General features: G+C 63.1%; 58 protein-coding genes and 1 pseudogene (2 of these 59 only partly in view). 23 read left to right on the top strand and 36 right to left on the bottom strand.

Annotated elements, in window-relative coordinates:
• From ANI01nite_RS04620 to ANI01nite_RS04605, 4 genes and pseudogenes are all read right to left on the bottom strand, one after another.
• Positions 1-1,057 carry the beginning of an FdhF/YdeP family oxidoreductase gene (locus ANI01nite_RS04620; RefSeq protein ID WP_141356372.1) on the bottom strand. 1,265 nt of this gene lie to the left of the window's left edge, so 1,057 of the gene's 2,322 nt are visible here — the first part of the coding sequence; it begins with the start codon at positions 1,055-1,057; the stop codon falls past the left edge of the window.
• 58 nt (positions 1,058-1,115) lie between these two features.
• Positions 1,116-1,943, bottom strand: coding sequence for a formate dehydrogenase accessory sulfurtransferase FdhD (gene fdhD / locus ANI01nite_RS04615; protein WP_141356370.1), 828 nt, complete (start codon positions 1,941-1,943; stop codon positions 1,116-1,118).
• 145 nt (positions 1,944-2,088) lie between these two features.
• The gene (locus ANI01nite_RS04610) at positions 2,089-3,747 is read right to left on the bottom strand and encodes a BCCT family transporter (RefSeq protein WP_246242366.1); all 1,659 of its coding nucleotides are present in this window, start codon (positions 3,745-3,747) and stop codon (positions 2,089-2,091) included.
• Positions 3,748-3,791: 44 nt separating this feature from the next.
• Positions 3,792-4,766, bottom strand: a pseudogene (locus ANI01nite_RS04605) (flavin reductase).
• Positions 4,767-4,894: 128 nt separating this feature from the next.
• On the opposite strand from ANI01nite_RS04605, the gene ANI01nite_RS04600 reads away from it, so the two are divergent.
• The 8 genes from ANI01nite_RS04600 (at position 4,895) to ANI01nite_RS04565 (ending at position 11,416) form a co-directional block, all read left to right on the top strand.
• Positions 4,895-5,593, top strand: a complete 699-nt coding sequence (locus ANI01nite_RS04600; protein WP_141356368.1) for a GntR family transcriptional regulator — start codon at positions 4,895-4,897, stop codon at positions 5,591-5,593.
• 31 nt (positions 5,594-5,624) lie between these two features.
• Positions 5,625-6,293, top strand: coding sequence for an amino acid synthesis family protein (locus tag ANI01nite_RS04595; RefSeq protein ID WP_141356366.1), 669 nt, complete (start codon positions 5,625-5,627; stop codon positions 6,291-6,293).
• Positions 6,290-6,841, top strand: a complete 552-nt coding sequence (locus ANI01nite_RS04590; protein WP_038993192.1) for an amino acid synthesis family protein — start codon at positions 6,290-6,292, stop codon at positions 6,839-6,841. Before ANI01nite_RS04595 ends, ANI01nite_RS04590 begins: the two co-directional genes overlap by 4 nt.
• Positions 6,842-6,875: 34 nt before the next feature.
• Positions 6,876-7,628, top strand: coding sequence for an alpha/beta fold hydrolase (locus tag ANI01nite_RS04585; RefSeq protein WP_141356364.1), 753 nt, complete (start codon positions 6,876-6,878; stop codon positions 7,626-7,628).
• Positions 7,625-9,109, top strand: coding sequence for an aldehyde dehydrogenase (locus ANI01nite_RS04580; RefSeq protein WP_038993188.1), 1,485 nt, complete (start codon positions 7,625-7,627; stop codon positions 9,107-9,109). Before ANI01nite_RS04585 ends, ANI01nite_RS04580 begins: the two co-directional genes overlap by 4 nt.
• 13 nt (positions 9,110-9,122) lie before the next feature.
• Complete coding sequence (locus tag ANI01nite_RS04575; RefSeq protein ID WP_038993187.1) at positions 9,123-9,329, top strand: tautomerase family protein; 207 nt, start codon at positions 9,123-9,125, stop codon at positions 9,327-9,329.
• Positions 9,330-9,359: 30 nt separating this feature from the next.
• Positions 9,360-10,418: an LLM class flavin-dependent oxidoreductase gene (locus ANI01nite_RS04570; protein WP_141356362.1), complete on the top strand. Its 1,059-nt coding sequence runs from the start codon at positions 9,360-9,362 to the stop codon at positions 10,416-10,418.
• Positions 10,419-10,609: 191 nt separating this feature from the next.
• The gene (locus tag ANI01nite_RS04565; RefSeq protein WP_141356360.1) at positions 10,610-11,416 is read left to right on the top strand and encodes a GNAT family N-acetyltransferase; all 807 of its coding nucleotides are present in this window, start codon (positions 10,610-10,612) and stop codon (positions 11,414-11,416) included.
• A gap of 10 nt (positions 11,417-11,426) precedes the next feature.
• On the opposite strand, the gene ANI01nite_RS04560 is transcribed toward ANI01nite_RS04565, so the two are convergent.
• Positions 11,427-12,197, bottom strand: a complete 771-nt coding sequence (locus tag ANI01nite_RS04560; RefSeq protein WP_141356358.1) for a VOC family protein — start codon at positions 12,195-12,197, stop codon at positions 11,427-11,429.
• A gap of 192 nt (positions 12,198-12,389) precedes the next feature.
• Between ANI01nite_RS04560 and ANI01nite_RS04555 the strand changes: the two genes are divergently transcribed.
• Positions 12,390-13,949 (top strand): long-chain-fatty-acid--CoA ligase, encoded by a 1,560-nt coding sequence (locus tag ANI01nite_RS04555; RefSeq protein ID WP_141356356.1) that lies wholly within the window; start codon positions 12,390-12,392, stop codon positions 13,947-13,949.
• Positions 13,950-13,955: 6 nt separating this feature from the next.
• Here the strand turns inward: ANI01nite_RS04555 and ANI01nite_RS04550 are convergent, their stop codons facing one another.
• Positions 13,956-14,750 (bottom strand): enoyl-CoA hydratase/isomerase family protein, encoded by a 795-nt coding sequence (locus ANI01nite_RS04550; protein WP_141356354.1) that lies wholly within the window; start codon positions 14,748-14,750, stop codon positions 13,956-13,958.
• A gap of 120 nt (positions 14,751-14,870) precedes the next feature.
• Between ANI01nite_RS04550 and ANI01nite_RS04545 the strand changes: the two genes are divergently transcribed.
• A complete protein-coding gene (locus ANI01nite_RS04545; protein WP_073706882.1) occupies positions 14,871-15,371 on the top strand; it encodes a DUF456 domain-containing protein in 501 nt (166 codons plus the stop codon).
• On the opposite strand, the gene ANI01nite_RS04540 is transcribed toward ANI01nite_RS04545, so the two are convergent.
• The 4 genes from ANI01nite_RS04540 to ANI01nite_RS04525 are packed head-to-tail and all read right to left on the bottom strand — an operon-like array spanning position 15,368 to position 18,790.
• Positions 15,368-15,973, bottom strand: a complete 606-nt coding sequence (locus ANI01nite_RS04540; RefSeq protein ID WP_141356352.1) for a response regulator transcription factor — start codon at positions 15,971-15,973, stop codon at positions 15,368-15,370. The two genes, ANI01nite_RS04545 and ANI01nite_RS04540, sit on opposite strands and share 4 nt — an antisense overlap.
• Complete coding sequence (locus tag ANI01nite_RS04535) at positions 15,970-17,124, bottom strand: sensor histidine kinase (protein WP_170214567.1); 1,155 nt, start codon at positions 17,122-17,124, stop codon at positions 15,970-15,972. Before ANI01nite_RS04535 ends, ANI01nite_RS04540 begins: the two co-directional genes overlap by 4 nt.
• Positions 17,121-17,876, bottom strand: a complete 756-nt coding sequence (locus ANI01nite_RS04530; protein WP_038993179.1) for an ABC transporter — start codon at positions 17,874-17,876, stop codon at positions 17,121-17,123. The genes ANI01nite_RS04535 and ANI01nite_RS04530 overlap by 4 nt, the downstream gene beginning before the upstream one ends.
• Positions 17,873-18,790 (bottom strand): ABC transporter ATP-binding protein, encoded by a 918-nt coding sequence (locus tag ANI01nite_RS04525; protein ID WP_141356348.1) that lies wholly within the window; start codon positions 18,788-18,790, stop codon positions 17,873-17,875. Before ANI01nite_RS04525 ends, ANI01nite_RS04530 begins: the two co-directional genes overlap by 4 nt.
• 345 nt (positions 18,791-19,135) lie before the next feature.
• Here ANI01nite_RS04525 and ANI01nite_RS04520 point away from each other — a divergent pair, with 345 nt between their 5' ends.
• On the top strand, positions 19,136-19,810 hold the full coding sequence (locus ANI01nite_RS04520) for a DedA family protein (protein ID WP_369826776.1): 675 nt from the start codon (positions 19,136-19,138) through the stop codon (positions 19,808-19,810).
• A gap of 3 nt (positions 19,811-19,813) precedes the next feature.
• Here ANI01nite_RS04520 and ANI01nite_RS04515 read toward each other — a convergent pair whose 3' ends face one another.
• Positions 19,814-20,170, bottom strand: coding sequence for a DUF2695 domain-containing protein (locus ANI01nite_RS04515; RefSeq protein WP_141356346.1), 357 nt, complete (start codon positions 20,168-20,170; stop codon positions 19,814-19,816).
• Between the two features lie 105 nt (positions 20,171-20,275).
• A complete protein-coding gene (locus ANI01nite_RS04510; protein WP_141356344.1) occupies positions 20,276-21,472 on the bottom strand; it encodes a pyridoxal phosphate-dependent aminotransferase in 1,197 nt (398 codons plus the stop codon).
• A gap of 239 nt (positions 21,473-21,711) precedes the next feature.
• Between ANI01nite_RS04510 and ANI01nite_RS04505 the strand changes: the two genes are divergently transcribed.
• Positions 21,712-23,607, top strand: coding sequence for a purple acid phosphatase family protein (locus ANI01nite_RS04505; RefSeq protein ID WP_141356342.1), 1,896 nt, complete (start codon positions 21,712-21,714; stop codon positions 23,605-23,607).
• Positions 23,608-23,707: 100 nt separating this feature from the next.
• Positions 23,708-23,965 carry a hypothetical protein gene (locus ANI01nite_RS04500; RefSeq protein ID WP_038993137.1) on the top strand — a complete coding sequence of 86 codons (258 nt, stop codon included), beginning with the start codon at positions 23,708-23,710 and terminating at the stop codon, positions 23,963-23,965.
• 57 nt (positions 23,966-24,022) lie between these two features.
• Here ANI01nite_RS04500 and ANI01nite_RS04495 read toward each other — a convergent pair whose 3' ends face one another.
• From ANI01nite_RS04495 to ANI01nite_RS04470, 6 genes are all read right to left on the bottom strand, one after another.
• Positions 24,023-24,508 carry a carboxymuconolactone decarboxylase family protein gene (locus tag ANI01nite_RS04495; RefSeq protein WP_038993136.1) on the bottom strand — a complete coding sequence of 162 codons (486 nt, stop codon included), beginning with the start codon at positions 24,506-24,508 and terminating at the stop codon, positions 24,023-24,025.
• 94 nt (positions 24,509-24,602) lie between these two features.
• A complete protein-coding gene (rlmN, locus tag ANI01nite_RS04490; protein ID WP_255314403.1) occupies positions 24,603-25,901 on the bottom strand; it encodes a dual-specificity RNA methyltransferase RlmN in 1,299 nt (432 codons plus the stop codon).
• A 112-nt stretch (positions 25,902-26,013) separates the two neighbouring features.
• Entirely contained in the window at positions 26,014-26,193 is a 180-nt protein-coding gene (locus ANI01nite_RS04485; RefSeq protein WP_141356340.1) for a hypothetical protein, read from the bottom strand.
• 30 nt (positions 26,194-26,223) lie between these two features.
• Complete coding sequence (locus ANI01nite_RS04480) at positions 26,224-27,357, bottom strand: FAD-dependent oxidoreductase (protein ID WP_052254025.1); 1,134 nt, start codon at positions 27,355-27,357, stop codon at positions 26,224-26,226.
• Positions 27,350-28,066 (bottom strand): methyltransferase domain-containing protein, encoded by a 717-nt coding sequence (locus tag ANI01nite_RS04475; RefSeq protein WP_307723202.1) that lies wholly within the window; start codon positions 28,064-28,066, stop codon positions 27,350-27,352. The genes ANI01nite_RS04480 and ANI01nite_RS04475 overlap by 8 nt, the downstream gene beginning before the upstream one ends.
• Positions 28,063-29,184 carry a type III polyketide synthase gene (locus ANI01nite_RS04470; RefSeq protein WP_141356336.1) on the bottom strand — a complete coding sequence of 374 codons (1,122 nt, stop codon included), beginning with the start codon at positions 29,182-29,184 and terminating at the stop codon, positions 28,063-28,065. Before ANI01nite_RS04470 ends, ANI01nite_RS04475 begins: the two co-directional genes overlap by 4 nt.
• A gap of 165 nt (positions 29,185-29,349) precedes the next feature.
• Between ANI01nite_RS04470 and ANI01nite_RS04465 the strand changes: the two genes are divergently transcribed.
• Positions 29,350-30,015 carry a GntR family transcriptional regulator gene (locus tag ANI01nite_RS04465; protein WP_066141985.1) on the top strand — a complete coding sequence of 222 codons (666 nt, stop codon included), beginning with the start codon at positions 29,350-29,352 and terminating at the stop codon, positions 30,013-30,015.
• Between the two features lie 36 nt (positions 30,016-30,051).
• Here the strand turns inward: ANI01nite_RS04465 and ANI01nite_RS04460 are convergent, their stop codons facing one another.
• The 3 genes from ANI01nite_RS04460 to ANI01nite_RS04450 form a co-directional block, all read right to left on the bottom strand.
• A complete protein-coding gene (locus ANI01nite_RS04460; protein ID WP_141356332.1) occupies positions 30,052-30,714 on the bottom strand; it encodes a GOLPH3/VPS74 family protein in 663 nt (220 codons plus the stop codon).
• A gap of 60 nt (positions 30,715-30,774) precedes the next feature.
• On the bottom strand, positions 30,775-31,959 hold the full coding sequence (locus tag ANI01nite_RS04455) for a hypothetical protein (protein WP_141356330.1): 1,185 nt from the start codon (positions 31,957-31,959) through the stop codon (positions 30,775-30,777).
• A gap of 69 nt (positions 31,960-32,028) precedes the next feature.
• Positions 32,029-32,766, bottom strand: coding sequence for a sulfite exporter TauE/SafE family protein (locus tag ANI01nite_RS04450; RefSeq protein ID WP_141356328.1), 738 nt, complete (start codon positions 32,764-32,766; stop codon positions 32,029-32,031).
• A 114-nt stretch (positions 32,767-32,880) separates the two neighbouring features.
• On the opposite strand from ANI01nite_RS04450, the gene ANI01nite_RS04445 reads away from it, so the two are divergent.
• Entirely contained in the window at positions 32,881-34,056 is a 1,176-nt protein-coding gene (locus ANI01nite_RS04445) for an FAD-dependent oxidoreductase (protein ID WP_141356326.1), read from the top strand.
• Here ANI01nite_RS04445 and ANI01nite_RS04440 read toward each other — a convergent pair.
• Together ANI01nite_RS04440 and ANI01nite_RS04435 are read right to left on the bottom strand one after the other, a co-directional pair.
• Positions 34,049-35,092 carry an agmatine deiminase family protein gene (locus ANI01nite_RS04440; RefSeq protein ID WP_218024303.1) on the bottom strand — a complete coding sequence of 348 codons (1,044 nt, stop codon included), beginning with the start codon at positions 35,090-35,092 and terminating at the stop codon, positions 34,049-34,051. The two genes, ANI01nite_RS04445 and ANI01nite_RS04440, sit on opposite strands and share 8 nt — an antisense overlap.
• A complete protein-coding gene (locus ANI01nite_RS04435) occupies positions 35,085-36,062 on the bottom strand; it encodes a nitrilase-related carbon-nitrogen hydrolase (RefSeq protein WP_141356324.1) in 978 nt (325 codons plus the stop codon). Before ANI01nite_RS04435 ends, ANI01nite_RS04440 begins: the two co-directional genes overlap by 8 nt.
• A gap of 138 nt (positions 36,063-36,200) precedes the next feature.
• Between ANI01nite_RS04435 and ANI01nite_RS04430 the strand changes: the two genes are divergently transcribed.
• On the top strand, positions 36,201-36,848 hold the full coding sequence (locus ANI01nite_RS04430; protein ID WP_141356322.1) for a TetR/AcrR family transcriptional regulator C-terminal domain-containing protein: 648 nt from the start codon (positions 36,201-36,203) through the stop codon (positions 36,846-36,848).
• Here the strand turns inward: ANI01nite_RS04430 and ANI01nite_RS04425 are convergent.
• The 7 genes from ANI01nite_RS04425 to glsA form a co-directional block, all read right to left on the bottom strand.
• Positions 36,845-37,969, bottom strand: coding sequence for a S24/S26 family peptidase (locus ANI01nite_RS04425; protein WP_141356320.1), 1,125 nt, complete (start codon positions 37,967-37,969; stop codon positions 36,845-36,847). The two genes, ANI01nite_RS04430 and ANI01nite_RS04425, sit on opposite strands and share 4 nt — an antisense overlap.
• A 1-nt stretch (position 37,970) precedes the next feature.
• Positions 37,971-38,546, bottom strand: coding sequence for a hypothetical protein (locus ANI01nite_RS04420; RefSeq protein ID WP_141356319.1), 576 nt, complete (start codon positions 38,544-38,546; stop codon positions 37,971-37,973).
• The gene (locus tag ANI01nite_RS04415; RefSeq protein ID WP_141356318.1) at positions 38,543-39,229 is read right to left on the bottom strand and encodes an LPXTG cell wall anchor domain-containing protein; all 687 of its coding nucleotides are present in this window, start codon (positions 39,227-39,229) and stop codon (positions 38,543-38,545) included. The genes ANI01nite_RS04420 and ANI01nite_RS04415 overlap by 4 nt, the downstream gene beginning before the upstream one ends.
• The gene (locus ANI01nite_RS04410) at positions 39,226-39,795 is read right to left on the bottom strand and encodes a signal peptidase I (RefSeq protein WP_038993123.1); all 570 of its coding nucleotides are present in this window, start codon (positions 39,793-39,795) and stop codon (positions 39,226-39,228) included. The genes ANI01nite_RS04415 and ANI01nite_RS04410 overlap by 4 nt, the downstream gene beginning before the upstream one ends.
• Positions 39,792-40,367, bottom strand: a complete 576-nt coding sequence (locus ANI01nite_RS04405) for a hypothetical protein (protein WP_141356317.1) — start codon at positions 40,365-40,367, stop codon at positions 39,792-39,794. Before ANI01nite_RS04405 ends, ANI01nite_RS04410 begins: the two co-directional genes overlap by 4 nt.
• A 25-nt stretch (positions 40,368-40,392) precedes the next feature.
• Complete coding sequence (locus ANI01nite_RS04400) at positions 40,393-40,947, bottom strand: alternate-type signal peptide domain-containing protein (RefSeq protein WP_141356316.1); 555 nt, start codon at positions 40,945-40,947, stop codon at positions 40,393-40,395.
• Positions 40,948-41,288: 341 nt separating this feature from the next.
• Positions 41,289-42,317 (bottom strand): glutaminase A, encoded by a 1,029-nt coding sequence (glsA, locus tag ANI01nite_RS04395; protein ID WP_141356315.1) that lies wholly within the window; start codon positions 42,315-42,317, stop codon positions 41,289-41,291.
• Between the two features lie 209 nt (positions 42,318-42,526).
• On the opposite strand from glsA, the gene ANI01nite_RS04390 reads away from it, so the two are divergent.
• Both ANI01nite_RS04390 and ANI01nite_RS04385 read left to right on the top strand, forming a co-directional pair.
• Positions 42,527-42,949 carry an acyl-CoA thioesterase gene (locus ANI01nite_RS04390; RefSeq protein ID WP_083515601.1) on the top strand — a complete coding sequence of 141 codons (423 nt, stop codon included), beginning with the start codon at positions 42,527-42,529 and terminating at the stop codon, positions 42,947-42,949.
• A gap of 199 nt (positions 42,950-43,148) precedes the next feature.
• Positions 43,149-43,571: a VOC family protein gene (locus ANI01nite_RS04385; RefSeq protein ID WP_066142014.1), complete on the top strand. Its 423-nt coding sequence runs from the start codon at positions 43,149-43,151 to the stop codon at positions 43,569-43,571.
• Positions 43,572-43,575: 4 nt separating this feature from the next.
• Here ANI01nite_RS04385 and ANI01nite_RS04380 read toward each other — a convergent pair whose 3' ends face one another.
• Positions 43,576-44,415 carry an SGNH/GDSL hydrolase family protein gene (locus tag ANI01nite_RS04380; protein WP_141356314.1) on the bottom strand — a complete coding sequence of 280 codons (840 nt, stop codon included), beginning with the start codon at positions 44,413-44,415 and terminating at the stop codon, positions 43,576-43,578.
• Positions 44,416-44,486: 71 nt separating this feature from the next.
• Positions 44,487-45,095, bottom strand: coding sequence for a GNAT family N-acetyltransferase (locus ANI01nite_RS04375; RefSeq protein ID WP_141356312.1), 609 nt, complete (start codon positions 45,093-45,095; stop codon positions 44,487-44,489).
• A gap of 125 nt (positions 45,096-45,220) precedes the next feature.
• On the opposite strand from ANI01nite_RS04375, the gene ANI01nite_RS04370 reads away from it, so the two are divergent.
• From ANI01nite_RS04370 to ANI01nite_RS04360, 3 genes are read left to right on the top strand one after another with little or no spacing between them, the layout of a single operon-like run.
• Positions 45,221-46,513, top strand: a complete 1,293-nt coding sequence (locus tag ANI01nite_RS04370; RefSeq protein ID WP_141356310.1) for a sensor histidine kinase — start codon at positions 45,221-45,223, stop codon at positions 46,511-46,513.
• On the top strand, positions 46,501-47,190 hold the full coding sequence (locus ANI01nite_RS04365) for a response regulator transcription factor (RefSeq protein WP_038993116.1): 690 nt from the start codon (positions 46,501-46,503) through the stop codon (positions 47,188-47,190). Before ANI01nite_RS04370 ends, ANI01nite_RS04365 begins: the two co-directional genes overlap by 13 nt.
• Positions 47,187-48,050, top strand: coding sequence for a hypothetical protein (locus ANI01nite_RS04360; protein ID WP_141356308.1), 864 nt, complete (start codon positions 47,187-47,189; stop codon positions 48,048-48,050). Before ANI01nite_RS04365 ends, ANI01nite_RS04360 begins: the two co-directional genes overlap by 4 nt.
• 132 nt (positions 48,051-48,182) lie before the next feature.
• Here ANI01nite_RS04360 and xylB read toward each other — a convergent pair whose 3' ends face one another.
• Together xylB and ANI01nite_RS04350 are read right to left on the bottom strand one after the other, a co-directional pair.
• Entirely contained in the window at positions 48,183-49,571 is a 1,389-nt protein-coding gene (gene xylB / locus ANI01nite_RS04355; protein ID WP_141356306.1) for a xylulokinase, read from the bottom strand.
• Positions 49,568-50,383 (bottom strand): DeoR/GlpR family DNA-binding transcription regulator, encoded by an 816-nt coding sequence (locus ANI01nite_RS04350; protein ID WP_073706916.1) that lies wholly within the window; start codon positions 50,381-50,383, stop codon positions 49,568-49,570. Before ANI01nite_RS04350 ends, xylB begins: the two co-directional genes overlap by 4 nt.
• Before the next feature lie 174 nt (positions 50,384-50,557).
• On the opposite strand from ANI01nite_RS04350, the gene ANI01nite_RS04345 reads away from it, so the two are divergent.
• Together ANI01nite_RS04345 and ANI01nite_RS04340 are read left to right on the top strand one after the other, a co-directional pair.
• Positions 50,558-51,889, top strand: coding sequence for an MFS transporter (locus tag ANI01nite_RS04345; protein WP_141356304.1), 1,332 nt, complete (start codon positions 50,558-50,560; stop codon positions 51,887-51,889).
• A gap of 39 nt (positions 51,890-51,928) precedes the next feature.
• A complete protein-coding gene (locus ANI01nite_RS04340; protein ID WP_141356302.1) occupies positions 51,929-53,413 on the top strand; it encodes a mannitol dehydrogenase family protein in 1,485 nt (494 codons plus the stop codon).
• A gap of 120 nt (positions 53,414-53,533) precedes the next feature.
• On the opposite strand, the gene ANI01nite_RS04335 is transcribed toward ANI01nite_RS04340, so the two are convergent.
• The gene (locus tag ANI01nite_RS04335; protein WP_066142070.1) at positions 53,534-54,361 is read right to left on the bottom strand and encodes a PspA/IM30 family protein; all 828 of its coding nucleotides are present in this window, start codon (positions 54,359-54,361) and stop codon (positions 53,534-53,536) included.
• Between the two features lie 88 nt (positions 54,362-54,449).
• Positions 54,450-54,457, bottom strand: the 3' end of a protein-coding gene (locus ANI01nite_RS04330) for an AAA family ATPase (protein WP_141356299.1). 709 nt of this gene lie beyond the right edge of the window; only the last 8 of its 717 coding nucleotides appear in the window; its start codon lies beyond the right edge, outside the window; its stop codon occupies positions 54,450-54,452.

Raw genomic sequence — 54,457 nt, 5'->3', positions numbered from 1 at the left:
GGGTCAGGCCGGTGGCCTTTTCCGTGGCGTCCCAGTCCAAGGTGGCGCGCGCGTCCTTGTAGGCTTCGAAGCCGTCGGTCACCGCGGCGATGAACTCGTGGTCCACCACCGTGCCCGGGTGCTTCTTCTCTTCTTCCAGCAGCAGGTGGCCGAAGGCCTGGAACAGGGCCAGGTCGCCGCCGACCTTGATCTGCAGGAAGTCGCTGGAAATCGGGTCCGCCTTGCCCAGCATGCCGCCCACGGTCTGCGGGTCCTTGAAGCCGAAGAAGCCGGCTTCCGGCAGCGGGTTCACCGCGACCACGCGGGCGCCGCGCTTCCGCGCGTCGGCCAGCGCGGAGAGCATGCGCGGGTGGTTGGTGCCGGGGTTCTGCCCCACCACGAAGATCAGATCCGTATGCTCGAAGTCTTCCAGCGACACGGTGCCCTTGCCGATGCCGATGGTCGGGTTCAGCGCCGTTCCGGAGGACTCGTGGCACATGTTCGAGCAGTCGGGCAGGTTGTTGGTGCCCAGGCTGCGGGCCAGCAGCTGGTACATGAACGCGGTCTCGTTCGCGGTGCGCCCGGAGGTGTAGAACACGCACTTGTCCGGGGTGGTCGCATTGACGTGCGCGCCAATGGTCGAGAAGGCCTCGGCCCAGCTGATCGGCGAGTAGTGGGTGTCCCCTTCGCGGATGATCATCGGGGTGGTGATCCGGCCCTGCGAGCCCAGCCAGTATTCGGTCTTATCGCGCAAGTCCTCGATGGAGTGCTGCGCGAACCATTCCGGGGTGACGGTGCGGGCGCTGGCTTCCTCGGCGATGGCCTTGGCGCCGTTCTCGCAGAATTCGGCGGGCTTGCGCTTGCCGGTGATGGATTCGGGCCAGGCGCAGCCCGGGCAGTCGAAGCCGTCGTGCTGGTTGACGCGCAGCATCGAGCGCAGGGTGCGCGACGGGCCGGCTTCGGCGAAGCCGCGCTCCATCGATACCATCACGGCTTTCAGGCCGGCGGCGGCGTGCTTTGGTTCGCTGACCTTCAGATCATCTTCATTGATGTCTTTCTTGGGTGCCGAGCGATGCATGAGACCCTCCTGGTTGGTGGCGCGGGCGGGACTGATATCCAGCTCACATATTACAAGGCTACGCTGTGATCACCCGATGCGCATGTGTATAAATGTTCACGCTGCGTCCGCGGGAGAATGCAGCGAGCGTCAGGCCCGATTCCTCGGCCAAATCCGCAGCCAGCGACGAGGGCGCGCTGACCGCCGCCAGGACCGGGATTCCGGCCATCGCGGCTTTCTGCACCAGCTCGAAGGAGGCGCGTCCGGATACCTGCAGTATGGTGTCCCCCAGCGGCAGCAACCCCTCGCGCAGAGCAGCCCCGATGACCTTGTCCACGGCATTGTGACGCCCGACGTCCTCGCGCAGGATCAGCAGCTCCCCGGTGGCGGAGAACAACCCGGCCGCGTGAACACCCCCGGTGGCGGAGAACAGCTGCTGCGATTCGCGCAGGGTATCGGGCAGGCCCAGCAGGGTTTCCAGCTCCACCTGCCCGGCGTCCGGGTCGGGCGGGAAGGCCGCATTCTTGCGCACCTCGTCGATGGAGTTGGTGCCGCAGATCCCGCAGGCCGAACTCGTGACCACGTTGCGGGCGGCCAACAGATCGGGATGCTTCGCACCCGGGCCCAGCTGCACCTCGATGACGTTATAGGTCTGGTTGCCCGCTTCGTCGGTGCCGGCGCAGTAGCGCAGGGAAACCAGATGCTCGGGGGCCGAAATGACACCTTCGCCCACCAAGAAGCCGGTGACCATGTCGAAGTCGTCGCCCGGCGTGCGCATGGAGGTGGTGTAGGCGGTGTGGCCGAAGCGGATCTCCAACGGCTCTTCGCCGGCCAGCTTCTCCTCGCGGACGCGCGAGCCCTCAAGCGTTGCCCTGACGATGCGGCGGCGCGCGATCTTGCGGCCCATTAAACGCTCCTTGTGCTACTTCGTGCGGCTGGTACCGCTTGCTGCTTGAGCACACTCTACGTTTGCGGACCCCGGCTATGCCAGCCACCGTGACTGATTACGGCCACCTCCAAGGCTCAACCGGGGCTGCACGCCACTGTGCCGCCTAGTCTGCTGCGTTGCTGCTGCGAATTGGCGCTGCGGCTTCCAGCAAAGGTGCCGGCAGGCGCGTGTCGCAGCGCAACTCCTTCATCAGCGACATCCCCAGCAGCGTCACAATCGCTGTGAACGGCACCGCGGAGAGGATGGCCGCCTGTTGAAGCGCTTCGAGCCCACCCACGAGCAGCAGCACGATCGCGCAGACGCCGGTGAGCAGTCCCCAGACCACCAGGACCGGGCGCTTGGGGTACATGTTTCCGCCGGAGGTCAGCGTGCCCAGCACATAGGTATTGGAATCAGCACCGGTGATGAAGAACAGCACCACGAGGATTACCGTGAAGGCAGAGGTCACTTCTGGTATCGGCAACTCGGCCAGCATGGCGAAGAAAGTGCTGTTGGTGTCCTCCAGCGTCGCCTGGCCGATGCCGGAGCTGCCGTTCATCTCCTGGTGGATCGAGGTGCCGCCGAAGATGCTGAACCAGACGCTGAAGACCAGCGACGGGACACCCATGACCGCAAAAACGAACTCACGGATGGTCCGGCCCTTTGAGATGCGCGCCAAGAAGATGCCGACGAAAGCACCCCAGCTCAGCCACCAGGCCATCATGAAGTAGGTCCACCATTGCATCCACTGCAAGTCCTCCGCTCCCGAGGGCGTCAACAGCGCCACGGCCGGGAATTCGCCCAGGAACTGCCCCATGGAACGGAAATAGATGTTGGAGATGAATCCGGTGGGGCCGGATACCAGGACGAAGACGCCAATAGCGGCGGCACCGATCATCGTGCCCTGGCTGAGCCATTTGATGCCTTTGCCCACGCCGGAGAGCGCCGAGAGGGTGAAGACGATGGTCACGCCGGCGATGATCACGATCTTGACGAACAAATCCGTGGGAATCCCGATCAGGCTGTTCAGCCCCTCGGCGATCTGCGAAGCACCCAACCCCAGGGAAGTGGTCGTGCCGAAGAGCGTCGCAAGCACGGTGAACACGTCAATGATTTTCCCCAACCATCCGTCCATCGACTTTCCGAGGATAGGCCTGAGCATCACCGAGACGAGGCCCGAATTGCCCCGGCGGTGTGTCGAATAGGCAATGGCCAGGCCAAATACGCCGAACAGCGCCCAGGCATTTGGTCCCCAGTCGAAGTATGAGAATTGCAAGGCCAGAACTGCGGCATCCATGGTTTCCGGCTCGGCCCGGCCATGCGGCGGCACCATGAAGTGGCTCATCGGCTCAGCAGCCCCATAGCTGATCAGCCCGATGCCCATCACAGCACCGAGGATCATCGCGATCCATGCCCAAGTGGAGAATTCAGGCCGGTCCGCGTCCTTGCCCAGCCTGATGCCCCCGTAGCGCGAAAAGGCCAGGAACAGCATCAGCACGATGCAGCCGAGAGTAACCAGCAGGTAGCTCCAGCCAATGTACTGCGCCGACCAGCTGGACGCCCCGGACATCAGTGCATTGAGCCGCTCCGGTGCAAAAGCCGCCCACAGCACGAAGACCACGACCAGGGCCAGCGAAAGGAAGAGGACGCTGCCTGGGCGCTGGAGCTGCTTGTAGACCTGTTTCGCTTCGTTCTTGTCCGCAGCCCGGCGCAATTTGCCGCCGGTGAGCGTAGGCCCTCCGCGTGGCCCGTTGCCCTGCATTTCGTTGGTTTCGGTTTTCATGGCTCTCACACTTCGTTGTCTTGGAGGATTCTGCCAGCGCCGGGCTACAGCGCGGTCAATTCGGCGCCGTCGTAGAACCGGCCGGCTTTGTAGACCATCGGCTCAAGCTGGGCGACCTCGGAATGCTTGACCTTGGCGATGAATACGGTATGGGTCTTGGCCTGGAAGCGCTCCTTGATTTCGGCTTCGATGGACGCGGCCGAACCGTCGATCAGCGGGCTGCCGTTCGGGCCTTGGTGCCATTCGAGGTTGGCGAACTTGTCATCGCCCTTGGCTGCGAACGTGCCCACGGTGTCGCGCTGTCCGTTGCTCATGATGTTGATGCCCAGATGGGTGGATTTGAACATCTACGCATAGGTGCTGGTGGTCTTCTGCACGCAAACGAGCACCAGCGGCGGCTCCAGCGAAACGGACACGTAGGAATTCGCGGCAAGCCCGCGGGGCTTGCCCTGCTCGTCCATGGTGGTCACGACGGTCACGCCGGTAACGAACTGGCGGTTGAATCCCTTGAGTGCGTCGAGGTTCGGCACCCCGCTCAAATCATCCACGACCACGCCTTCGCCGGCAGGTTCGAATGCGGACTTGAGCGAAGGGACTCCCACATCTTCCAGCAGCTCGCTCTGGTCCCACGTCACCTGCTCGGAGATGATCTTTCCATCCTGGATCTTCATCAGGTTGGAACCACGGGTTTCCACGGTGTTGCCAGTAGCCGGCACTCCCTGCAGATCGTTGATGAAGGTCCCGGTGGTGTGCCAGAAAATCGCGATGGACTGCTCCTGCTCATCAACGAGCAGGTGGTCGATTCTTGTCACCAGATCCGGGAAAGCATCCCGAACGGACAGGATCTCCTGCTTCAGTTCGCCAATGGTGGCGACGTTCTTGGATTTCTTGCTGATTCTCCGGAAGTCCGCGTGGAAGATCTCGTCCAGGGCTTCGACCTGCCCTCGGTCCCAAGCCGCTTCCCAAGCATTGACGAGCGATTCCTTGACAGGCTGGAGTGAATTTACAATTTGTTGCATGCAAGAAATGCTAGCAAAGGTTGTGATGGAGTCAACACATTTCAAAAAATTCTCTTTAATTTAGCGATTTCATGCCGATCGACTAAGTTTCTGTTGCATACAAGGGAATCTATGGATAGAGTTCTTGTATGCAAGAGAGTTCAATCGTGGAATCAAAAGCCAGAAGCAACCCGGAGACGCCGCTGCTCGGCAGGCTCCGTCAGATGATCGTCACCGGAGTTGTCCAACCTGGGGACCTATTGGCGGAGACTGCCCTCGCGCAAGATTTCGAGGTCAGCCGCACTCCGATCCGGGAAGCTTTGAAGCAGCTGGAGCGCGAGGGCTTGGTTGAGGTGCGAGCGCGGGTCGGAACTTTCGTCAGGAAGCCTACCCAGCGCGAAATCCACGAGATGTTTTCGCTCAAGGAAGCCTTTGAGGGATTGGCCGCTGGCTTGCTGGCCAGGCGCGGGGCCGTACCTGAACTGGACCAGCTCAAGGAAAACGTTGCACGCAGCCAGCAGGCCGTCGAACGCGGCGACGCCGAACTCTATTCGCAATTGGTCCATGAATTCCACAGCACCTTGGTAGCCGGAGCCGACAACAGGAAGCTATCCGAGCACTATGACCTGCTGATGAACCAGCTGGCCTACCATCGCATTGTTTCGCAGACGCTGAGCTTGCCCGGGCGCTTGCAGAATTCGAAGGACGAGCATCAGGCAATCATCGACGCCATCAGCTCCAAGGATCCATTGGCCGCAGAACTCGTGATGCGCAGGCATGTTGCAGCATCAAGCCAGTCGGCTGCCCTGGCAGCGATGAAAGAAGAAGACGAAGAACAACCGGGTTAGCCCCACAATAGCCTTGCAAAGGAATAACCAGATGAATTCTCCACTGGCCCAGCCGTCCCAGCTCATCGATTTGAGCAACAGATCAACGCTCGATGCCTACGAGGACTTGGCCCGGGCCATCGGCTTGCGCAAGATCTCGTGCACGGTGGAAGAACTTCCCCACCGCGAGCTGGGCGCCATCACCCGTGCGACGGCCACCGCTGTCATCCCTAATCCATGGCTGGGCACCGGAACGTCGCAGGACTTGTCCGAGCGGACCGAAGCCATCGCTCCTTTGCTGGCCAAGCTGCTCTCGGATCGCCTGCTCCAAGCCTTGGGCGGAGCCGAGAAGGTCGAAGCTTTCGGCAAGGCCGCTTTGGTGGGCAGCGATGGGGAACTGGAGCACGCCGGCGCGCTGATCCACACTCCTTTCTTCGGCAACCTGCTGCGCGAAGCTCTCGGTGGCACCTCGATCATCTGCTTTGTCGACGGCCGAGGCGTTCCCGGTGAGTCGCTGCGCGTACCGATGTGGCACAAGACCGCAGCGGCCACCCGAACCCACTACCAGACCCTGGAGCTGTCCTTGCCCGACGCCCCGCATGCCGGGGAGATCGCCGTGATCGCCGCGGCATCCACCGGACCGCGTCCGCACGCCCGCATCGGCGACCGCACCACCGACCAAGTCATCACCTCCGAAATCCTGAAGGGAATCCAACTATGAACTACCGCAAGCTTGTCACCATCGTCGAGGAAACCGCTTCCGAAGGCGGCCGTCCAGTCGAGCCGGCGGCCAAGGTGGTCATTGTGGCCGCTGTGTTCGACAACCCCTGGGCAGGCCAGGGCTTCGTGGAAGACCTGACCGAGGGCATCGACAAGGTGGCCTCGGATTTGGGCGCCCTGCTGGCACCCCGCGTAATCGAAGCGCTGGGCGCCCCGCTGGAAGCCTACGGCAAAGCAGCCATCGTGGGCCTGGACGGGGAAATCGAACATGGCTCGGCCCTGATCCACACCCTGAAATTCGGCAACCACTTCCGCGATGCGGCCAACGCCACCACCTTGCTGCCGGCCGTGGAAAAGCGCGGACCGGCCGGAGTGCAGTTCGACATCCCGCTCAAGCATTTCACCGATGCCACGATCCGTTCGCACCACCAGAGCGTCGAGGCCAGGATCGCCGATGCTCCGCATGCCGGCGAAATCCTGATCGCCTTGGCTGGTGCGACCCGCGGCCGGCCGCAGGAACGCCTGGCCCCGCTGTCCACCGAACAGTAGCAGGACGCATCAGCCGGAACGGAGCGAAGCACGCATGACAAGCACCAAGCAGCCAATGGTTGTCCTCCTGCATGGAGTCGGATTGGACCGGACCATGTGGAAGCCCCTGCGCGAGCAGCTGGGACGCGAATCGGTGGCACTGGATCTGCCAGGGCATGGTTTGCGCCCGCCCTTGCGCAGCGAGCAGAGCCTGGCGAGCCTGGCCTCCGATGTGCTCGAACGGATCGAATCCCGGGAGCCGGTGCACCTGGTTGGATTCTCCCTCGGGGCGCTGGTTGCCCAGCACCTTGCGCGCTTCGCTCCCGAGCGCGTGCTGACCTTGTCCGCGGTGAACTCCGTATGCCAGCGCAGCAGCGAAGAGTCCGCCGCAGTGGAGGAACGCCTGGCTACCGCCGGCACGAACTTCTCCCAGGGAGTGGACCGGGCCATCGAACGGTGGTTCCCGGCCTCGTCCACCACCGTGGATCCGGAGTTCATCGAAGCTACGCGGCAAACCATGGCCGGCAACGATCTCGAATCCTATCTGCACGCCTACGCGGTCTTCGCCCGGGGCGACCGGGAGATTGCCGGCGAGCTCGGGGCGATCAAGCAGCCGACGCTGGCTATCACCGGCGAGCTGGATCCCGGCTCGACCCCGCAGATGTCCCGCCGGCTGGTTGCCGCCGTACCGCAGGGGCGGCTGCGCATCATCCCCGGAGCACGGCACATGCTCCCGGTGGAGAATCCGCGGGCCTTGGCCGCGGAATTGAACAGTTTTTTCAGCGATAACGAAGGGAAACAGGCATGAGCGAGCGTTACATGCATTTCATCAACGGCGAGCACGTCGCTCCCAGCGAAGATCGTTTCTTCACCAGCACCAACCCGGCGACTCTCGACGAGCTCTACGAGGCCGCCCGCGGCAATGCCGAAGATGTGGACCGTGCTGTCACGGCCGCCCATAAGGCCTTCACCGCCCCATCGTGGAGCACCTTGAGCGCCACCGCCCGCGGACACCTGCTACGCCGGTTGGGCGATCTGATCGGCGAGAATGCCGAGAAGCTGGCCCGCTACGAATCCCTGGACAACGGCAAGCTGCTGCGCGAAATGCGCGGCCAGCTGGCCACGCTGCCCGAGTACCTCTACTACTATGCCGGGCTGGCGGACAAGGTTCAGGGCTCCCAGATCCCGAGCATGAACCCGGCGATCCTGAACTACACCCAGCGCGAGGCGCTGGGCGTGGTTGGCGCAATCACCCCGTGGAACTCGCCGCTGACCCTGACCACATCCAAGATCGCCCCGGCACTGGCCGCCGGCAACACCGTGGTGATCAAGCCCAGCGAATACACCTCGCGCACGGTGCTGCTGCTGGCCGAGCTGGCCGACCAGGCCGGATTCCCTCCGGGCGTCATCAACGTGGTCACCGGTTTCGGGGCCGAGGCTGGAGCCGCACTGGTGGCCCACCCGCTGCTGGCCAAGATCTCCTTCACCGGTTCCACTGCCACCGGCTCCTCGATCGCCGCCCAGGCGGCCAGCCGCTTCATCGGCTGCACACTGGAACTGGGCGGGAAGAGCCCGAATATCGTCTTCGACGATGCCAACGTCGCCAACGCGGCCATGGGCGTGGTGGCAGGCATCTACGCCGCGGCCGGCCAAACCTGCATTGCCGGCAGCCGGGTGTTCGCCCACAAATCGGTCTACGACGAGCTGCTGGAACGTGTCACCGAACGTGCCAAGTCCATCGTCATCGGCGACCCGCTGGCGGATTCCACCGAGCTGGGCCCGCTGGCCTTCGCCGACCAGCTGGAGAAGGTCGCTTCCTACGTGAAGATCGGCGCAGACGAGGGTGCCAAGGTGCTGGCCGGCGGTGCCCGCCCCGAAGGCTTGGATCTTCCGGGCTACTATTTCTCCCCCACCGTGCTCACCGACGTGAATAACGACATGCGCGTGGTCCGCGAGGAGATCTTCGGTCCGGTGGCAGCGATCATGCCTTTCGAGCACGAAGACGAACTGCTGTCGATGGCCAACGACACCGACTACGGGCTGGCCGCTGGCGTATGGACGCAGAACCTGGCCCGCGCCCACCGCATGGCCCGCAAGCTGGATGCCGGCACGATCTGGGTGAACACCTACCGGGCGATGTCCCCGATGTCCCCGCGCCAGGGATTCAAGAACTCGGGCGTCGGCATCGAGCACGGCATCGAATCCATGAACGAATACACCCGTCTCAAGAGCGTATGGATCAACACCGACGAATCCCCCGTCGCGGATCCGTTTGTGATGCGCGGATAAGGGAGGGGCTCCCATGCCATTGATTGATGTTTCCATCGCCAAGGGCCGCAGCCCGCAGCAATTGCGCGCCTTGATCTCCGCACTGCACCAAGCGGCCGAAAACACCGTGGATGCCGCACCAGAGAACATCACGGTCATCGTGCGGGAAATCGAGCACGAACACTGGTCCCGAACCAACCAAACCATCGCCGAACGCAATAACAGCCAGGCATCTGCCTAAGGGCAGCAGAGCACCGAAAGAAGGATAGGCATGCGCTTTTCACTGTTCATCCACATGGAACGCTATGACGACTCGATCAGCCACGCACAGCATTTCGAGAATCTCGTCGAGCTGACGCAAATAGCCGAAGCCGGCGGCTTCTCCACCGTCTGGATCGGCGAGCACCACTCCATGGAGTACACCGTCTCGCCGAACCCGATCCCGCAGCTGGCATACCTGGCTGCCCGAACCTCCACCATCCGGCTCGGAGCCGGCACCATCATCGCTCCCTTCTGGAACCCGATCCGTGCAGCCGGCGAACTCGCGCTGCTCGACGTCATCAGCAATGGCCGTGCCGAACTGGGCGTGGCACGCGGAGCCTACCAGTTCGAGTTCGATCGCATGACCGATGGCATGAAGGCCACTGACGGCGGAGCCTCCATGCAGGAACTCATCCCGGCAGTCAAGAAGCTGTGGGAGGGAGACTACGCCCACGACGGTGAGGTCTGGCAGTTCCCGACCTCCACCTCGGTCCCGAAGCCCGCGCAGAAGCAGATCCCGGTCTGGGTTGCGGCCCGCAGCCCCGAGTCGCACGACTACGCTGTGGCCAACGGGTGCCATGTCATGGTGACCCCGCTGATGAAGGGCGACGAAGAAGTCGAGTCATTGGTCGAGAAGTACGAGACGGCCATCGCAGCCCACCCCGAGGTGCAGCAGCGCCCCGACATCATGGTGCTTCGCCACACGTACCTGCACTCCGCCGACGAGCCGGAGGCCTGGCGCACGGCGGCCGAAGGCATCAACAAGTTCTACCGCACCTTCGATGCTGTCTTCGGCAACAAGGTGGATCCGGTCAACGGTTTCATCGATCCGAGCCCCGAGGAGAAGTTCGCCGGACGCGAGGAATTCACGCCCGAGTCCCTGCATCGCACCGCGATGATCGGCACTCCGGACGTGGTTATCGAGCGTCTTCGCCACTATGAGGAGCTGGGCGTCAGCGAATACAGCTTCTGGAGCGACAATGCACTGAGCCATGAGGAGAAGAAGCGCTCGCTGCAGCTGTTCATCAACGAAGTCGTGCCGCATTTCGCGAAGCAGCCAGCGCTGTAACGACCCAAGGCCGCCGTGCATCCGGTTCTCCGGTGCCGGCGGCCTTCGCCGTCAAGCTCCAGATCCTTGGTTGCTCGGAGGAGCTCGACTTGCGAAACATGTCATGGGCCCGACTGTTGCTTTCCTCCCCACCAGTGGCACCGTTGGCCAGAGGAGGCAAAGTGGAGGGGCAGCGGCCGTAAACTATGCAGATGGATACCGATCGCGACCGCCTCCTCAGGCTCTACGACGAGCAGCTGCGCACCGATGCCGAGACTCCGGGCGCCCAGTCCATCACCCGGCTCGGTCCGCTGCGCCTGGCCACCTACGCCAAGGGGCGCGGCTTCATCACCTATCCGCATTTCAACGGCAATGAACCGCAGGCCTTGGCCCAGCTGGCTGGAGCAGCACTGGAGCATTTCGCGGCGCAGCCGCAGATCACCAAGGTGGAATTCAAGACCCGGGGACACGACCATGCACCCGGTCTGCCCGAGCGCTTGCAAGCATTGGGATTCAATGCCGAGGAGAGCGAATCAATCATGATCGGGCCGCTGCAGGCATTGCCCAGTGGCGACCCCGGTCCGGCTGGGCTGGAATTGCGGCGCGTGAGCGCTGCAGAAGAAGTTGAGGAAATGTGCCGCATGGTCGACCAGGCCTTCGGCGAACCCTACGATCCCGCCACCGCCCACGCCCTGATTTCACGCATGGCTCGCAATGACGGCATGGAACTGTGGGTCGCCTGGCTGGAGGGGCGGATGGCGGGTGCGGGCCGCTTGGAGCCGGTGGCCGGCACCGAATTCGCAGGCCTCTGGGGAGGCGGCGTGCTGCCCGAATACCGCGGACGCGGTGTCTACCGGGCCCTGGTCGATGCCCGGGCACGCAGCGCGATCGCCATGGGCCGCAAGTACGTGCACAGCGACAGCACCGAATATTCCCGCCCGATTCTTGAGCGCCAGGGCCTGGTGAAGGTTTCCACCACGACCCCTTACTTTTGGAAACGCGAGGCAACCGGAAGCTAGCCGCTTCCAGCTAGCTTTTCGGCGGGCAGATGACCGCGAATTCGGCTCCGGTGACGTCGCCGAGCACTGCCATGCGGCCGAAGTAGGAGTCATGGGGTTCATGGATGACCGTGCCGCCGAGCTTCTCGGCGAGCGCCACGGTTTCATCGGTGTCCGCCACCGCGAAGTAGGCGCGCCAGCCGGACTTGGAGTCCGGATAGCCAGAGATGTCGAAAATGCCCGCCACCGCCTCCGGTCCTTGGCCGTAGGTGTGGTAGCGGAACTCGTCCGTGTCCGAGACCGGGGACAGGCACCATCCCAACGCTTCACGGTAGAAGCGGGCCACCGGCTCGAAATGCTTGGTATGCAGCTCGTTCCAGACGCGCGTACCGGGTACTCGGCTGGGGACAGCGTCTGCTGGCGTGAAGGCCTGGAAGAGTCCCACGCCGGTGCCGGCTGGATCCCCGATGATGGCCATGGTGCCCTGTCCGGGAACCTCGATGGGCTTGAGATAGACCTTGCCGCCGTGCAGCTTGGTGGCGTAGGCGGCGGCGTGCACATCGGTGACATTCAGATAGGTGGTCCAGCAGTCCGGAACCTCGGAGTCCGGGTCATTGGCAATGAAGTCGGTGACCATCGACCCGTTGAGGTAGACCTCGGCATATCCTTCATCCGCGTCTGGCGCGTCTCGGCGCATTTCCCATCCGAATAGCTGCGCGTAGAACTGGGCGGAGCTTTCCATGTCGCTGGTGAGCAGATCGACCCAGCAGGGTTCGGCTCGTGGATCCCTTGGTGCCGGCATCGCTTCCCCATTCCACAATTCATCCAGCTCGCTTGGCCTGAGTCTATGTCCTTTTCATCCAGATCAGCAACGGAAAATTTGCCGCCAACCGAGATATTACGGAACTGAATACCTTGCAATGAACCGCAGTTTCATTATGCTTTAATGTGATACAGCACACATAGCACCGTTGGTTCACCCGAGGAGTTCACCATGAGCGTTCCCGCATCCAATCTCACAGTTTCAGTGGCAGCCATCCTCGCAGAAGGGGCCGCCCGCTACGGCGAGCTGAACGCCATCACTGTCGATGGCCACAGCACCACCTATGCGCAGCTGTGGGACCAGACGCGAGAATACGCCGGAGCATTGCAGGCCCAGGGCATCACTGCCGGGGACCGGGTGGCGCTGCTCATCCCCAATGTCGCGGACTTCGCCCGCGCCTACTACGCGGTCCTGGCCCTGGGCGCCGTGGTGGTGCCGGTGCACGCACTGCTCAAGGCCCGCGAAATCTCATACATCCTGGAGGACTCCGAGGCCAAGCTGATGATCTGCGCCGCGCCGCTGCTCGCCGAGGGCGCGGCCGGAGCCACCGCTTCAGGCGTCCCGGTGCTCAGCGTGCTGGCGCCGGAAGACTCGGGCACCGACCGGCTCGAAGACCTGGCCCGGCAGGCTTCGCCGATTGCCACCTACCTGCCGCGGCGCCCGGAGGACCTGGCCACGATCCTGTATACCTCGGGCACCACCGGCAAGCCCAAGGGTGCGCTGGGCACGCACCTTGCCTTGATTGAGCAGACCCACACCACGCTGCTGAACACCATGGACTTGCGCCGCGGCGACAAGCTCTTCGGCGGGCTGCCGCTCTTCCACACCTTCGGCCAGACCTGCGTGCTCAATACCGGGCTGCGGGTGGGTGCCGAGTTGATGCTGCTGCCCAAGTTCACCGCCGAAGGCGCCCTGGAGCTGCTGCTGGACGCGGGCATCGATGTCTTCTTCGGGGTGCCGACCATGTATGTGGCCCTGCTCGAAGCGGGCAAGCACCGCACGGAGACGCCCCAGAAGCTGCGCTACGCCATTTCCGGCGGAGCGTCGCTTCCGGTATCCATCCTGACCGCCTTCGAGCAGCGCTTCGGCGCGCGGATCCACGAAGGCTACGGGCTGACCGAGACCTCTCCGGTGGCCTGCTTCAACCATGTGGGCGTCGAACCGCGGCCCGGCACCGTCGGCACCCCGGTCTGGGGAGTGGATGTGGAAATCGCGGACCCGGCCAGCCCGGAGAAGATCCAGCTGCTGCCGCGCGGCGAGCTGGGCGAACTGGTGGTCCGCGGGCATAACCTGTTCTCCGGCTACCTGAACCGGCCCGAGGCCACGGCCGAAGCGGTGGTCGATGGCTGGTTCCGCACCGGGGACCTGGGCACGAAGGACGAGGATGGCTACCTGCGCATCCTGGACCGTACCAAGGACATGATCCTGCGCAACGGCTACAACGTGTACCCGCGCGAAATCGAGGAGGTCCTGGTGTCCCACCCGGAGATTTCCAACGCCGCCGTGTACGGGGTGCCGCATGAAACCCACGGGCAGGAGATCGCCGCTTCGGTGACCCTGGAGGCTGGCTCCACACTGGGCGCGCAGGATCTGGTGGCGTGGGCCAGCGAGCAGATGGCCGCGTACAAGTACCCGCGGCTGATCGAGATCGTCACCGAGTTCCCGCTCGGTCCCAGCGGGAAAATTCTCAAGCGCGAACTGGTCGCCCAGTTCACCGCCGAGCAGCGCTAGCGGACCCTATTTGCGCAGCCCGCTGTAGTCCGGGGTACGGCGTGCCAGGAACGCGGATCTGCCTTCGGCCAGGTCCGCGTTCGCCCCGTTCTCTTCCCACAGCGTTTCCCACCAGCTGTCGGTGGCTTCCCCAGCGCTCACCAGGTTGATCGCTTCCTTGGTGCGCGCAATGGAATACGGCGAGTTCGCCGCCAGCTGGCCCAGCAAGGCGTCCAGCTGCTCTTCGAGCTGCCCATGGGAAACCACCTTGGTGAACATGCCCCAGCGTTCGGCTTCGGCAATGGACACCTCCGCTCCGGAGAGCAGCAGGTACTTGGCCCGGTGCTCCCCCAGGGCATGCACCAGCCGCTCGATGCCCGGGCGCGGGAACACCAAGCCGATTCTTGCCGGGGTGATCGCGATGCGCACATTGTCCGAGGCCAGCTGGATGTCGCAGGCCGAAGCCAGCTGCCAGGCACCGCCGAAGCAATTGCCTTCCACCACCGCAATGGTCGGCTTCGGACAGCCCACGATGATCTTGTCGAGCAGATCGAAGTGGTTGATCAGCTCCCCGTCCTCATCCCGGTCGAAGAGCACCTGGTCCATTTCATCGATGGCAATCCCGGCGCAAAAGTTCCTTCCGGCGCCGCGCACCACAATGGAAGCGACCTCGTCATTGGTCGCCAGACCGGCAAAGGCACCCACCAGCTGCAGGCACATGTCCTTGGTGAGCGCATTGAACTGGCCCGGATTCTCCAGCCGCACCACGGCGGTGGACCCGGCAATCCCTACGCCGACCCGTGCATTATTGTCCTTGCCCATCAGGATCCTCCCCGATTCATCATGCGTCCTAGGCAATCTATCGCGAATCGGCCAGCCTGCGGAACCTCTCCACGCTCCGCTTGCCTCCGGGCCGATGGAAACGTGTGCGAAACTGGGCGTGTGGATGCACAGATTATTTACACCATCATCGCCGGGCTGCTGCTCGTCGTCTCGGCGTTGGGCACTATTTTCCCGGTGCTGCCCGGGTCCTTGCTGACCATCGGCACGCTCCTGGCCTGGGGCTGGCTGCTGGGATCCGGCGCCTCCTGGTGGGCGGCCGGACTGGGCATGGCGATTGCCCTGCTGGGCTGGTCGGCCTCAGCAATCCTGACCGGCAAGAAGCTCAAGGAGCATCAGATCCCCAAGGGATCCATTCTCTTCGCGGTCGTCGGCGCCATTGCCGGCGCGTTCATCATCCCGGTTGTCGGTATGTTCATCGGCTTCGCGGTGGGCCTGTTCGCCGGTGAAAGCGTGCGCCGCCGCGAGGTCTCCGGCGCGTTCGGCTCATCCTGGGCTGCGCTGAAGGCCATGGGCTTGGGCATCGTGGTGGAATTCGGCTGCGTGCTGCTGGCGTCTTCCATCTGGGTCATCGGCATGATCATGCACTTCGTGATGCGCTAGATCCAGCCCATCTCCCTGGCGTAGCGCGCGGCCTCGATGCGGTTGGCCGTGCTGGTCTTGCCGATCGCATTGGACAGGTGGTTGCGCACGGTGCCCACCGACAGGTGCACCGTCGAGGCGATCTGCGAGACTGGCGCACCGGACGCGGCCAAGGCCAGGATCTCGCGTTCGCGCCCGGTCAGCGGGTTGCTGCGGCTCTCAACGCTGAGCATCGCACGCTGCGGATCCACCACCTTGTCCCCGCAATAGACCCTGCGGATGGCGGCAATCAGCTCGGCAGGCGGAGAATCCTTGACCAGGAAACCGTGCGCTCCGGCTTCGAAAGCCTGGCGGAAGTACCCGGGACGGTCAAAGGTGGTCAGGATCAGCACCTTTACCTCGGGGTGGCTGTCCTTCAGTTCTGCCGCGGTGCTCAGCCCGTCCTGCCGCGGCATCTGCACATCAAGCAATGCAATATCGGCCCGATGCGCACCCAGCGCCGCGGCAACTTCGTCTCCGTCGGCGCATTGCGCAACGACCTCGATGTCCTCTTCGAGGTTCAGCAAGGCTGCCAGCGCGCCGCGCACCAGATGCTGGTCATCGGCAATGAGTATCCGGATCATCGGGCGTTCCCCTCTGCCGCAAAGGCTACCTGCACACTGGTTCCGCCCAGCCGCGAGGCCCCCACCGTGCAGCTGGCGCCGAACTGCTTGGCACGCTCCTGCATTCCGCGGATCCCGTGGCCGGGCGTGCTGGCCTGCAGCCCGTCGCCGTCATCTTCGATGCTGACGTGTTCGGGTTCCAGCTGCAGCACGATCCTGCTGGCGTGCGCATGGCGCAGTACATTGGTGACCGCTTCGCGCAGGATCCATGCCACATGCGAACGCAGCTGCATCGGGACCTGCTCGGCGGATCCGGCCACCGTGAATTCGAGGTTGTTGTCGTTGCAGGCCTGCCTCAGCTCAGCCAATTCCGCGGCCAGGTCCTGGCGGCTAAGCCCCTGCACCGTGGTGCGAACGGAGTCCAGCGCATCGACGGCCAAGGCGCTGAGCTGTTCCAGTTCGCCGCGGGCCTGGGCGTACTGCTCCTGGTCCAGCAGGCGCAGGGCCAGCTGCGCCTTCAGGTTCAATGCGGTCAGCGAATGGCCGATCCCATCATGCACGTCCCGGGCAACGCGTTCCTGTTCGGCGACCAGCAGGTAGTCGCTGCGCATCTTTTCCGCTACGGTCGAGCGCCGGATGGCCGCCACGGTAATCGCATACACCACCATCAGCACCAGGTTCAGGCCGATCAGGAAGATCGCGTCCATGAACTGCCCGAAGATGATCGGCAACGCGAAGCTGAGCACCCCCACGGCCGAGTAGGCCGCGATGGCCCACCTCCTGCCCAGCAGGAAGATCGCGAAAGAGGTGATGAAGGGGAAAAGCCCCATGGTAGTCAACCCGACGACCGGGATGCCCAGCACAATAATCGCGCAGAGCACCAGGAAGTTCACATGCGCCCGGCGAGCACTGGTTCCGCCCTGCCCGATCTTCGAGGAGAATTTCGAATAGGACTGCAAATACACGGCGGCGAAGAGGGCAATCAGCACCAAGCCGATGATCCGGGTGGGCAGCGCATAGTCCTCGACGAGCAGGTCCAGCACCGGGAAGACCAGGAAGATCACCCAGACCCCGGCCACCAGCCAGCCTCGGCGATCCCAGAATTTCTGGTCTTCGTCGAGGCCGCAGAGCGGGTCGTCCGCTGGCGCGGGGCCAGGCTGGCGTGGGCTCACTGGCGCGCCTTGGCCTTGCGGGTGGCGAAGACCGCGAAGAGAACGAAGATGAGTGCCCATGCAACTAGGTTAGCGGTTGGGATCCACAACGCATCCGGTGCCATATCGACCCCGGCAGGCATGTCCTTGAGCAATGGGTAGCGGGCCAGCGCGACGTAGCCATACATCGGGGTGAAGCGGGCCGCGTCGAGCATGCCTCCTTCCAGAGGCATGAACACGTTGCCGAAGAAGGCGAAGAACACCATCAGTCCCGAGGCCAGGCCCAGGGCCGATTCGGATTTGAACGCCATGCCCACCCCGATCCCGTAGCAGGCGAAGATCATGGCACCGAGCAGGATGATCAGGTAGCTCGCGGCCCAGATCCAGCCTTCTTGCGCTTCGGCTCCGGTAGCGGCCCCGAGGGCGAAGACGAGCGCTGCCGAGGCGCCGGCAACGGTGGCCGCGACGATCATCTTGCTGCTGACGAACATGCTCGGCGGCATTTTTGTCAGCGAAATTTGCCGGCCCCACCCCTGCATGGTCTCGGTGGCCACGGTGCCAGCGATGGCCACGGTGCTGACTGCCGCTCCGTAGGCCGCCATGGAAATCATCAGATAGAACTTCACATTACCGGCTCCCAGCTCGAACTCGGTGTAGCTGGGGATGCTGCCGAACAGGATGTACATTGCCGCGGGCAGCAGCAGGGCAAAGATCAGGTTGTATCCATCGCGGAAGTGCCGCGCGAATTCCACGCGGATGTAGGTGCTCATCATGATGGGTCCTTGGTCAGTTGGATGAAGGCGTCCTCGAGGCTCGGCGAGGAAATTTCCAGGTCGTAGCCTTGGTACTCGGTCAGCAGGGCGGCTGCGAAGCTGTCGGAGTCGGAGCTGCGGAAGGCGAAGCGCAAGCCATTGCGTTCAGCCACCTGCACCGAATCGCTGGAGGCGGCGGCCCGTTCGGCATGCTCGGCCGAGGGGAAGGAAGCGCTGACGGCGCGTCCGGAGATGAGCTTGCGCAGATCCTCGGTGGCGCCGTCGGCGACGATGAGCCCGTGGTTCATCAGCACGGTGCGTTCTGCGAAGTTCTGCGCTTCTTCCAAATAGTGCGTGGCGAAGATGACGGTGCGTCCTTCGGTGGCTTCGACGCGCATTGCGGCCCAGAAATCCCGGCGGGCCATCACGTCCATCCCTGCAGTAGGCTCATCGAGGATCAGCACATCCGGATCCGGCAGCAACGCCAAAGCGAACTTGATGCGCTGCTGCTCGCCGCCCGAGCATTTGCCCACGCGCCGCTTGGCGATCTTGTCCAGTCCGGTGCGTTCCATGACCTCACCAATGCGATCTGCCTGCTCATGCATGTGGGCGATGACCGACACCGTTTCCTTGACGGTCATGTCGCGCAACAGCCCGCCGGTTTGCAGCACTGCCGAGACCCTGCCAGCCAGGACCGCCTGGCGCGGGTCCAAGCCGAGGATCTGGGCCGATCCCTCGGTGGGCTGGGTCAGGCCGAGGATCATGTCCACGGTTGTTGTCTTGCCGGCTCCGTTGGGCCCCAAGAAGGCCACGATCTGACCGGTCTGGATCTGCAGGTCGATGCCCTTGACGGCTTCGACCTTGCTGCGCGGCGTTGAGAAGGTCTTCTTCAAGCCGCTGAGCGAAACTGCATTGGTTTTAGTCAGCGTTTCCATGACTCCCAGTTTTCTCCGTTTGCCAGGTAGGCAGAAGAGCAGAAAGTCATGGGTTGCCCATGACCGTTGTCATGGACTGAAACCAGTTTCCCGACGCAACTATGCTGATCAATGCTTGGAAACCTGCTGTGAGCTTGGCAACTCGCCGCTGCGCGATGCGCCTTCGCCTCGTGATGCAGGCCCTGGGAAATGCCATGATCCACCGGGTCAACGAACAAATTGGAGATTTCCGCCCTTGTGGTCGGGTTATCCCCCATCAGACGTTACGGATTCCTCTCTGGGAAACTCACAGCGTATTCCCGTAGGATTTTTGCTGTGCTAGATCATTCTTCGTTTCTTTCCCTTGTGACCGATTACGCGGCCCCGACCATGGGCGCGGCATTCCTGCCCGACTGGTTGAACCCTGCCGTCTTCCTGAACAACCCTGCGCTCGGCCCATGGGTTCTGCTGCTGGTGTGTGCCATTGTCTTCGCTGAGACCGGCTTGCTGGTGGGATTCTTCCTGCCTGGTGATTCGATGCTCTTCACCGTTGGCATGCTCATCGCCACCGGCACCATCCACATCCCGCTGTGGCTCTTCTGCGCCGCGATTTTCGTCTGCGCCTTCGCCGGCGACCAGACCGGTTACATCATTGGCAAGAAAACTGGTCCTGCCATCTTCAAGAAGCCGGATTCCCGCTTCTTCTCGCAGCAGAACGTTGAACGCGCCCACGAGTTCTTCGAGAAGTTCGGCGGCCGCGCGGTGATCCTTGCACGCTTCGTGCCGATCGTCCGCACCTTCGTCCCGGTAATCGCTGGCGTTGCGAAGATGAACCACAAGACCTTCGTCTTCTACAACCTGATCGGCGCAGCCCTGTGGGGTATCGGTGTCACCTTGCTGGGCTACTGGCTGGGACAGTTCACGTGGATCGAAGAGAACATCGACCTGATCTTCATCCTGATCGTCCTCATCTCGGTCATCCCCATCGGTGTCGAACTGCTCAAGGCACGCAAGCCGAAGAGCAAGACCATCGAAGACTGATTTTCAAGCACTTCTCCGGCGGAATTGTCCGCCACCCCACTGTACGCCGCGGCGCATCAACCAATGTTCACAAGGTTGGGTTGTGCCGCGGCGTACTCCTTTGCAGACAAGATCCACCTCGTCTTCCAAGGCGTTGCTTGCCTCGCGCGTGATCGGGCGGATGGCATTGGCCAGCACTTCGCAATCGCAGTAACCGCCCAGCAGCTGCATCTTCCGTTCCACCGCGGTAGCCCGCGGGGCACTCTCGTCGCGATAGGCCAGCAGGAAGAGATGGGTCCCGCCGCACCCTTGGGCTCTCAGGGCCCGATAGAGGAAGCAGGCAAGGCATTCATGGTCGACGGGTTCGAGTACCGCGGGCATGGGTGGCTCCTTAAAGCAGTTGAAGGCAGTAGTGTTTCGCTACTGCCTTCAACTGTCTGTGGTTCAAGCACCGCGCACCGCGCCAAGCTCACCAGCTGTGGATATCTAGCTGCCTGCCAGGCTCTGGCGGAGGAATGCCGCTACGCGTTCCACTGCTTCTGCCACGCGCTCGTATCCGGCCGCGAACGACAAGCGGATGAACAGGTGCCCCTCGAACGGATCGAAGTCGCCTCCCGGGGTCAGCGCCACGTGCGCGTGTTCCAAAACCGCTTGGCAGTACTGCCCCGCAGAACCGAAAAGTTCCAGCACTTCGGGTGCCAAACGGCCATAGAGGTAGAAGGCACCATCGGCGGGCGCCGCCTCGCTGATCCCCAGGCTGCCCAGGTGCTCAAGCACGTGGGCCCGGGTGCGGGCGAACTCGGCCACGCGCTCATTGGCTTCATCCAGGCTCTGCTTCTCGAAGGCTGCCACGACCGCGCGCTGCGCCGGCGCCGGAGCGCACAGCGCAAGGTTCGAGGCCAGCGCGTCAACGGTGGCCACCAGATCATCGGGCACGATCATCCAGCCCAGGCGCCAGCCGGTCATCCCCCAGTATTTGGAGAAGGAGGAGACCACGATGGAAGTGCGGGAGAACTCCCACGAGGTGTGCCCCTTGCGCTCTGGGACGAACTCGATGCCGTGATAGATTTCGTCGCTGACCAGCCGCACGTCATTGGCTTCGCACCAGCTGGCCAGGTCCTTGAGCTCCTGGGCGCTGAACATGGTTCCGGTGGGATTATTCGGCGAGGCGATCACCAGCCCGTCCAGGCGGCCATGCTCCTTCTTGGCCGCTTCGAGCAGCTGCACGGTGGGCTGGAAACGCTGTGCCGCACCGGTGGGCAGGTCCACCACTTCCAGCCCGAGGGCCCGGAGGATATTGGCGTAGGCCGGGTAGCCGGGGCGGGCCAGCGCCACCACGTCTCCAGCGTCGAAGGCCGCCAGGAACGCGAGCTGGAAGGCTCCGGAGGACCCTGTGGTCATCACGAAGTTCTTGGCCGGAATCTGCACCCCATAGGTATCGAGGTAGTGCTCGGACAGAACCTGGCGGGTTTCGAGCAGGCCCGCGGTGGAGGTGTACCCGAAGTCGGCGTGCCCGGAATGCAGCTGGGCGGCCAGCTCATTGACCGCCGCTGGCGCACCGCCGCCGGGTTCTCCGACGCACAAGGAGATCACGTCGTGCCCCGCGGCACGCATCGTGGCGACCTGGTCAACGATCTGCATCACTTCAAAGGGAGCTACCTTGGAACGCTGGGAAGCTTGCACTGTTTGTCCTTCTTTCCGCAGGCATCGAAGAACCACAGCATCCTCGCCGCGGCCTTCTGCGCTATCTGCTTCAAGGCTATCGGCTCCAGCGTGGCATTGCGCCCACCGGAAGCCGGTGAGCAGGCTCACTGCCCCGGTTCACCCTCCGTTTGCCTCCCGTCAACCGTTGGGGCATTCGCCCCGAGCATCCTCGAGGTATCCGCCTATTGTAGGCGACACCTCGCACAGGAGAACGAACCATGAACAAGCCACTCTCAGCCGCCCTGGCCGCCGCAGTATTGCTCCCCCTGGCCCTGGCGCCAACCGCCGGAGCGGCAGCCTCGCCTGCAACCGCGGCTGCTGCCCTTCCAGCGGCAGTTGCCAAGGACCCCTCACCGGGGTTCCGCGTATTGCCATATCTGCAAGCTCCTTCTTCCACCTCGATGACCATCAACTGGATCAGCGAAACCGATGAGCCGGGCACCATCAGCATGAGCGGACCGGGCCTGGGCAAGTCCGGCCAGCAGAGCAGCGAGCCGGCATACCTGGATCTCATGGAATACACCCAGGCCGAGCTCGATGAGCAGATCGCTGGCTTGGAGCAGGGCTCGTGGCTGAAGTCGAATTCGAACTACAAGCACTCGGTGACCTTCGAGGATCTCAAGCCGGGAAAGACCTACAATTACACGGTGACCCAGTCCGGCGAAACGCACAGCGCCGCCTTCAAGACGGCGCCCAAGGGCGAGGCCTGGAAGAACGTGCGCATCATCGCGTTCTCCGATTCCGAGACCGAGCCGCGCGGACGCACCGAGCATCGCGAATGGGAGCTCTCTCCGGTCAACGGCTACACCGCGGATTCGCTGCAGCGCCCGGGTGCCGGATCTGCCTGGGACCAGGAGTTCGGCATGACCACCCGCTACGGCCAGCCGACCCTGCGCTACCCGCTGGACCAGTCCACCGCCTTCAACGAGAACCTCAAGCACATCCAGGCCGCCGATCCGGACCTGGTCATGATGGCTGGCGACCTCACCCAGGGTTCGGGCTACCAGCCGGCCTGGGATGAGTTCTTCAGCCATGTGGCCGGGGAGCATTCGGACCTGGCCTCCAATGTCCCGCTGCTTCCGGCGCTGGGCAACTGGGAAACCTATGCCGCGCTGAACGGCGGCTACGGCACGGACGCCGACCGTACTCCCGCGGTCATCTCGCGCAACCGCTTCCTGGATTACTTCTCGCTGCCGCAGGATCCACAGCACCCCGAGTACAAGGGCTCGTACTACCGGGTGGATCACGGACCGGTCACCGTGCTGACCTTGGATTCCACCAACGGCCGCCCGGACGAGAACACCCGGACCGGCCAGCTGTCCGGGGAGAAGTTCTCGGGCGATGACACGAATATGGACGCGGCGAAGCTGTCCACCGATACCCAGGGCGAGTTCACTTTCGAATCCTATGTCCAGGGCTTCAAGGAACTGTTCCCCGGCACTACCGAGCAGGACGTCGACCTGCCGAATATGGATGCCGCCTCGGCGCAGTGGGAATGGGCCGAGAAGCAACTGGCCGATGCACGCGCCAACGGCCAAATCGTGCTGGTCCAGTTCCACCACTCAGCCTATTCCAACGGCGTGCACGGCACCCCGCCGAACCATGAACACCCGGATAACCAGTCGGGCACCGCGATGCGCGCCTACACCCCGATGTTCGAGGAGCATGGAGTCGCAGCTGTGATCTCCGGCCACGATGAGATGTTCGAGCGTTCCTGGGTGGATGACGACGGCGACGGACGCGGTTTCCACTCCTATGACGTCGGAGTGGCAGCCGATGGCCTGCGCGGTGAGAAGCTGGTGCAGAATGCCGAAGGCGGGTACGAGCCGTTGCGCTTCAACTCGCATTCGCAGTGGTCGGCCCCGGCCGATGAGCCGGAAACCTGGGCCGAGGATGCCAACGGCGTTCCGCAGCTGGTCTCCGGCGGCTTGCATTACGGGCACCTGCTGATCGACGTGGCCAATACCGCGCAGGGCGCCGAGCTGACCTTGACCCCCGTGCATATCTTCCCGCTGCTGGATTCGCAGTACCAGCTGGAGAAGACCGAGCGGCGGGCCTATGACGATGTCGTGCGCTTCTCGGTAGGCAAGGACGGGGTGCCACTGGCAAAGTAGCTCTGGCGGAGCAGGCGACTTGTCGCCATGGCTGCAGGTAGTGGACTATTGAAGTGAGCAAAGGCCACTGAGCGCAGCAGCGCAGGGAGCAGGACGAGACATGAGTGAACAGCGCGTTTTCAAGGCAGTAGTCGCCAAGGAAGCCGGCTGGTGGAACATCTGGGTTCCCGAATTGGATCATGTGACTTCCACCCGCAAGTCCCGCAAGATCTCCCTCTACACCCGCTCCTTGATCGCAGCGGTGCTGGGCATCGAGGAATCCTCGTTCCGCGTCGAGCGCGAACTGGTTTCCGCTGGAGAATTCGAGCGCCGGTTCACCGAAGCCGTGCGCGCAACAAGCCCGCAGGAAAAGCTGTAGGCAGCACGCATCCACGGCAGAGGCCGTCGTGTCCCCAAGGGGCACGGCGGCCTCTGGCTATTTGCCCGTGGTGTCCAGTTCGCGTTCCTTGACCGGGTGGCGCGAAAGGATGGAAATCCGGTTGAAGGCATTCATGGCGATGGCGATCCATTGGATCGCGGCCACCTGCTCATCGCTCAGCACCAGCCGGGCCGAAGCCACCGCAGCAATGCGCTCTTCGGGGTTCGGAAGGCCAGTGGTAGCTTCGGCGATGGCCAATGCGGCGCATTCTTCTTCGGTGAATAGCCCTCCGCATTCATCCCAGGTGCGCAGCAGGGTGATCCGCTGCAGGCTCTCGCCGGCATCCAGCGCCTTGCGCGCATGAAGGTCCAGGCAGAAGGCGCAGCCATTGATCTGCGATACGCGCAAATTGACCAGCTCGGCGGTGCGGTCGCTGATCCCGGCGGCGCGATAGGACTTGGCGACATCTTTGGAGAATCTGCCAATCGAGTTCCAAAGCTCGGGATTGGTCTTGTCGAGGAACATCGGGTCTGAAACGGCCATAGTTGAACCATACATCCACGTGCAGCCCTCCTGCTCGAAGGCATCCGGGTAAAGAACCGTGGAGACCAGCGAAAGCTGGTCTCCACGAAGTTTGCTACTTGTCGCCGTCGGCGGCCAGCTGGCCGCAGGCGCCGTCGATTTCCTTGCCACGGGTATCGCGCAGCGTGGTCGGCACGCCCAGCTCGTCCAGGCGGCGCACGAACTTGGACGTGATGTCAGGTTCGCTGCGGGTCCAGATGGAGCCCGGCACCGGGTTCAGCGGGATCGGGTTCACGTGTACCCAGCCGCGGCCGCGGGCGTTGAGCTTCTTGGCCAGCATTTCCGCGCGCCACTCGTGGTCGTTCATGTCCTTGATCAGCGCGTATTCGATGGAGACGCGGCGTCCGGTCTTCACGTAGTAGTCGTACGCGGCATCCAGCGCCTCGTCGACCTTCCAGCGCGAGTTCACCGGGATCAGCTCGTCGCGCAGCTCGTCATCCGGGGCGTGCAGCGACAGGGCGAAGGTGACCTGGACGTTCTCGTCGGCCAGCTTGCGGATCGCCGGAACCAGGCCGACGGTGGAAACGGTAATGCCGCGGGCCGCCATGCCCAGGCCTTCCGGGGCCTCGGCAACCATGCGGTGCACGGCGTTCATCACGCGCTTGTAGTTGGCCAGTGGTTCGCCCATGCCCATGAACACGATGTTGCCCACGCGCTCATCCGGGTGCTGGCGTCCGCCCAGTCCGCCCTCGGCGATCACTCGGTTGGCCTGGACGATCTGGTCAAGGATTTCAGCAGTGGACATGTTGCGGGTCAAACCCGCCTGGCCGGTGGCGCAGAACGGGCAGTTCATGCCGCAGCCGCACTGCGAGGAAATGCACAGGGTGATGCGGCCCGGGTAGCGCATCAAGACGGACTCGACCAGCGAGCCGTCGAACAGGCGCCAGAGGAACTTGATGGTCTTGCCGTCATCGGTTTCCAGTCGCTTGACCTCGGTGAGCAGCTTCGGGAACATCGCCTCGGCGAGTTCCTCGCGGCCGTTCTTCGGCAGGTCGCTCATCTGTGCCGGGTCGGTGGTGTAGTGCTGGAAGTAGTGCACGGAGAGCTGCTTGGCGCGGAAGCCCGGCAGTCCCAGTTCCTTCAGCTTGGCCTGGCGTTCGGCCAGGGACAGGTCGGCCAGGTGCGTTGGCGGCTGGGAGACGCGGCGCTTGGTGGAGAACTGCAGCTCCGGACGGCCATCGGCACCCATCTCCTGCTTCCAGCCTTCGGCGGTTGGCACGACCTGGGCGCGGCCTTCGGCTTCGGCTCGGGACTTGGAGATGCGCAGCTGCTGGGCGCGCTGGGCCGCGGCCTGCTCATTGCGCAGCGCCTTGCGTTCTTCAGCGGAAAGTGGGGTGGAATCGATGGAAGTCATTGCTACCTATTGTTTCATGTATCCGCGAGAGTTTGGCGGTGAGTTTGGGCACGCGCAAAGCAGTGACGCACCGCCAATCTACCGGCGGCGCGGCACAGCTGCATACGGGTATTCAGTACTTGAAGGATTCCTTCAGGTGGCCAATATTGCCCACAGCCCCGGCCAGGTCGATGTCGCCCAGCTGCCCGCTGGTGGCAGCTGCAGGGCGGTCCTTGCTCCAGTGGCGGAATCCTTCCTGGCGCTCGCGAGTGATCACCGCGTCGCCGGGTACTGCACTGATAGATGCAATCACGCAACCAGTAACCGAAGCGTTGCCATTTCGTCATGCAACGGGAAGAGTCCGCTGCCCGGGAGAGGTCATCGTGAAGCTGCGCGCCACCGTCTCCTTCAGCCAGGCGCTGGCGGCCAGGGAGGAAATCACCGAATCCCGCAGCGGGACCGTCCAACTCGGCAGGGCCCGGCCCAGCAGCATGTTGACCTGCGCCCGCCGGGCAGCACTGCGGGCGGCTGCGAGCCGCAGATCATCCAGTGAACCAGCTGGCGCCCCGGCAGCAAAGACGCTGGCCGCCGCCTGCGCATCAGCCAACCCCAGGCTCAGCCCCTGCCCACCGATGGGGCTGATCTGATGGGCCGCGTCCCCGAGCAGCACCACCCGCCCATGGACCATCGAGGACACCATTCGGGTAGCAGTGCCGAAATAGCTCGTCATGGTGCACGTCCCGGGATCAAGCAGGTATCCGGTGCGGCTCAAGATCGTCTCGGCCAAGGTTCCCGGTGAATCATCGGCCAGCTTCTGTTCGACGCGCACCACCCAGCGCCGCCGTGCACCGGGCAACGGAAAGGATTCGACAATCCCCTGCTGGTGCAGGAACAGCGCCGCAGTATGCGCCAGTCCAGTGCTATCGGGAAAGTCACCCATCAGATATCGATCCCGATGGTCCCTTCCGGCAAAGCCCACCTCGAGATCCGTGCGGACCGCGGAGCGGACCCCGTCAGCTCCAGCCAGCCACCGGGCCCGGTGCACCACGCCCCCGGCGGCGAATTCCACCGCTTGCTCCGACTGCTTGAGTACCTGCTCAAAAGCGGTGGACCACATCATTGACCCCGGTGCGAGCTGTTCCAGCCGCTCGCGCAGCAATTGCTCGGTGGACTGCTGCGGCAAGGACAGAACATAGGGGTATTGCCCGCCAATCGTGGCGAAATCCATCGCGGCGATGCTCCGCCCGCGCGAGATCCCCAGCCCGCCGCGGATCTGCACGCCGTGGCGCTGCGCGGCCTCCCCCACTCCGAGCTGATCCAGGACCTGTTGTGCCGGAGGGTGCAGGCCAAAGGCCCGCGAGTGGGCTGCCGGCACACTGCGCTGCTCGAAGACCCGGACGCTGCGCCCGTTTTGGGCGAGCAGGATGGCCAAGGCCAAGCCCACCGGTCCGGCGCCGATGATCGCGACGTCATCCACGGCCGCCAGCTTCCCAGAGCAGCAGGTTGCGGTACGGACGCTGAGTGCGCACTTCCCACCCTGCCCGGAGCAGTTGCTCCAGTTCTTCCGGCACGAAGCTGCGCCTGATGGAGGTCAGGCCGTCGCGGCGGATCAGCGAGCTGCCGGCCAAGGGCAGGGTCGCCAGGCCGAAGAGTCCCAGCGCCATCGGCGAGCGCCGGATATCGCTGTGCAACCCGAGACCGGTGCACAACTGCTCGGTGTCTTCCTGCAGCTGCTGCAGCTCATCCGGCAACAGGTGGTGCAGCAGGTGGTTGGAGAGCACCAGGTCGTACCGCTCGCCGGCGGCCGCCAGCCGGGTGCTGGTGGTTTCATGGAATTCCAGCACCCCGCCAGGCAGCTTGCTGCGGTGCAACGCTTGCCGGGCGTATCCGATGGCCCGCGGATCCGGGTCGATGCCGTGCACTGCGACTTCGAATCCGTCGGCGAGCGTCCACCGGGCCAGATTCGCCGCGATATCCCCGCCGCCGCAGCCCACATCCAGGATTCTGGCCCGTGCCCGGTGCACCAGCAACGGACGGATGCATTCCAGGTAGTTGCCCCGCCAGCCCGCCACCACCCGGTTCACCAGCGGGAACTGGGCGTAGGTGCGGCGCAGCAGCACCGGATCGCAATCCGGCCGGTCCATTTCCTCGATGGCTTCCGTGGCCCTCGCCAGCCGGAGCATCATTCCCTCCTGGATACGGTGAACAGCCCGGTTTCAACGGTCAGCCCCGGGCCGAAAGCCATGGAGCAGACTCGATCCCCGCTGTCCGCTGCCGCGGGATCCAGGATTTCCTTGAGCACGAAAAGCACCGTGGCGCTGGACATGTTTCCATAGCGATCCAGGATCGCGCGGGCCGGCTCCAGCTGCCGATCATCCAGGCCCAGCCGGTTTTGCACCCGGTCCAGGATGGCCCGGCCGCCGGGGTGCAGGCCCCAATGCTGGATCCTGCCTACCGAGAGTTCCGAGTCGGTGTCCTTGTCCAGGAGCGGTTGCAGCGCTGCGGTGATGTGCTCGTCGATGATGTGCGGGACATAGGTGCCCAGCACCATCTCGAATCCGTGATCACCGATATTCCACGCCATCGCTTCTTCGCCTACCGGGGTGAGCACGGTTTCAAAGCCGTCCATCTGCAGCGGCCCGCTGCCCTTTGCCGAAACGATCACCGCGGCCGCCCCGTCCGCGAAGATAGCCGAGCCCATGATGGTGTCCGGGTCATTCGAGCTGTGCACATGCAAGGTGCACAGCTCTGCGCAGACCACCAGCACCGTGGCGTCCGGGTCGGCCAGGCAGAAATCGCGGGCGGCGCGAAGCGCCGGGAAGGCCGCGTAGCAGCCCATGAACCCCAGGTGATGGCGCACCGTACTCGGAGCCAGCCCCAGCGCCCGCACGATCTGGTAGTCCGGGCCGGGGTTGTAGAACCCGGTGCAGGAGACGGTGATGACGTGGGTGATGTCTTCCGGCGCCAAGTCCTCGCAGGCATCCAACGCCTTCTTCGCGGTCTCCGTGAAGAGCGTGCCTGCCTGCTTGGCGTACACGTTGTTGCGCTCCGCGGTGCTCGGGGAGAGCAGGAGTCCGGCGGCCCGGTCATAGAACATCGGCTGTTCCGGCTGGGGCAGGGTGAGGTCGAATTCGTCGACGCAGCTGTATCTGGTGCTGATCGCTGCGGAGTTGAAGGAAGTGGTGATGAGCCGTTCGCCCAGCCGGCTCAGATTCGGCTGGCTGGCGAAGACATCACGGATTTCGTCCTGGGCAAGTTGCGTCGCGGGAACTGCGGTCTGGATCGTGCGGATCTTCACTGGCATGCCCCGAGCCTAGGGCCGTTGCCAGCGATGGTAAACAGCTTCGGCGAATTGCCAGCATTCACCCGATGATCCGTTGCCCTCCGCGCGTGGATTATCTATCCTCGGCGAAGAATATGATTATTGTTATTAACGTCAGATTTAATCGATCGCGCAGGAAGAGGCCCCGTGGCAAAGGCATCAGTTCATTCCCTGGAGGGTATCCGCCGGACCATCCTTGATGGCTTCTGGTCCCCCGGCGATCGCCTGCAGCCGACCGCATTGGCAGTGCAGTTCGAAACCAGCACGACGGTGATCCGCGAATCGCTGACCCGGCTGGCTGGCGAAAATCTGGTGGTCATCCGCCCGAACCGCGGCTTCTTCGTACCGGATCTTGATTTGCGCGAACTGGCAGATATCACCGAGCTGCGTTGCTCCACCGAAGCGCTGGCCGCCCGCCTGGCAGTGGAACGCGGAGATGTCGCATGGGAATCCAAGGTGATTGCGGCCCATCACAAGCTCTCGCGCACCCCACGCCGTTTGCCGGAGGAACCCGGCACTCTCAACCCTGCGTGGTCCGAAGCGCACCGCGAATTCCACCATGCTCTGCTGGTGCCTTGCGATTGCCAGCCGATGCTCAAGCTATCCGCCGACCTGGCGAACTTCACCGAGCTCTACCGGCGCTGGGCCGCCCCGTCGAAGGCGGCAGGCAAGCGCAACGTCGAGAAGGAGCACCAGGAAATCCTGGATGCCGCTATGGCTCGTGATGCCGACCTGCTCGGAGAACTGCTCGGAAACCATTACCGTTCCACCGTCCAAGTGGTCATTGATGCTGGGTTGAGCACCCTACGTTGACCCCTTTGGCACGTCGCTGGTGGCGTGCGCCGTCGGCTATTTCTTGCCTGGCGCAGGCGGAATGACGCGCTCACTGACGATGGCGGCGTTCATCGCTGCCACTGCTCGTTGTGCCGAATCCGCTGCCGGTGAATCCTGCGCGAGTTCCGCTATCCGGGACTGCGCTTGGGCCGAAGTCATGGGCGCCAGCTCTTCCTCCAGCACAGGGTGCACCAGGCCTACGGCCTGAAGGATTGCGAGCACGGTGGTATCGCTGGCTCCAGGGATTTTCTGCCCGTGAAGGGCACCGTGCAGGTCGGTTCTGATCTGGCGCTGGATCTGCTGGTTGATGATGCGCACCCGCTGCTTTCCCAAGCCCAGCATCGTGCGTTCGCCGTATTCGATAATTCCGCCCTTGGCCAGGGAATCGGTCAGCAACCGGACATCGCACAGGGAATTGATCTTCACCGCGTCATCCAGGCTCAGGTTGCCCCGTCTTTCCAGCTGCTCCAATGGCGCGGCAAGCACTGGATCCGGGCAGGGCCCGGCACCGATGAGCTGGATCTGCCGCTGCTCATCCTCGCTGAGCGCCACACGCCCGGCAACCATCAGGTCTGTGATGATGGCGGCGTTCATGCCGTATCCCGTAGCTGATACAACTGCTTCCGGTTTCTCGGAGTCATCGGCCATGAGCAAGTAGAGCTTTTCTGCGATCAACATATTCTCAGGCTACCGGCCCGCACTGGAGGAATTCTTCAGCCTTGCGACGGATATTCAGGCTCAGTCGCCCTTGGCCGCTGGCTTCTTCTTCGCCTTTTCCAGCTCGGATGGCGAATGGGTGGTCCGGGGTTCGGAGCGATCCTGCGTCATGGCCGAGGTGGTGCGGATGAAGACCGAGATCCAGCTGAACATGATGGCCACCACCGACAGCTCGAAACCGGTCAGGTTGTAATAAGACCATTGGTTCCACAACTGGAAGGCGCCCCAGATCGCGCCGATGGCCGCATAGGACAGCAGATGAAACACCACCGGGTAGCCAGGCAGCAGCACGATAGTGCCCAGCAGCAGGAAGATCATGGCTACCGAGACCATCTGCACAAAGGCCGAATGCACCTCCATGGCCACGTCGAAGGGAACCAAACCGATGCCGATAATGCCCATGGAGACAAGCAGCAGGCACCAGCGCACCAGCTTCGGACGAGGACGCACCATGCGTGCAATCTTGTAGCGTTCCAACGCAGGGCGGCAACGGTAGGTCTGTGCCAGGCGGACCAGGTCGCGGGTCAGGAACTCGGTGAAGGCAGCGAGCACCAAGCCGGAAATCACCAGGGTGAGATTGAAAGTCCAGAAGGACCCCATGCCGGCTTGCGTGGTCCCCAGCGACGAGAACATGCTCCGCCACCAGTTCTGGTCTTCGGCCAGCAGCATGCTGATCAGCACACCGGCGCACATGAAGATCCCCAGCACCACTGACAGGGACTCCGCATTGATCCGCGCGGTGGCCTCCAGGGACAGGTAGGCGCTGATGCCCGTGGATACGCTGACTGCCAGAGCCCCTGCGAGCACGTCCAGATGCAGCCCGTAGAAAGCCTGTTGGAGCAGGTGGAACACGACCAGCATGATCATGATGGTGCTGGCTACGTGCACCAAGACGAGGCCAAGGGCAGTAACCATCTGGCGCCATGCGGGGATCCTCTTCAGCCACGTCTCGCGGGCCCGGAGCATGGTGCGGAACGCATAGGCGCTGCTGGCTCCGGCCGAGACAGCACCACAGACGGCTGAAACAATGCCTACCGACAGATCGCCAAAGAGAGGCGGACGTTCACCGGCGAAGATGATGAGCCCGACAACCAGCCCGAAGAGGGAACAGATCAGGCCGGCCCATAGAGCACGTCGCTCGATGTCCAGTTCGGTGACTCGCCTGCTGAGAGTGACATCGGGATATTGGGAATGCACGTAGTACATTCTCTCATTTTCATTGAAGAACGTGTACTGCCCGCAGCCCGGCCATCCTCCGCGGAAAAGGTCTTTGCGCTAGTTCGAGGACAACGCGAGCAAGCCGCTGGCCATCAGGCTCACCGCGCCGCTGAAGGCAATCAGCACCACGAAGGCGCGGCTGAACTTCTGCGCAATCCTCGGGGCCAGAAAATTGCCCAGCACGATGCCCAGCACCATCGCGCCGAAGCAGGCACCCCATTGCTGCCAATGCAGCTGCGGCATGCCGCCCTTGGCGATCAGCGACGTCAAGGACAGCACCAGGAAATAGAGCTGCACGGAGATGGCGAATTGGGCTTGCGGCCAGCGGCTGGCTACCGCATATCCGGCAATGGCTGGACCGGAGACCCCGGCAGTCACGGACATGAATCCGGAGACAGCCCCTGCGCCAATAGCCAATCCCCTGCTTTGGGCCATGGCGAGGTTCCGGATCATGAAGCTGGAGCACAGTGCGAGGATCACCATGAAGGAAATGCCGATGTTCAGCCATGGCCCATCCAGCGAGTTCGCCACCCACGCCCCGGGAATGGTCATGAGCATGGCGGGGATGAGCATGAAAGCGACTTTCCGGTATTCGACTTGCCGAAAGACCTGCGCAAAGATCAGCAGGCTGCTGCAGGCGCCGAGCAAGTTGACCAGCATGACACCTTCGTGCGGCCCCAGCACCATCACCAGGAGGGGCGAGGAAACCAGTGCGAATCCCATGCCGGAAATACGCTGTGTGGAGGCACCCACGAAGACTGCGGCCGCCAAGCCAATGATCGCCGCTAATTGCACGCCCTGCTCCACGCTGTCTCCGCTATCCCTCGTCGCTGTCCACTATTACGTTAGTCCACGGCCAATGAGTCATTTGAATGGAGCACGCTTCATCTGGAGTTCTACGCTGTAGGAATGCGCAATGACGTGGATTTCCTGGTAATTGGCGGCGGGGCGATGGGCTCGGCCGCCGCGTGGTCCCTGGCCAATGGCGGACACGAGGTGCTGCTGATTGAGCGTTTTGCTCCGGGGCATCGGGAAGGCGCTTCGCACGGGGCCACCCGCAATTTCAATCCTGCCTACGCCGAACCCGAGTACCTGCGCCTGCTGCAGCGCTCCAATACCTTGTGGGATGAGATCTCGCAACGCTCCGGCAAGCCGCTCCTGACGCGCACCGGATTGGTCAATCACGGAATCGTTGAAGCGCAGCGCGCCATGCACGAGGTGCTGGGTCAGGCAGGTTTCGGCAGCGAGCTGCTGTCCCTTGAAGCTGCGGAAGAGCGTTTCGCTGGCATGAAGTTCGAGACCGAAGTCCTGCATATCCCCTCTGGCGGCCAGATCAACGCCGACCTCGCTGTGTCCTCTCTGCAGCAGCTGGCAGTTGCCGAGGGTGCGTCCGTGGAGCATGGGTACCAGGTGGCAAGCCTCCAGGTGCTTGCCGATGACCGTGTCGAGGTCCAGGTCCAGCACCGGGGAACCAGCTCGCGCATCCGGGCCCGCCATGCAATTGTCACGGCGGGCGCTTGGACCCGGTCGCTGCTCGGTGCTGCGCTCAGGCTGCCGGCCATCCACGTCACCGAAGAGCATCCGGTGCATTTCGCGCAGAAGGACCTGCCTGCGCACTGGCCCGGATTCAACCACATCCTGGACCCGAACCGGGATATCGGTTCACGGATTTTCGGTCCCGTCTACGGGATGCGCACCCCCGGCGAAGGCATCAAGGTGGGCTGGCACGGCTCCGGGCAGATCATTGATCCAGAGCACCGCCCGCACCAAGCCAGCGGGGAACAGCTGCGCGGGCTGCAGGACTACGCGGAACGCTGGCTTCCAGGGGTCGATCCCTCGCGCTATGAGACGGTGTCCTGCACCTACGCTAATACCGAGGACGAGCACTTCATCCTCGACTCGCTTGGTCCGATCACCGTCGGCGCAGGGTTCAGCGGCCACGGCTTCAAGTTCGTGCCCGCCATCGGCGAGCACCTGGCCGAGCTGGCCTTGGGCCGGCGCACGGCCGAACCGAAGTTCTCGGCGAACCGCACGGTGGCGAAGCCAGTCTTCCTGCAGCGCCGCCGCGCGGCCGGCATCAGCTAGCCGCCTGTTCCCGTGCAGCTGCGGGCACCTGCTGGGTGATGCAGTGGATGCCGCCGCCACGGGCAAACAGCTCGCGCGCATCCACGCCAACCACCTGGCGGCCGGGATAGGCGGCGGCCAGGATGCCAGCAGCCTGCTGGTCGTTGGGGTCATCGAAGCTGCAGGCGATTACCCCGCCATTGGTCACCAGATGGTTGATATAGGAATAGTCCACCCAACCCTCGGCATCGCGCAGCACTCTGGGGGCCGGCACGGCAATGAGTTCCAGGCTCCGCCCCTGGGCATCGGTTGACTGCTCCAACCGTGCGCGCACCGCCTGGGAGATGGCATGGTCCGGGTGCCGCGGATCCTGCTGGTCGTGGAAGAGCACAACACCGGGCCGGGCGAAACAGGCGACAATGTCCACGTGCCCGCGCGTGCCGAATTCCTCGTTGTCACGGCTCAGCCCGCGATCAAGCCAAATGGTTTTCCGGGCGCCCAGCAGCCGCGCGAATTCGGCCTCGATGTCTTTTTCGGACTTCCCCGGATTGCGGCCCGGATCCAGCTGGACGCTGCGCGTGGCCAGAACCGTGCCTTCCCCGTCCACGTGGATTCCGCCTCCCTCGTTGATGATCGAGGCCCGCACGTGCGCCGCGCCTGCAAGCTGGGCGGCGTGGCCTGCTACCAGCCGGTCGTTGTCCCAGCTGGCCCACTCCTGCGCGCCCCAGCCGTTGAAGTTCCAGTCCACCGCCGCCAGCTGGCCGTCCGGGGTGCGCACGAAGCTCGGGCCTGAGTCGCGCATCCAGGCATCATCCAGCGGGTGCAGGGCATAGCTGACTGCATCGCCCAGGTGGCGCCGGGCCGCCGCTTCGCTGGCCGGGTCCACCACCATCGTGACCGGGGTGAAGGCACTGACCGCGCGGGCCACGGCGCTCCACGCGGAGCGTGCGGCTTCGGCCTGTTCCTCGTTCTCGCCCAGCGTGTAGCCGCCGGAGGGGAAAGCCATGAAGATGCGTTCATGCGGATCGGTTTCCGCGGGCATGAAGAACTCAGGCATGGGAATGCCCCAGCTTTCCCAGGCCGGACTCGGTGCGGGCTTCGGTGAGCGCGCCGTAGGTTTCCGGGCGGCGGGTGCGCAGGAACGGGAAGAGCGTGAGCCAGTCGCGGCGGGCATCCAGGTCCAAGGTGGCCACCAGCACTGCTGATTCGTCGCGCGGGGCGCGGGCCAGGATGCGGCCGTACGGATCGGAGATGAAGGAGGAGCCGTAGAAGGTCAGTGCACCCTCGTCGCCCCAGCGGTTGGGCACCACCATGAACAGCCCGTTGGCGATGCCGTTGCCGATAATGGCCTGGCGCCACAGCGGTTCTGTGTCGAAATCCGGATGGTCCGGTTCGGAACCGATGGCCGTCGGATAGGCCAGCAGGTCCGCCCCGGCCAGCGAATAGATGCGCGGCGGCTCGCTGAACCACTCGTCCCAGCAGGTCGGCAGGCCCATGGCCAGGCCGTCCAGAGCTTCGATCTTGTGGACCGGGTAGGGATCCTCGTTGGGTCCCTCGCGGAAATACTTGTCCTCGTAGTACCCGGCGGTGCGCGGGATGTGCAGCTTGTTGGTCAGTGCCACGATCCCGCCCTCCGGGGAGAGCACCAACGCGGTGTTCAAACCCAGCCCGTCGGCGGCCGGCGCCTTGCGGAACAGCGAGATGTGCACGTGCAATTGGTACTTGGCGGCCATGTCCTTGGCAAAGGCGACGGTTGGTCCTGTCTCCAGATCTTCTGCGGACTCATCAGCCGCGTCCGGGTTGGGAACTACGAAGGCCGGGTACTTGCTCAACGTCAGCTCCGGCAGGAAAACGATGCGCGCGCCATGCTTGGCCGCACGGGCGATGCCGTCCTCCAGTTCGCTGCGCAGCTCCTGCGGGTCTTCGTGCCAGCAGTGCTGGACCAGAGCGATGGTGATCTCGCCGCGCTCGGCGGCGTCCACGCGGGCCAAAGAGGCCGGCGGACTCAAGGTGACTATTTCCTTCATGGCTGAGCTCCATCGATAAAACGAATGTTATTCGTTTACAGATTAGAGCCCTCCCCGACTCCTGCGCAAGGGATTTAACGAATGACTTTCGTTTATTTGTGTAAGCTCTATCCAGAACCTTCAATATCAGGAGAACTCATGGCCAGGCCCTCCAAGCCGAAACTTAGCACTACCACGATCGCCGATGCAGGACTTGAGCTCGTTGATGCCCATGGCGAGTTCACCGTGCCGCAATTGGCCAAGGTGCTTTCGGTCTCAGCCTCATCCCTGTACAACCACGTGCAGGGAAAGGGAGAAATCATCGAGTTGATGCGCGGGCGGGCCATGGCTGGAATCCGACTGCCCGACCTGGGCAACGTCTCCTGGCAGGAAGCCGTGCGGGATATTGCCACGGAATACTGGGCCTCATACTCCCAGCACCCGCGGCTGATCCCGCTGCTGACCAGTCATACGGTTCGCGACAGCACCACCCTGCGGGTCTACGACGCGCTGGCCGAAGCTTTTGCGCTGGCTGGATTCGAACCGAAGCAGCGGCTGCAGGCCATCACGATCGTCGACTCTTTCGTGCTCGGTTCAGCGTTGGACGCGGCGGCACCGAAGATCGTGTGGGAAGCGAATGCGCAGTCGTCGAGCTATTTCAGAGAGGCCTTGGACGCTGACCTGCCCGACAGCAACCGTTCTCGGGCAACCTTCGAGCTAGGCCTGTCAATGCTGCTGGACTCCTTCGCCCAGCAGGTTGCCGACGCCACGGCCGACTCAGGCAATGGGCCCTCGCGGAAGCCTTAAGCGCAGGTGAAGTCCCTGGCGAGCAGCAGCCAGGGATGGTAGACGATCGTCCGCGTAGGCGAGGTAGCTGCTGGGGCGCTCCACCCGATATTGCTGCCTGTTTCCGTGACGGCATTGTTATCGGTCGTGTAGACGACCAGCAGCTTCAGTTCCATCGTCATGGATCCCCTTGACGTGACCAGCCCGAGCAAATTGAGTCCTGGCCGGTAGGCCGCGGACGTGGCTCCGGACGCCACATTCGTATACGAGAAAGTGGAAGTGCCGGTCTGCAGCCTTAGTACCAGACGAGCACCAGGCGGCAGCGTCTGGGCTGGCCAGGAGACCGTGGCAGTGGTCAGCACCAGGCCGGACTCGGTACAGGCCAGCGTTCCTGTTGCCGGCGGCACCGTATTGGCGCGGACAGCGGATGATGCGGTGGCTGAACCGGTGAAGGCCGCCTGGGTAACTTCGGCTTTCGGCCCCTGCAGGGCGATCGTGCCCAGCAATGCCGCCACAGCGAGTACGGCGATCACCCGAGAGCTGTTGGAGGCCCGTTTCGCCGTCGGCGTTTCGCCCGGCGCTTGGCGAGGCGGCGCGCTTGCAGTCTCCGGACCGTCTGCGCGTGGCGGTCCGGCCTTGCCATGTCGGCGGCCATCGCGTCGGAAGGCAATGAACAACACGTACGCGCACAACAGGCCGCCAAGGAAATACACCCACGGCTGGCTGAGCCAGGTCACCGCATACCCCAGTAATGGGGCGCTGAAAATCAACCGGTCTACCTGATCCACCGGGTATGCTTCCACATCTGGAACCGAATTGGCATCCCCCTTGAGCACCAGTCCGCCCGGAGCCTGCTCGATAACCCGATGGGTGATCCGGTGCCCCTGGCCATTGACGACCGAGACCACATCGCCAATCGCGGCGTCCTGGGCAGCCATGGGCACGGCGATGCCAAGAGAACCTGTGGGAATGCCCGGTCCCATGGAACCCGAAGCAAAAACCAGTGGCTTGATTCCGAATGCCAGAGCCAGCACGGCCATGACAAGGCACAGGGTCCCCGCAACGGCGCAGGCATTCAGCACGATGCGCTGGAACAGCGTCAACGAGGATCCTATGCGGACTTCGGTTCGGTTGAACTCCATCTCAGGATCCCACCGTCGAGGTGAAGTCCATGGCGATTGTCGTCGTGGCCCCCTGCAGCGTATTTGAGGCAGTCACCGGCAGCGAGTACTGGACACACAGGGTTTCGCTGCCTCCGGAGGCCAAGGGCCTGGAGGCCGTGGCACTGCCGAACTGGGAGCAAGCGTTTTTTGTCAGCAGCGCGGTACCGCCCGAGCAGGTGACGCTGGAGCCCCTGCCGCTGACCGTGGCACCAGTTTTCACAACGATATTGAGCGCCGTCCCCAGCGCGGTACTGCCCGATCCGGTGATTCGTCCAGCGAAGACGTAAGGTGCCGAGATGGATCCGGTGTTCTTCACGGTCACTACGGATGCCGATGTCGATCCGGGAAACAGGTTGTTGCCGGTGATGGGCATCTGGTAGCTGGCCGTGGTGGCGGTACCCGAGGTGGCGCCAACTCCCAGCGTAACGGTGGCCGTGCTGATATCCGAGGTAGCCGTCGCCTCCCCGGTCCACGAGGCCAGCGTCGAGACGGCGCCGAATCCCACGAGGATGCCCAAGGACAAAATTGCCTTGACGCGCATTGAAAGGTCACTCATCGTTCCACTCCATCCGCTTCAAGTTCATTTTGATTCTTGCGCCGCACGGCCAGCAGCACCAAGCCCGCGAGGCCCACGATGCCTGCAGCCGCAAGCAAAGATGCACCGTTGGATCCGGTGTCTGCCAGGTCATCGTGCCGTTCTCGGGGATCCGATTGCGGCGATTCTTCCCTCGGCTCATCGCCGTCTGGCGGCTCCTCATCGCGCGGCGGCTGCGATGGATCTGGTGCTGGCCCATCACTGTCTGCCACTTCGACTGCATCGATGCGCACCTGCAGCGAAGGCACCTGCTGGCCCTGCGGCCCATTTCCCGACGACCAAGGCAGTCCGACCTGCAGCCCAATTTCCGCAGCTTGGTCCGGTTCCAGCCGGACGACGGAGGCACCGGCTGTTTCGAAATAGATCCTGGTTGATGCTTCAGGCTCGACCGGCCGGATGCGAACTTCGATATCCGACTCGCGGTCGTTGCGGATCCACAAATACCTCGTGGATTCATCGCCTGGCACCAAAGCCGGGATGCCCTCGAATACCGGCGGAGGGACATCGGAATAGGCTTGGCCGTCCAAGCTGTAGCTCAGGCCCTGTTCCGTTTCCGCGCCCGAGGCGGGAGCTGCCCAGAAGATCACCACTCCGGGAAGGGCTGCCACCATGGCAGCACCGGCGGCAAGCACACGAAGCTTCATCGCAGCTCCTTCCTTCGGCGCTCACGCCATGCTCCGACAAACATCACCAGCGAATACACGATCAATCCGCCAGCTGCGATCCAGGTCAACCAGGTTCTCTGCTGGATTGACAGGGCGCTGTTCACGTATCCGAGGTAGGGGACGGAATACCAGAGCTTGCCCCGGATCTGCTCGGGTTGCACCGGCTCGTCATCGGTGTTGTTCGCATCCCCGCGAAAGATGAATTGTGCTTCCCCGCCCAGGCTCGCGCCGATGGCGGACACCCGGTGCGTGACGACTTCCGGCTCCCCCGATTCCAGCTGGTACGTGGCAACATCGCCTATGCGCAACTGCTCCGGGTCAATCGGCTTCACCACTGCCAAAGTCCCGGGAGGCAAATGCGGCCTCATGGATCCGGTCAGCACCGTAAATGCTGTCGCCCCTCCCAATTTCGGGATCACAATCATGATCGCAATCAAGGCAAGAACGGTGAACAGCACCAGCCAGGAAAGCACCTGCCCGCACCACCACCAGATCCCGGTGCGCTCCTGCTGTCCTCTATTCCGGATACGGTTGCCTGCTGTCATCGCTGCTGCCCCGCAAACCCCAGTTCGAGCGCCATTTTCCCGCCGGAAGCTGCTTCCGGTGCCCCTGAGGGAACCGAAACACGAACACACAAGGTCTCCGTCGCCATTGCAGGTTCTGCGCGCAGCACTCTGGGCGCTGCGAACGAAGCGGAGGCGCCCAGAGAACCGGTGTACAGCTGCTCCCCGGACAACGGCTGGTCATCGTCGCAGGCTTTCTGGTCCATGCCGGTGTAGATGCTCAGTTGCAATGCGCTGGACAGCGCCCGATCAGCAGCGGTGGACGAAGTGGTCGCATTCACCGCTCCGTCCAGCTGATACGACAAATCAACTGTGCCTGCATTGCTGATCACCAGTGATGCCTGCGTGAATGCTCCGGGGATCAGCTCGCTGCCGGAGAGATTGGCGAACTGGTGCTCCATTTCGCCACCGGCCAGCAATGCCAGCGATCCCGTCCTCAAGCTTGGCGGATCCACCGTGCTTTCTGCGCGCCACGTAGCGGCCGTCCCTTGCGCGCTGATACCCAGCAACAAGAGCACGGCCGCGACCAAGGCGAACTTCAGGGGTTTTGGCATGCACCGGCCGATCCACGTTCCGCGGTTACGCGCGGACTTGATCCAGGGTCAAGGTCAAGGCTTCAAGATCCAGCGGCTGGTCGTAGGTTGATGGCGGGGTGTCTCCCACTCCGCCTTCGTTAAAGGTGATCGTGATCAGGAATGGAACCGTGTAGGTACCCGGCTCGGCGAAAGTCAGCGTTCCGTCGGCTTCTTCAGTGATACCCGGAGCTGACGCATCGACCTGCAGCTCGACGGTCGCATACCCTTCCAGCGCACCGAGATTCGTTGCCGCCTGGTCGACGCTGAGTGATCCGGCAATGTTCTTGCCTTCGGCATCGATGGTGGCGGTCTGGCTGAACGCAACGACATCGCCAGGAACGATCTGCTGCGTCGTCGGGTCGAATGGCTCAGGCGCAGCTGGATTGCTGACGTCCTGCCAGGTGCCGGTTCCGCTCGTCGTCAAATTCAAATGGCCGGTTTCGACAGTGCCTGCATCGATGGTCTGCTGTGCCTGCCAGCGTGCAATTGTGCCGGCACCGCCGAGGAGCAGCGCTCCGGCAGCGACTGCGGCGATGGTTGCCTTGGTTACTTTCTTCATGAAATACGCATCCTCAAAGTTCACGTGCCCCCAGTGACACACACTTTAAGTAAAGCTTGTTTTAGTAGGTTTTTCAACCCCGCCACTTCACATGCCGTGACAACCATCAGGTCCCTCGAAATGACGCACTGCAACTATTGCGCAGAGGTACACTCAAGGTACTGGCAATTTTTCCTAACCAGCAGGTGGGAAGCCCTATTTAACGGGAATTTTCCAGACCTTGCAACACCCATGCTCCGGATGGCGGACACAAGTCAGCAAGACCTAACCGCTTGTCTAGCAAACTTTAGCTAGTTAGCGAATCAATCCACCTCATTGGATAAACTACGAAATTCTCGGAATCAGCTGTCCCGGTCAGGGGCTGAGGCGAAAAGGTTGAGGCCCATGGCGCGCGAAAGCTGCCCGATGGCAAGCTGCGCCCGCACCGAGTTCCCCGCCATATCCAATGGTGGAGAGAACGCGCCAATTGCACCCTTGCCCGGAGCCACCGCGACGATGCCACCGGAAACACCTGATTTCGCCGGGATACCGATTTCAAACAGCCATTCACCCGAGCGCTCGTACAAACCGTTGGAGGCAACTGTCGCCAAGGTGTCACGGCAAACATCAGCATCCACAACACGCTGCCCGGTCACCGGGTTCACGCCGCCGTCAGCCAATGTCGCACCCATGATGGCCAGGTCGTGCGCGTTGATGTTCAGCGAGCACTGCTTGGTGTAGACATCCACCGCATCATAGGGATCGCCATCCAACCGGCCGTAGCTCTTGAGCAAATGCCCCAGGGCCTTGTTCCGTTCGTTGGCCAGCGACTCGGAATGGTAGACCTCGTCGTCCAGGCTCAGCGAGCGGCCGGCGAAGGCCGAGAGCCCTTCACGCACGTTCTCCCATTTCTTGGCAGCAGTCTTTCCCGGCATCAGCGAGGTAGTGGCGATGGCACCGGCATTGACCATCGGATTCATCGGCAGCCCGTTGTTCAATTCCACCGCCATGACCGAATTGAACGACATGCCGGTGTTATTCACGCCGATGCGGTCCCGGACCACCTCGCGGCCGTGCTCCTGGACAACCAGCGCATAGACAAACATCTTGGAGATCGACTGGATGGAGAAGAGATGACTGCAATCGCCCACCGTGTGGACCGAGCCGCCCACATGGGACATGGCGATGCCAAAGAGGTCGGGATCGGCTTGACCCAGGATCGGAATGTAGTGGGCCAGCAATCCCTCATCGACATCCGCATAGCGCTCATGGGCTTCCTTGAGCAAGGCATCGATGCGATCATGCTCCAGCTCTCCGGTTGAAACCTGCTGAACGACGTCGTCGAAGTCGGTAGGAATAGTTTCGTTATTCCCTTCCGAAGGATAGGTCATTTTCACCTGCCTTTGATCCTGTGGCCATTGGTCCATGCTGCTTAATTTGACCTTATCAACAGCTTCGGCGCTTGGCACCTCGCGTCAACCGCGAAGCGGACAGAATCACGCTCGCCGCGGACCTCCAACTCGAGAATCCCCTGTGTTTTCCCCGACATTGTGGAGCAACTAACAGCGCAAAGTCCTCCGCCTGACTTAGCATTTTGTGTATGGCTAAGGGTATTACTTTTCATACGCGCAAGTGGGTCCGCCCAGAAGACTTGAACGCAAACGGCACCCTGTTCGGCGGCAGCCTGTTGCGCTGGATCGATGAAGAAGCTGCGATCTATTCGATCATCCAGCTGGGCAACAAGCACGTTGTCACCAAGTTCATGTCCGAGATCAACTTCATTGCCTCCGCAAAGGAAGGTGACTTGATCGAGATGGGCCTGACCGCCATCGACTTCGGCCGGACCTCGATCACCCTGCGCGCAGAGGTGCGCAACATCTTCACCCAGGAATCGATCCTGACCATCGAGAAGATCGTCTTCGTGAACATCGGCGAAGATGGAAAGCCGGAGCCCCATGGCTATGACCACATCACCTACACCCGCGATCGCATCCCGCTGGAAATCACCAAGGCGCTGATCTAGCCTCCGTCTGATTGCCCGAAGCCCTGAATAAACCAAGGGTTTGATTCAAGGTCCCGCTCGGCCGCACCTCATGGCGCGTCCCGGCGGGATCTTGTTTTATTATGCAGGCAATTCACCCCAAGCTCTTGCACTGGGTTCATGCGTCCAGCAAAGTTGTTTTGCACCGAGGAATTCCCACCTACGCAGAAGCGAGCCACCCATGGGACAAATGATTTTCGTCAACCTGCCAACTGCAGATCTAGCCAGAGCCGACAAGTTCTACGAGGCTCTGGGGTTTACCAAGAACCCCACGTTCTCCGATGAGAACGCCACCTCCTGGATCATCGACGAGAACATCTTCGTGATGGTGCTGCGCCAGGAGTTCTTCTCCAGCTTCCTGGTCAACGGCGATCAGCCGGCACTCGGAAATGGCGTGCGCGAAACGCTCAATGCCATCTCTGCGGAAACACGCGAAGGCGTCGACGACTTCGTCGCCCGTGCCGAGGCTGGTGGCGGCAGCATCTACCGCCCGGCGGATGAGCCCTTCCCGGGCATGTACCAGGCAGCCGTACAGGACCCGGACGGGCACGTCTGGGAAATCGCGTGGATGAGCCCCGAAGCAATGGAGAACCCTGCCGGCTGAGCCGCTAGCCAAGCTCGGAATTCCGCAGGTGCCGCGACTCTTCTGATTTGCGGCGCTTGCGGAATTGCTTTTTCATCCCTTGTGCCGGATACATCGGCTCAGGCCAGCGGGGTTGCAACTGGTCGCCGAGGGTAATGCCGCGCATGCGCCGCCCGAACATCGGCAGCACCCATTGCCGCAGCCACTCCACATCACGTTGCGTGGCCTGCCAGAAGCCGACCCGGTCCGCAGCGCCAAAGGGATCGAAAACCAGCTGGTGCGGATAACCGAGGATCTCCAGGATCCGGATGGCCATATAGCGATGGCCCGCACGGTTCATATGCAGCTTGTCGATATCCCACATGCGCTTGTCCCGGTAGGCATCCCAATCCCAGTAGTCAACGAGCACCACCGATTCGGGGTAGCGTTCCGCCAACTGGCGCACGCAGTCGTTGAAGCGCCAGTTGCGCCGCTTGAACGGGGCGAGCACCGGGTGCACCGGGATATCGAACCCGGTGAATAACAGGACCTTGGCGCCTGTGGAGACCAGGGCGTCGACGGCTTGGGTGTATTGAGCCAGGAACTCCTTCATGTCCTTGCGGAATTCGAGGATGTCATTGCCTCCGGCATAGAAGGTAATCACATCCGGCTTGAGCTCCAGGGCTACGGGGATCTGCTCGTCGATGATCGAGTTGAGCCGGCGGCTGCGGATGCCCAGATTCACGTACTGCCATTCGGGATCCGCTTTGGACAGCTGCTTGGCCACGCGGTCAGCCCAGCCGCGCACCCCGTTGGGCAGCCTGGGCTCCCAGTCCCCCACGCCTTCGGTGAAGGAATCCCCGATCGCCATAAACAGCCGTCCCATGCTACCGACGCTAGAAGCCGAAAGTGCCTAGCAGGAGGCCTGCTGTTGAATTTCTGGCAAACGCTGGCAGTTCAGAACACCTTGCGCATGATCAGCCGCGGCATCTTGCTGGCCTGGGCGTCGCTGACTCCAACGACTTCGAACCCGACCTGCTCGAATATCTTCCGCGTTCCGACGAAAGCCATGGTCAAGTCCATGCGTCCTGCAGGATCCACCGGGTAGGCCTCGACCGCTGGCGCTCCGAAGTCCCGCGCATATTCCACTGCACCGTGGAGCATAGCCCGGTTCACGCCCTGGCGGCGGTGGCCGCTGCGCACCACCATGCAAATGATGCTCCAGACTTCCAGCTCATCCACGGGCCTGATGAGCTTGGACTTCGCCAGCAGCGGGATCTGCGAGCGCGGGGAGATGCTGCACCAGCCCACCGGTTCACCGCCCCGATAAGCGATGACGCCCGGGGCAATCGGCTCGGCGCTCAGCGAGCGCATGGCTTCGAAACGGTCCCCTGCGCCGCGTTCCCTGATTTCGGTGGCGCTGAGCCGGTGTGACAAGCACCAGCAGTGCTTCTCGCGATGGTTCGGATTCACAACCGTGGCGAAGTCTTCCATGCGTTCCTCGGTCAGGGGCTTGACCTCGATGCGCGCTGTTCCTGTGGCTTGCGGATCCTGATTCGTTTTCATCTGTCTATCCTGCGCTTCGAACGGCCGTAATGGCACCCCCGGCGGAAGATTCTTCGGGTTTTCCATAATGAAGAACTCCGGTTCCCTCGGTGTTGGCGCTGACCTGCGCGCTCTAGTGTTGAGGTATGACTTCGACACCCAAGGTTTCACCGGGCACCGCACCGGCCCGTCCCCCGCTGAGATTAGGCATGACGCTGCTGCAAATGGCGTTGCTCGGTTCCGCCGGCCTGATCATGTTTTCACTTTTGCTCGGATGGCTCTCGCTCGGCATCGCGCTGACCCCTCTGCTCGGCCTGGGGCTGGTCTTCCTGGCCGGCCTGGTCTACGCGCTCTTCGGCATCGCCCGCTTCGAGCTGATGCGAGTCAGCAACCTCTACGACATGGACGTCACTGCCCTGAGCTGGCGGCCCCGCCGCCGCGAGGGTTTCGCCGAATACGTCCGCTCGCTGGGGCGCAACCTGTCCAACGGGCGCATGTGGGCGCTGCTGGGAAGCTTGCTCTTCTCCTGCCTGGCCGGTTCGCTGATGCTCAGCGCAATGGAGCTGGCAGTCCGCACCGGCATCGTCGCCTTCGCCCCGGTCCTGCAGTCGGATCAGGCTGATCCGCTGGCGAGCGTTCCAGGGCTGTGGGGTTTCCAGATCCCGGTTGGCCAGGCTCCGTGGCTGCTACTGGCAGCCCTGCTGGGACTGGCAGTAGTTGTCGGCCTCGTCTTCTTGCACCGCATGGTCACCGTGGGAATCGTCGGCTCGATTGCCCGCGAGAGCGCACTAGTGGAACGCGTTCGCACCACCGCGGTGCAGCGTGAAGGAGCCGTGCGGGCCGCAGAGGTGGAGCGTACCCGCATCGAACGCGACCTGCACGACGGGGTCCAGCCCCGGCTGGTTTCCGTGGCCATGACCCTCGGCCTTGCGCACCAGCAGATCGACTCCGATCCGCAGCAGGCCAAGGATCTGGTGGCCGAAGCGCACGCTTCGACCAAGTCGGCGATTACCGAACTGCGCCAGCTCACCCGCGGAATCTACGCTTCGGTGCTCGATGACCGCGGACTGGATGCGGCGCTGTCGGCCATCGCGGGCCGCTCGCACATCCCGGTGGGACTGGATGTCCAGCTCAACGGCCGCTACCCGCGGGTGGCTGAGGCGGCGGTGTACTTCGCCATCGCCGAAGCGCTGACCAACGCGGCCAAGCATTCGCGAGCCCAGCGTTGCCAGGTCACCGTGAGGGTGCGGGAGCACGAGGGCCAGCAAAGCCTGTGGGCCCGCATCGAGGACAACGGCACCGGCGGGGCACGCATCACCCCCGGCGGAGGCCTGGATGGTATCAACAATCGGGTTCTCGCCGCCGGCGGCACCCTGAACCTGGACAGCCCGGCCGGCGGGCCAACCGCAGTGGAGGTGAACGTGCCATGCGCGTACTGATATGCGAGGACTCGGTCCTGCTGCGCGAAGGACTGGTCAGATTGCTGGCGCACAGCGGCCACCAGGTGGTCGCGGATCTGCCAGAGGCCAGCGGGCTGATGGATTTCCTGGAGACCGCCTCCGCGGAAGAATTCCCGCAGATTTGCATCCTGGATGTCCGGCTCCCGCCGACCTACACGGATGAAGGCATCCGCGCGGCGCTGGAACTGCGCAAGAAGTATCCGGATCTGCCGGTGCTGGTGCTCTCCCAGTACGTGGAGGAACGCTACGCCTCTGAACTGATCTCCACCCAGTCCTCAGCGATCGGCTACCTGCTCAAGGACCGTGTTGCGGATGTCAGCGAGTTCATTGCTTCGCTGGAGCAGATTGCAGGTGGCGGAACCATCCTGGACCAGGAAGTGGTGGCACAGCTGTTGACCCGGCGAAATCACGATGACCGCATGCAGAACCTGACCGACCGGGAACGCACAGTCCTGGCCGCATTGGCCGAAGGAAAATCCAACCAGGCCATCGCCGCGCTGCTCTTCCTCTCGGAAGCCAGCGTTGAAAAGTACATCACTTCCATCTTCCAGAAGCTCGGCTTGGAAGCCGACGGAACGGGCAACCGGCGCGTGCTGGCAGCCCTGGCCCATATCGAAACCCTGGGCACCAACCGCACAGACAGGACAGGATCATGACTTCCACGCACACCATGCCGCTACCCCCAACCCCTCCGGCTCCCTCCAACAACGGCAAGCCGCTGAACATCATCCTCGCGGTGCTAGGCGGGCTGGTCATTCTCACCCTGGTCATCGCCACGGCACGCAGCGCTTTCGCTTCGGTGTCCCGGGAGCATGCGATCCACGAAGCCGAGGTCTCCGGGGTGACCGCCTTGGAAGTTTCGGCCAGCTCAGGACGCTTCGATCTGGTCTTCGCAGACACCGAGAAGGCAGCCCTTGAAGTCCGAAGCGCCAAGGCCGCCAGCTGGAAGCTGCACCGCGAAGGCAACCGGCTCATTGTCGATGCCCCGAACGCCTGGGACAATTTCTGCTTCTTCGGCTGCGGATTCGACGAAAATGAGGCAACGCTGGTGCTTCCGGAATCCCTGAATAACGGAACCCTGGATGCCGACTTCGATTTGTCCGCCGGATCCTTCAATGCCGTCGGCAACTACAAGGATGTCGTGGTGGAGGTCGGCGCCGGGGATCTGGAACTCACCGGCAGCGCGCACACCGCCGATGTTGATCTGGGTGCCGGCGAAGCAACGGTCCGCCTGGAGAATGTCGAGAGCGCACGGTTCGACATCTCGGCCGGCGAACTAATCGGCGAACTGTCGGGCGAGGCGCCCAAGAGCATCGACGGCAGTGTCAGCGCCGGCTCGCTGGAGCTGCAGCTGCCCGAAACCACCTACGACCTGCGGCAGAATAAGGCTGCCGGTTCGGTTGAGAACCAGCTTGCAACCGGTCCGAACTCGCCGCATAAGATCACCATCCAGGTGGCTGCCGGCAATGCCATCCTGTACCCGGAAGGCACCGACAAGGAATCGATTGACCGCTAGTCCCGGTTTTCCCGGACAAGCAACAGCGTCCCTTCCTTTGATCAGTTCACGCTGATCTAAGGAAGGGACGCTGTTTCGTTCTGCTGGCAGTGGCCAGACCCCGGCGTGCGGACCGGCCGAAGATGCTGCCCGCTAGGTCCAGCCGTCCGTCGCCTCGCGCAGTTCTGCATAGCGGGCATAGATTTCCGGACGCGGCTGCGCCTCGAAACGAGTCGGGGCGGCAATATCCCAGTGCGGAGGCTCCTCCTTGCCGCTCAGTGCCCAGGCCGCTTGCCGGGCGGCTCCCAGCGCCACGTATTCCGCGGGCTGCGGAACGTCCACGGCGACGCCGAAGACCTGCGGGGCAATTCGCCGCACGGCTTCGGATTGGGCGCCGCCGCCAATCAGCAGGATCCTGCGGGTCGCCACCCCGGTGGCATTTTCAAGGGCTGCCACCGCATCCTTCATCGAGCACAGCAGGCCTTCCACGTAGGCGCGGGCCATCTCATTGCGTGTGGTGCCCGTGCGCAGCCCCCGCAGCACGCCCGTGGATTCGGGCCTGTTGGGGGTCCGTTCGCCGCCGAAATACGGCAGCAGCGTGACACCGCCGGATCCGGGTTCGGCACCCAGGGCAAGATCGGAGAATTCCTGCTGGCTCACGCCCAGCATGCGCGCACCGAAATCCAGCACCGGCGCGCCATTGAGCGTGCAGGCCAGCGGCAGGTAGTTCGCGCCGGCCGCCACGAAGCCGCTGACCATGCCGCTGCCATCATGCACGCTGCGCTCGACCAGCGCGGAAGCCACGCCCGAGGTGCCCATGGACACGCACACATCGCCCGGCTGCAAGTCCAGCCCCAATGCGGCAGCCATGTTGTCACCGGTTCCGGCCGCGATCCTGGCTCCCTGCGCGGTCTGCCCGACCAGTTCATTGGCGGCGGCAAGCCGCGGTAGCTGAACACGATGCCCCAGGGCCTGCTCCGCCAGCTCGGGCAGGAACCGCCGCTCGGCCGTCGAGTAATAGCCGGTCCCGGAGGCATCTCCGTGATCCGTGACGAATTCCTTGCGCCCGCCCAGGTGCCAGGTGAGGTAGTCGTGGGGAAGCACCACGCGGGCGGTGCGCCGGGCGTTCGCCGGTTCGTGTTCGCGCAGCCAGCGCAGCTTGGTGATCGTCAGCGACGCCACCAAGACGCTGCCGACCTTGTCGGCGGTAGCTTGGGCACCTCCCAGTTCACCGCCCAGCTGCGCGGCCTGCGGTGCCGATGACACGTCATTCCAGAGCATCGCATCGCGCACCGGCTCGTTCCGGGCATCTAGAGCCACCATCCCGTGCTGCTGCCCGGCCACGGACAACGCAGCGGCCCGGTCGATCAATCCGCCAGCGCTGGCTTCCAAGGCTTCGATCCATCGTTCGGGATTGATCTGGGTGCCCGGCAGATGCGGCTGGCGGCTGCTTGCCACTATCTCGCCGGTGGCTGCGTCGACAAGCAGCGCCTTGCACGATTGCGTCGAGGAATCGATTCCAAGGACATGGGTAGGGGTCATGAGTTGGCCTTCGTCGAGGTAGTGGCAATATGGATGCGCGGGCCCAGGCGTTGCAGCTCGGTGCGCGTTGCGGCGTCGAGCCCGTCATCGACCACAATGTCGTCGAATTCGCCGAGATCCATCACATGGTACATGCCCGAAGATTCGAATTTGGTGGAATCGACGACCAGGATCTTGCGCCCGCCCATTTTCAGCAGGCTTCGCTTGGTCAGGGCGGCTTCCGCGTCCGGGTGCAGCAGCGCATGGTTCTTGATCGCGGTAGTGGACACGAAGACCGCGTCAGCGGTGAGGCGCTGCGCCTGCTCGACCACGATGGATCCGAGGAACGAGTCGGTTTCTTGGTAGTACTGCCCGCCCAGGCCGACCAGGGCGATGTTCGGCAGCGAGGAAACGATCCCCATCAGCGCGAGCGAGTGCGTGATCACGGTGGATGGCTGCCGGGCTTCAAGGTGCGCGCCCAGTGCCCCCACGGTAGTGGAGTCGTCCAACGCTATGACAGCGTCCGGCTCGATCAGCGTTGCGGCCGTGGCTGCCAGCTCCTGTTTGATCTCGGCATGCAGGTGCCGGCGCAGTTTCACGTCCCGCTCAGCAAGGCGTGCAGTAATCGCCCGCGCTCCGCCGCGGATGCGTTCCAGCCGGCCGTCCTTGGCCAGGTGGTCAAGGTCCCGGTGGATCGTCATTGCGCTGACGCCGAAAATCTCGGCCAGCTCCTCGACGCGCGTACGCTGCATGCGATTGACGTAACCGGTGATCTCATCACGCCGGTCGTCAGGAGACAATCCCGCGACATCTTCGGCAGCAGCTGTTCCCACTCTGGATTCCCCATTTTTCACAATTTCGATGATATGTCCTGTGCGCTGAGTCGCAAAAGACTGAACCTCAGACAAATAATTTAACACTTTTCATGTTGAGTTTGTGTTTTTTGGTGTTAGATTGATTCCAGCACAAAGCAGAGAAGGCAGTCCGGCCGCAAAGGAGCGCATACGATGTCCATCCCCCAGTCCACCGCACCGGGAGGCGTTTCGCCCCGGGAATCCTTGCTGGATCGAATGGGATTGCCCCGTCCCCTGCTGTGGGGATTCGTCGGCCTGATGATCTTCATGATCGGCGATGGCGTCGAAACCAATATCCTCGCGCCGTACCTGACCGGCGAGCACGGCTTCTCCATCCCGCTGGCCGGCACCCTGGTCACGGTCTACGGCGTGGCGGTGGCCGTGGCCGCATTCCTGTCCGCTTCGCTCTCGGATCTTTGGGGCCCGCGCAAGGTCATGCTGATCGGCGCAGCCACGTGGATCGTGTTCGAAGTGCTGTTCCTCGGGGTTGCACTGAACTCGTCCAGCACCGCGCTGGTCTTCATCACCTACGGCTTGCGCGGTTTCGGTTATCCGTTCTTCGCGTACGGTTTCCTGGTGTGGATCTCCGCGACGGCAAATGCCAAGCGCCTGGCTGTGGCCATCGGCTGGTTCTACGTGGCCTTCAGCGCCGGCTTGCCAACGCTGGGTGCACTGACCGCCAGCGCATCCATCGATTTGTTCGGGTTGGGCTACTACCAGACCCTGTGGCTGTCCTTGGCCCTGGTGGTCATCGGTGCCGCGGTAGCCCTGATCGGAGTCAAGGAGAAAACCGGACGCGCGCCGCTGGTCGACAACCCCGAACAGGTCTGGCAGACCATGAGCTTCGGCTTGCGCCTGCTGGTCACCAACCGCAAGGCCATGATGGTGATGCTCACCCGCACCATTAACTCCGTGCCAACCTACGGCATGGCAATCTTCTTCCCGGCATTGTTCGTTGACCGGTTCGGCTGGAGTGTTGGCCAGTTCCTCATCCTGACCACGGTGATCTACGCAGTGAACATCCCCTTCAACTTGGTCTTCGGGGCGCTGGGCGACAAGCTCGGCTGGTCCAAAACCGTGGTGTGGTTCGGCGCGGTGCTGTGTGCCATCTCCATGCTCTCGCTCTACCTGGTGCCGGCATGGGCCGTGGATAACGGCCTGGACTTCGCCTACGGACTGACCTTGCTGTGCGGTGCAGTGTTCGGCATTGGCCTGGCCGGCTTCGTGCCGCTGTCCGCCATCGCAGTCTCCCTCGCGCCGCAGAACCCCGGCGCTGCCATGGCTTCCTACAACTTGGGCATCGGTGCTGCAGTCTTCGCCGGTCCACTGCTGGTCGCCCTGCTCTACAACCTGCTGGGCGCTGCCGGCATGGTGTACCTCTTCGCGGCGCTCTACCTGGTGGCAGCCCTGATGTCCCATAGCCTGCGCGGAACCCAGCCCCGTGCGGAAGCTGCGCCACTCAGCGAAGCCGCCCAGCGCGCCTAAGCATCCCCCGACCTCCCACTTCCTAGGAGTTGTGAAACCGTGAAACCGTCCAACAACGCGCTGGCCAATCTCCAGACCGACGCCGAACTCCCCCGCTACGACCGCAGCCAGCTGCGCGCAGGCATCGTGCACTTCGGAGTAGGCGGATTCCATCGAGCGCACCAGGCAATGTACCTCGATCAGCTCATGAACGAGGGAAAGGCCCTTGACTGGGGCATCATCGGCATGGGCGTCATGCCTTCGGATGCGCGCATGCGCGATGTCCTTGCCGAGAGCGACGGGCTGTACACCCTGATGGTGAAGAACCCCGACGGCAGCGTCGAGGGCCGCGTCATTGGTTCCATCCTGGACTTCATCTACGCCCCGGATGACCTGCAGCGGGCCATTGAGCAGCTGGCAGACCCGCAGATCCGCATCGTGTCCTTGACGGTCACCGAGGGCGGCTACAACGTCAACCCGGTCACCGGCGAGTTCGACCAGAAAAATCAGGCCATCCTCGATGACCTGGCCAACCCCGAACAGCCGCGGACCACCTTCGGGCTGATCTGCGCGGCACTGAAGCTGCGCCGCGAACGGGGCATTGCTCCGTTCACCGTGATGAGCTGCGACAACATCCAGGGCAACGGCGAGGTCGCACGCAAGATGTTCGGCGCCTTCGCCTCCGCGTCTGACCCGGAGTTCGGCGCTTGGGTTCAGCGGCATGTCCCGTTCCCCAACTCCATGGTGGACCGCATCACCCCGGTGACGACCGAGGCCGATCGCGCCGAGGTTTCAGAACGCTATGGCATCGACGATGCTTGGCCGGTGGTCTGCGAGGACTTCGCGCAATGGGTCCTGGAGGACAAGTTCACCAGCGGCCGGCCACCTTTCGAGGAGGCCGGGGTCCAGCTGGTAGATGACGTGGTCCCCTACGAGCTGATGAAGCTGCGTCTGCTGAACGCCACCCACCAGGGCCTGTGCTACTTCGGGCACCTGGCCGGCTACCGTGCCGTGCACGATGCGGCCCGCAACCCGCTGTTCGCGCAATTCCTTCTGCGCTACATGAAGACCGAGGCAGAGCCGACCTTGCGCCCCCTGCCCGGCGTGGATCTGGATGCCTATCAAAACAAGCTCATCGCCCGCTACAGCAACGAGCATGTGGCAGATACCATTGCACGGCTGTGCGCCGATTCCTCAGACCGCATCCCGAAGTGGCTGGTGCCGGTAATTCGCGAAAACCTCGCCACTGGAGGCGAGGTGGCCCTGTCCGCCGCGATCGTTGCCAGCTGGGCGCGCTACGCCGAAGGCGTCGATGAAAACGGCGAGCCGATTGAGGTGGTGGACCGCCTGGCCGATCAGGTGCGCGCCGCGGCAGCGCGCCAGGGACAGGACCCCCTGGCCTTCCTCCGCCAGCGCGACCTCTTCGGTGATCTGGTGGAAGACCAGCGATTCACCGCGCCCTACCTGCGGGCGCTGGAGTCCTTGCACGTCCACGGCGCCATGCAGACCCTGGAAACGATCATGAGCGCCGAGCTCTCCGCCTGAAAACAGCGAAAGGGACAGCTTCTCTCACGTGAAGCTGTCCCTTTCGTTCGTTGGGCAAGAATTGCTGCCAGCCTGCTGCGGGACAATTCCGACGGGGAATTGGCCGTGCTTGGCCGGGGCCTAGGCCTGGTTCTTCTTCAGGGCGGCCAGCCGTGCTTCGATCTCGGAAACCTGCGGTTCGCCGGCTTCGATCTGCGCGGCGCCGTCGGCTTCTTCCAGGATGTCCTGCGGAGCGTTGCTGGCCTTCAATGCCGCCAAGCGCGCATCGACTTCGGTGGCCGCACCGAGGTCATCGAGCTGCGCGAACTGCGCATCGAGTGAGGATGCGGCCAGTTCCTGCGCACCACGGACCTTGGCTTCGTCCTGGCGGATCTTCTGCTCGAAGCGGCTGATCTCGCTGGTCGGGTCGTTGATGTCCAAGGCCTTGAGGGTGTCCATCATCTGGTTCTGGGTCTTGGCATTGCGGGCGCGAGCTACCAGCTCATCGCGCTTTGCCACCAGTTCCTGGCGCTTGGTCTGCATGGTGTTCAAGCCGGTCTTCAGCTTGTCCACGACTTCGCGCTGGGTAGAGATGGTGGATTCCAGGTTCTTGGCGCGCTTCTCGGCGTCCATCTGGCGCTGAATCGCCACGGTGGCCAGCTGGTTGAACTTCTGCTGGTTAGCGGAATCACCGGCGGCGGCATATTCATCAGCCTTGTTCGACGCGGCCAGCGCCTTGCCGCCCCAGTCCTTGGCTTCCTGCAGGAACTTGGCGTGGTCATCCTCGGCCATGCGCAGGTTGCCGATGGTCTGGGCGACTGCTTGCTCGGCCTGGGCAATGTTGTTGGTGTAATCGCGGACCGTCTGGTCCAGCATCTTCTTCGGATCCTCCAGGGCATCCAAGGCAGCGTTGGCGTTAGCCTTGCCGATACCGAAAATTCGAGCCCAAATTGAGCGCTTCTTGGCCATAGTGCGTCCCTTCGTCTTCCGTTGCTTAAAGCTTAGGGGAATTAGCGGTGGCGCTCTAACCAGAGATCCTTCTGCGTCGGGAAACTGCCTACGTTA

The organism is Glutamicibacter nicotianae (genome assembly GCF_006539525.1).
GTDB lineage: Bacteria > Actinomycetota > Actinomycetes > Actinomycetales > Micrococcaceae > Glutamicibacter > Glutamicibacter nicotianae.
Note: the sequence above shows the minus strand (reverse complement) of the source record. Positions and strands in the feature narration are given on the sequence as shown.

Excerpts from the sequence above, each read along its gene's own strand:
- ANI01nite_RS04555 (WP_141356356.1), top strand. The coding sequence starts at position 12,390 with ATGAGCGTTCCCGCATCCAATCTCACAGTTTCAGTGGCAGCCATCCTC.
- ANI01nite_RS04440 (WP_218024303.1), bottom strand. The coding sequence starts at position 35,092 with ATGCCTGAGTTCTTCATGCCCGCGGAAACCGATCCGCATGAACGCATC.
- ANI01nite_RS04610 (WP_246242366.1), bottom strand. The coding sequence starts at position 3,747 with ATGAAAACCGAAACCAACGAAATGCAGGGCAACGGGCCACGCGGAGGG.
- ANI01nite_RS04585 (WP_141356364.1), top strand. The coding sequence starts at position 6,876 with ATGACAAGCACCAAGCAGCCAATGGTTGTCCTCCTGCATGGAGTCGGA.
- ANI01nite_RS04500 (WP_038993137.1), top strand. The coding sequence starts at position 23,708 with ATGAGTGAACAGCGCGTTTTCAAGGCAGTAGTCGCCAAGGAAGCCGGC.
- ANI01nite_RS04570 (WP_141356362.1), top strand. The coding sequence starts at position 9,360 with ATGCGCTTTTCACTGTTCATCCACATGGAACGCTATGACGACTCGATC.
- ANI01nite_RS04430 (WP_141356322.1), top strand. The coding sequence starts at position 36,201 with ATGGCCAGGCCCTCCAAGCCGAAACTTAGCACTACCACGATCGCCGAT.
- ANI01nite_RS04580 (WP_038993188.1), top strand. The coding sequence starts at position 7,625 with ATGAGCGAGCGTTACATGCATTTCATCAACGGCGAGCACGTCGCTCCC.
- ANI01nite_RS04525 (WP_141356348.1), bottom strand. The coding sequence starts at position 18,790 with ATGGAAACGCTGACTAAAACCAATGCAGTTTCGCTCAGCGGCTTGAAG.
- ANI01nite_RS04575 (WP_038993187.1), top strand. The coding sequence starts at position 9,123 with ATGCCATTGATTGATGTTTCCATCGCCAAGGGCCGCAGCCCGCAGCAA.
- glsA (WP_141356315.1), bottom strand. The coding sequence starts at position 42,317 with ATGACCTATCCTTCGGAAGGGAATAACGAAACTATTCCTACCGACTTC.
- ANI01nite_RS04380 (WP_141356314.1), bottom strand. The coding sequence starts at position 44,415 with ATGGGACGGCTGTTTATGGCGATCGGGGATTCCTTCACCGAAGGCGTG.
- ANI01nite_RS04375 (WP_141356312.1), bottom strand. The coding sequence starts at position 45,095 with ATGAAAACGAATCAGGATCCGCAAGCCACAGGAACAGCGCGCATCGAG.
- ANI01nite_RS04405 (WP_141356317.1), bottom strand. The coding sequence starts at position 40,367 with ATGCCAAAACCCCTGAAGTTCGCCTTGGTCGCGGCCGTGCTCTTGTTG.
- ANI01nite_RS04550 (WP_141356354.1), bottom strand. The coding sequence starts at position 14,750 with ATGGGCAAGGACAATAATGCACGGGTCGGCGTAGGGATTGCCGGGTCC.
- ANI01nite_RS04425 (WP_141356320.1), bottom strand. The coding sequence starts at position 37,969 with ATGGAGTTCAACCGAACCGAAGTCCGCATAGGATCCTCGTTGACGCTG.
- ANI01nite_RS04560 (WP_141356358.1), bottom strand. The coding sequence starts at position 12,197 with ATGCCGGCACCAAGGGATCCACGAGCCGAACCCTGCTGGGTCGATCTG.
- ANI01nite_RS04515 (WP_141356346.1), bottom strand. The coding sequence starts at position 20,170 with ATGCCCGCGGTACTCGAACCCGTCGACCATGAATGCCTTGCCTGCTTC.
- ANI01nite_RS04460 (WP_141356332.1), bottom strand. The coding sequence starts at position 30,714 with ATGTTGATCGCAGAAAAGCTCTACTTGCTCATGGCCGATGACTCCGAG.
- ANI01nite_RS04595 (WP_141356366.1), top strand. The coding sequence starts at position 5,625 with ATGAATTCTCCACTGGCCCAGCCGTCCCAGCTCATCGATTTGAGCAAC.
- ANI01nite_RS04410 (WP_038993123.1), bottom strand. The coding sequence starts at position 39,795 with ATGACAGCAGGCAACCGTATCCGGAATAGAGGACAGCAGGAGCGCACC.
- ANI01nite_RS04470 (WP_141356336.1), bottom strand. The coding sequence starts at position 29,184 with ATGCCAGTGAAGATCCGCACGATCCAGACCGCAGTTCCCGCGACGCAA.
- ANI01nite_RS04505 (WP_141356342.1), top strand. The coding sequence starts at position 21,712 with ATGAACAAGCCACTCTCAGCCGCCCTGGCCGCCGCAGTATTGCTCCCC.
- ANI01nite_RS04600 (WP_141356368.1), top strand. The coding sequence starts at position 4,895 with ATGCAAGAGAGTTCAATCGTGGAATCAAAAGCCAGAAGCAACCCGGAG.
- ANI01nite_RS04445 (WP_141356326.1), top strand. The coding sequence starts at position 32,881 with ATGCGCAATGACGTGGATTTCCTGGTAATTGGCGGCGGGGCGATGGGC.
- ANI01nite_RS04590 (WP_038993192.1), top strand. The coding sequence starts at position 6,290 with ATGAACTACCGCAAGCTTGTCACCATCGTCGAGGAAACCGCTTCCGAA.
- ANI01nite_RS04345 (WP_141356304.1), top strand. The coding sequence starts at position 50,558 with ATGTCCATCCCCCAGTCCACCGCACCGGGAGGCGTTTCGCCCCGGGAA.
- ANI01nite_RS04435 (WP_141356324.1), bottom strand. The coding sequence starts at position 36,062 with ATGAAGGAAATAGTCACCTTGAGTCCGCCGGCCTCTTTGGCCCGCGTG.
- ANI01nite_RS04335 (WP_066142070.1), bottom strand. The coding sequence starts at position 54,361 with ATGGCCAAGAAGCGCTCAATTTGGGCTCGAATTTTCGGTATCGGCAAG.
- rlmN (WP_255314403.1), bottom strand. The coding sequence starts at position 25,901 with ATGACTTCCATCGATTCCACCCCACTTTCCGCTGAAGAACGCAAGGCG.
- ANI01nite_RS04495 (WP_038993136.1), bottom strand. The coding sequence starts at position 24,508 with ATGGCCGTTTCAGACCCGATGTTCCTCGACAAGACCAATCCCGAGCTT.
- fdhD (WP_141356370.1), bottom strand. The coding sequence starts at position 1,943 with ATGGGCCGCAAGATCGCGCGCCGCCGCATCGTCAGGGCAACGCTTGAG.
- xylB (WP_141356306.1), bottom strand. The coding sequence starts at position 49,571 with ATGACCCCTACCCATGTCCTTGGAATCGATTCCTCGACGCAATCGTGC.
- ANI01nite_RS04530 (WP_038993179.1), bottom strand. The coding sequence starts at position 17,876 with ATGATGAGCACCTACATCCGCGTGGAATTCGCGCGGCACTTCCGCGAT.
- ANI01nite_RS04385 (WP_066142014.1), top strand. The coding sequence starts at position 43,149 with ATGGGACAAATGATTTTCGTCAACCTGCCAACTGCAGATCTAGCCAGA.
- ANI01nite_RS04415 (WP_141356318.1), bottom strand. The coding sequence starts at position 39,229 with ATGAAGCTTCGTGTGCTTGCCGCCGGTGCTGCCATGGTGGCAGCCCTT.
- ANI01nite_RS04390 (WP_083515601.1), top strand. The coding sequence starts at position 42,527 with ATGGCTAAGGGTATTACTTTTCATACGCGCAAGTGGGTCCGCCCAGAA.
- ANI01nite_RS04370 (WP_141356310.1), top strand. The coding sequence starts at position 45,221 with ATGACTTCGACACCCAAGGTTTCACCGGGCACCGCACCGGCCCGTCCC.
- ANI01nite_RS04360 (WP_141356308.1), top strand. The coding sequence starts at position 47,187 with ATGACTTCCACGCACACCATGCCGCTACCCCCAACCCCTCCGGCTCCC.
- ANI01nite_RS04455 (WP_141356330.1), bottom strand. The coding sequence starts at position 31,959 with ATGTACTACGTGCATTCCCAATATCCCGATGTCACTCTCAGCAGGCGA.
- ANI01nite_RS04540 (WP_141356352.1), bottom strand. The coding sequence starts at position 15,973 with ATGATCCGGATACTCATTGCCGATGACCAGCATCTGGTGCGCGGCGCG.
- ANI01nite_RS04365 (WP_038993116.1), top strand. The coding sequence starts at position 46,501 with ATGCGCGTACTGATATGCGAGGACTCGGTCCTGCTGCGCGAAGGACTG.
- ANI01nite_RS04565 (WP_141356360.1), top strand. The coding sequence starts at position 10,610 with ATGGATACCGATCGCGACCGCCTCCTCAGGCTCTACGACGAGCAGCTG.
- ANI01nite_RS04400 (WP_141356316.1), bottom strand. The coding sequence starts at position 40,947 with ATGAAGAAAGTAACCAAGGCAACCATCGCCGCAGTCGCTGCCGGAGCG.
- ANI01nite_RS04475 (WP_307723202.1), bottom strand. The coding sequence starts at position 28,066 with ATGATGCTCCGGCTGGCGAGGGCCACGGAAGCCATCGAGGAAATGGAC.
- ANI01nite_RS04420 (WP_141356319.1), bottom strand. The coding sequence starts at position 38,546 with ATGAGTGACCTTTCAATGCGCGTCAAGGCAATTTTGTCCTTGGGCATC.